Genomic DNA, 57671 nt, shown 5'->3' on the forward strand with positions numbered 1-57671 from the left:
TGCCCCTTTGGGGATCTGGCCCAGTGTCGGCCGCCGCAAGCGCCGCCTCACCTGATCCAGATGACCGCTGAGATCGCCTGGGCTCGACCGTTCGGCGCGGGCGTCGGAAGCCAACGGATAACTTACTGACGCTCGCGTCATCGAGTGATGGCGCGACTTTGCCCGCACCCGGCATCGGTGTCAAGGGCCGTCCGGCAAATACTGACGACAGCATCAGTTCATGCGGGACAGTGTGGCTACCGTGCCTCGGTGCCCCGTGGCGAGGAGCGCGAGAGCGTTCACATCGGGGATCTCGGACACCGCCCACTCGTGCGTCCCCGACGCGATCACGGTTTGCGCTCGGGGCGTGACGGGCCATGTGGCCTCGCTCCCGCCGACCGCAGGATCGATGACAGTACGCTGATCCCCATGCCCACGCAGAAAGCGCGCAACGCCGAGACGCGGCGACGGTTGCTGTCCGCAGCCCGGGAGGTGTTCGCCGAGAAGGGCTACGCTCATGCCAGCGTTGCCGATGTCGTGAAACGCGCCAGCCGCGCACACGGTTCGTTCTACCTGCATTTCACCAACAAGGAGGCGGTGCTGCAGGCGCTGCTCGAGGACGCGATGGCTCGGTTGTCGCTTGATTCCAAGGCCTTGTGGCGGTGGGACGAGTCCGAGTATGGCGTGCACAAGACCGTCCGCAGGTTCATCGAAGCGTACGGCGAAGATCGAGATCTTTGGCTGCTCCTCGATCAGCGCAGCACCCTGGAATCGACCTTCAAGAAGTTGAGCGACCAATGGTTCCACCAGCTCGCGACGGGCATCATGCACGGCATGGCTTCCGCCGGGACCCCTGCACTGATGCCGGGTCTTGATGCCGAGATTCTTGCGCAGCTCCTCGCTGGCATGCTCTCCGACAGCACCCGCGCCCTTTACCAGGAAGACCCCAGTTGGACGCCTGATGAGTTGGCGAATGAGATCTCCACGATCTGGTCGCTCACACTCGGATACGACCAGGTGTCCTCCTCGCCCGCGGACCACGCGTAGGCGCGACGCACCATCTCGCGGATGGCCGTGCCGCTGAGCGGCCTCCTCAGGGTTACCGAACCGTCCAGCCGATCTTGCGGACGTACGCCCGCCGCAGATGGTGGATGTCGTGCAGGCTCTCGGTGGGATCGGAGTCGATGCGGGCCAGTGACCACGGCGTTGACGCGCACCGCCGCGATCGACCCACTCCTCCGGTTGGGCCGCGTCGTCGCCTCCGGTGCGCCCTTCACCGCGAAGAACCCGCCGTAGCCATTGACCGCGGCTGCCGGTCTTGACGCTGATCCGGCAACCAGTAGGCCCGATCGTCAGCGTGCTCGACCATCACTGGCTGTTCTGGCACTGACTGTTCTGGTTGCCCGCGATCATCATGGCGATCGCCGCCGTCGCGGCATGCTTCGTGGTGCCGAAGTCTTGGCCAGCACGACTGGCAAGATCGGCATGGCACCTGCCGCGCTTCTGTCCTCCCGGCTCGTGCGTCTGCTGCCAGTGGCTCAGAGATGGCAGCAGGTGAGGCTGGGCGTCGGAACGAACGCTGGGCCCGTTCGGTGCTGCGGCGGCCATCGCGGCGACCTGGGTCGCTATCGAGGAGCGCTCCGAATCACCATTGATCGACATGAGGATGATGCGACTGCCGAGCCGTGTGGACCACGAACCTCGTGGCGCTGCTGGTCGGGTTCGGCATCTGCACTTCATCGGCTTCGCCCCGCAGTTCACGTAGACCCCAACATCGGCCTGATACGGATTCGGTGCGTCGATCACCGTGGCAGGCGTCATGCGAATGCCCACCAAAGCGACGATGTTTTCCGTCGGCCTGTTCTCGGGCCCGATCGTCCGGCTGATCGGCCCGAAGTCGGTGGTCGTGATCGGCAACCTGATCTCCGCGCTGGCGGTGGCGATGCTTGCCTTCGCGCACCGTCAGGTGCGGTAAGGCTGCATCGCCAACCTGATCGTGGCGGCCGTCCCGTCCGCGAGCGGACAGGGCGACGAGCCGGATGAACACCAACATTCGGTGGATCGGTGGATCGGTGGATCGATCGGATGGGCGGTCGTGGTGAGCTTCGTCACCACAGCGGTCTTCCCGAACGGTTAGCCCCATGAGCCGGGTCGCACGCACGAATGCATGGCCCTGGCCGCGGCACAGGCGATCGCCGCCGTAGTCGCTGTGCTGATCCCGGGGAGGTCCCGACCGGACATCGAGGAGCGCTTCATCGCTGAGCTTGCCAGAACGTCACCCCCTCAACATACTGACATTGATATCATTAAATGATTCAAGCCTCACTGACATAGAAGAGGACTGACGATGTCTCTGACGACACGCGAGTGGCACTTCATGCAACGACCTGTCGGGCTCCCTGCTCCCGAAACCTACAAGCTGGTCGAGCGTGACCTGCCGGCGCTGCAGCCAGGTCAGTGTCTGGTGAAAAATCTTGTCCTCTCGGTCGACCCCTACATGCGGCCGCGGATGGATGACGTGCCGTCCTACGTCCCCCCGTTCGAGCTCGGGGAGGCCCTGACCGGCGGCGCCGTCGGCGAGGTCATCGAGACGCGGAGCGATGATGTTCCTCTGGGCTCCTGGCTCGTGCATCAAGCCGGCTGGCGAGAGCATGCAGTGGTGGACGCCAAGGCGGCTCGCGTCGTCGACAAGGGTCGGTACCCGAGCTCCTACTATCTTGGCGTCCTGGGAGGGCCCGGCTTCGCAGCCTTCGTCGGACTCTTCCACGTCGCAGGCTTCCGCCCCGGGGACTCTGTCTTCGTCTCCGGCGCGGCAGGTGCCGTCGGCAGCATGGTGGGGCAGTTCGCCTCGCTGTCCGGCGCCAAGCGAGTCGTCGGGAGCGCAGGGAGCATCGAGAAGGTGAAGTACCTTGTCGACCAGTTGGGATACGACGCGGCGTTCAACTACAAGGCTGCTCCCGTGCTGAAGCAGTTGCAGAGCGCGTTTCCCGAGGGACTCGACGTCTACTTCGACAACGTGGGGTCGGATCACCTGGCCGCAGCGGTCGACGTGCTCAATGACTACGGGCGGGTGGCGGTGTGTGGAACCATCTCGACCTACAACGCGGCCGAACCTCGCGCGGTTCCCGTGGACGCCATCAAGGTCGTGGCCAAACGGCTCCGTCTGCAGGGGTTCATCGCATTCGATCATGAAGACCTTCGGAAGGATTGCGATGCTCAGGTGGGAGCATGGCTGGACAGCGGCCGACTGATGAACCCAGAGACGATCACTCATGGAATCGAGTCAGTTCCCACGGCGTTCACCGGCATGCTGACCGGTGCAAACACCGGAAAGGCGATCATCCGCTTGGCGGAGGACCAGGCCTGAATCAACAGATCCGGCCAGGCTCGACGGACGCCTCGGCAGTCGCTGACCGCCTCGCCGTACTCAGCCGCGCTCTATAGTGAACGTCACCGATGTTGCCGTCCTGGTGGCCCGACCCAGTCTTCCGGGTCCAGAACCCGTCGAGCGGCACACGAAGACGCGAGCGTGGGAGACACAACGGTGCGGCGGACCCAGAAGGAACGCAACGAGCAGACACGCCAGGCCCTTCTGGAGGCAGGAAGCTCGCTGCTTCGCGAAGTGGGTTACGCCCGTACCTCGGTCGCGCAGATCACCCAGCGAGCCAACCGTGCACACGGCACTTTCTATCTCCACTTCAAGAACAAGCGAGATCTCGTGTCTGTCCTCCTCGAGGACATGGCTGACGAAGGCAGGCAACAGGCTCGTGAGATCTGGCGCACCGCGCCCGGCGTCGAAGGGCTCTGGACGACTCTTCGGGAGTTCTTCGCCCTGATCACACCCGAGCGCAGCCTGTGGCAGTTGCTCGCAGAGGTGACAGCGCTCGAGGAGGATGCGGCGCCACTCAGGTCGAGGCTCCGACACCTCTATGTCGAGCCGATCCTCCGAGGCCTTCAAGGGAATTCCGACGCTCGCGTCTCTCGACCGGCAAACCTTGAGCTGCTCGCCGACATACTCGTGTCGGCGGGGCTGTACTTCACGCGAACCGGGACCCTTCCTGCGTCGCCTGACGTCACCGCACTGCACATGACTGTCGTCTGGCGCCACGCCATCGGACACCCGCTGACCGAGACCGAAGTGGCGCACCTGCAAGGGATGTTCGCGGCAGGCTCGGCCTTGGAGACCAACAGAACAGCCAGTAACGCCAAGCGGTCTGCGTCGTAAGTCCTTCGGAGGTTGATCATGTTGCCGGGGCGGCGGAGGATTCTTCTGGGTGATCGGCGGTATGCCGGTCGAGCCTGGCCAGGAGATCGTCCAGGTCGGAGGTGGTGAACCTCCACTGGAACGGCTGTGCCGTGGCGTTGCAGCGGTCTTCGAAGGCTCGGAGTCGGTCCGCGACCTCGTTGAGGTCGGTGAGGCCATTGGGTATCACGACCTTGCGCTGCCCAACGGAGAAGTAGATCTTCACCTGGTTCAACCAGGAGGCCTGGACCCGGTGTGGACGAGGACCGCGTTCGGGCAGGCGGCTCTCAGCCGGTCGGCGGCCTTCTTGCAGCGATGGGAAGAGCCGTTGTCCACGACCCAGAACACGCGTTTCGCGCTGGCGTAGGACTTGGGCCATGCCCTGGTCGACCGGGCCATGAACGGGGCGATACCGGTCGCCGACCAGGCCGACGCCGAGCGGACCGGCTTCACCGGCCCGCCGACCTGCCTGATCGACGGCCGCGACCCGTTCGCCAACCCGAGCTCGCCGACGGGCCTTGCCTGCCGGATGTACCACACCGCGGACGCTGGCGGGGGTGCCCGTTGAATACCGCATGGGCAAAAGGAACAAGAGGCTACGCAATGCGCAGATCGGGCCGCATAACCCGGTCAGCCGCCCGGCACCGGCCGGCCCCCTGAAGACCTGCACCGGCGGATGCGGCTGCTCCGCCCCGACCCCGGAATTCTGGCGGTGCGGCGGACACCAGTCCGACCACGGGGCGGCTCCATGTCGTGCACCCTCGGCCTGGGCTGCCCCGGGGTCGCGCTCCCGCACTGCAGATGGTGCGACTGCACCGGAGGCGAAGGGTGCCCCGCCTGCTCCAGCTTCAGTTCTTGCGTGGGCACGGGCATCGCGGTGCCTCTTCCAGGTGGTGGGGGCGATGACTCTGGACGGGTGCGGTGCGATAGCGGCGGCTCACGTGAAGACGTGGTGGTAGGGGACGTTCCACTCGTTGGGCAGCCGCGGGTAGAACGTGTTAGTGACTGTCCCGGTGAAGTCCCCGCCCAGTTGCAGGTGAGCCGCACCTCGCTGTCGGCCGTCACCGCGTGGTCCTTGAACCCGAGGATCGCGTCGGGATGAGTGATCGGCACGAACGTGATCCCGCCCCACGGAGTTACCTTGACAACCCACAGCTGGGTGTCCTCGATCGCACCGTTCTTCCCGCGCCATTTGTCACCCACCTTGTCGGGAAGGCCGACCTGGACAGTGGCGGCCGTGCTCTTGGGGGCCTCCTGGTGGACGGTGATGCGCCGACGCTGCGGCTTGGGCGTACCGTCGTCGCCGCGCCCGCCGTCGGCTTGGCCCGCAGCGGCGGGTTTGGGCGAGACCTGACCGGCGGCGCTCTCGATGACGTACAGCGGCCGCTGCCCGACGAAACCGGCCGGGGTGACGTACCAGAGGCGGCCCTGCGCGTCCTTGGCGGCCGGGTCCAGCGCGGTAGCGAGCTTGACCCCCTTGTCGTGGCTCTCCTCCTTCAGCTCGGCGGGCCGCAGATAGCCGCCGTTGAAGGCATGCACGAGCATGACCGGGCGGTTCTCGACCAGGGCCGCCACGATCGCGTTGTCGTAGTTGTTCACCGCCACCGGGCCACCGACCACCAAATTCGACATCGCCGTGCGTTCTTGGGTGTACATCACGGAAACCTCACCTGTTATCGATGTGGAGAACAACGCTTCGGGTGCTCAGTGAAGTGGTTTACCACGCGACGTAATCCGAGTGCCCAATAGTCCATGACCGAAGCGGCCTCGCAAGTGAATGCGCGATCGAATTAGTTGCACCCAAAGTGGAAACATTCGAGGCCAGTACACCAAGGTGGGACGTCAGATGATCATCGATCGGGTGATCATGGATGCAAACGTAATTGCGTCACCCGTTGGGGTTCGAGTGTCCGAAGTTTCCCTTTCGGGAGATAGGTCCCTGTTAGTTTCGCTTTCCGGAGCGTGTGCAGATCCCTGCTGCTATTTCATCGAGTGTGGTTTCGGCCGAATCAGTCGAGGACAGAAATTGCCGCCCAACGCGTACAACCTGGAACGGGCCAAGCGCCAGCCGCTGACGAAGAAGAACCTGCGGGAACTCAACATCGAGCAGACCTGGCAGTCGGTCCTGGAGCACCCCAACCTGGTCTACGTCGACGACTACGGCGGGCAGCACAAGCCCGTCGGGTTCTCCGTGAACAAGTCGAGCTTCGGCACCTTCCGCGGAACGGCGTTCCAGCGGGGGTGGCTCGCCCACATGAACCTCGGGGAACCGCTGATCGAGGAGCGGCGCAACATCACCCGGCCCCCGCCGGACACGTTCTCCTCACGCGCCTACGTCAACCGCAGCCAGTCCGCGATGACGTTCACCGACGCGGTCGACTTCTCCGTGTCGAATGGAGCCACGTGGTCACTGTCGGGGGACACCAAGCTCACCTTCGGCGGCAGCCTCAGCGCGCAGCTCCAGCTGCAGCGCAAGCTCGGTCTGAACCTGCAGACGCAGCTGGGGACGCAGCTGAAGAACGAGATGTCGAACAAGAACGCGAACACGGTGACGAACAAGAACAGCAAGGACAGCATGGGGGTGGACAACGCCAACACCGTGGACACGTCGGTGACCAACGGGGCGACGAACTCCGCGTCGGCCTCCATGGCCGGCTCGGTGGATTTCACCACCACGGGCAGCGCCTCCGGCACCGCGGCGCTCAACGCCGCGCTGGCGCTGGGCATCGCGGCCTCCGTCGGCGGTTCCCTGAACACCAGCTGGGCCTCGAAATCGCAGATCTCCGGCGCAGTCCCGCCGGGTTCGCGTGTGGAGACCATCGCCACGCAGCGCCGCGCCCGCAAGCAGTACTCCTACGAGATCCCGGTGATCTTCTCGGGGCTGCTCGCGGTGAAGTACGACGTGCCCGTGGCCGTGCTGTCTCCCCGCAACCGGACTCCTATCCCGGCCTCGATCTGCTGGTCGCCCGCGACATCGGCGACCTGGATCTGGCGGGCGGCGGGTTCCGGATGAAGGGGCTGGCCGAGGTCGTTTCCGCTCCGGAGGTCCACCACACGATGTTCGACGGCGAGAGTCTCACCGGCAGCGACCGCGCCCCGTACAAGCAGCCCTGACCGGCGGGCAGCACCGCCGTTACGACGACGAGAGGTGACAAGCATGGTGTTCGACAACATCCTCGGCTCCGCGGGCAAGGGCGCAGGGCTCTTCTCGGCGATCCCTGACCGCGACAAGGACCAGCCCGGAGCGGGTGTCGACTTCGAGGACGCGGACGACGACACGAGCACGAGCCTGTTCACGAGCGCGATTCACGGCGCTTCGAACCGGGCGAAGATCGTGCAGGAGCAGTCACCCGAAGCGCGAGCCGTCCTGGGCTTTATCGGCTCCTTCATCCAGACCACTCAGGCATCCGCCGACGCGCAGGCCGCCTACGCGCAGGATCCGGGCTCGGTCGCCACAGCGGCCGCCGCCGGCATGCAGGAGTCGAGCACGACCGTGACCGAACACGGCGACCTGCAGAAGGACGAGGACCTGGAGAAGTCGAATAGGAGCGACTTCAAGGCCCCGAAGGCCCCGGCAGCCCCCAAGGCGGAGGAACCGCCCAAGGCACCCAAGGCAACCGCCGACAAGCCATCGGACGCCCAGTAAGCGCACATGGCGAAGGGGTCAGTGTCGATCGTCGCCCCTGACTCCTTCTGTTGTGCCTCACACGGGGAGCAGCTGCCACTGCCGGTCGAGGTGGTCGAGGTGCGACCCGTACTGCTTGATCGCCGAAGGCGCGTTGGTGTCGATACTCAGAAGCAGGCCGCTGTTGCGGTTCGCGATCTTGTACACCGTGTCGGTCACCAGGCCTGCGGGGATGAGCCTCAACTGCTGGTGACCCGCTTCGCTTCCCTCGTAGGCGCGCTGAGCGACCACCGCCCCGTCCGCCGTCCCTCCTGCGACAACCTCCAGGACCTTGCCGCTACGCAGGTTCTCGATCCGGTACAGGACCTCGCCCTCGTCCTGGCCCGCGACGACCAGACGCCACTGCTGATGGGACCTGGGGGCGGCGAGGGACTGATGGATCGTCGCGCCGTCCTTCGTGGACTCCCGCGGCACTCCCACCCTCAGCCTGCTGCGCGTGTTGGCCCAGGAGACTACTGTGCCCTGAGGCTGGCAGCCCGGCCATCTTCGCCGAGGGGACCTTCCGCACCCGGTTGTTGGCGTGGTCGGCGATGCAGAGGGTGCCGAAGCAGACCACCGCGAGCCCGATGGGGTTGTTCAGCTGGGCCGACAGGGCCAGGGCTCCGTGACCGCCGGAGCCCCCTGTGCCCCTGCCGGCGACTGTGGTGATCTTCCCGTCCCCGGTGACCATGCGGACCCGGTGGTTGCGGTGGTTGCGGTGGTCGGAGACGTAGACGATGCCGGTGCTGTCCACCGCAATCCCGTAGGGGCGGTTCAGCTGAGCCGAAACGGCCGGCTCGTTCTCCCCCTTGAGCCCCGCGGCCCCGGTCCCCACAACCGTACTGATCGGCGAGGTGGAACCCTCGGCACGTGTGCTGCTCATCGTCATCCCTTCGTCGGTTCACCAACCGCTCGATACCAACGGCAACCACCCAACTCCAGCACGTCACAGCACCATGCGGATGGAAAGATCACTTACGGGTGTTCCCCTCCGCGCGGGTTGACCGCCAGTCACACCCGGGAAAGGCAGGTGGACGCGGGCGGCGGGGACCGGCAGGCGCTGGCGGTACTCGCGCAGTACCGATGGCGACAACGAAGCAGCTGCACCTGCTCACCGCCCCTGGGGTGCGGACGGAGCAGACGAGGCGGCGGCTGGCCAAGCTCCGCTCACAGGGGCTGGTCGACCGCGTCGCCCTGTCGCAGGCCGGATGCGGGTGTGGTTCGCCACCGGGTACCGGGGGGCGGATCACCTCGCAATCGTCTCGCAGCGGCCGGAGTTGCGGGACCACACGCCTCGCGGGCACGCGGCCGACCGGTTCGCCGTGCGGCCGCGGGCGGGGCACGGTTTGACAGTGACGGAGGTCGGGCTGGCGTTCAACCAGAACGCCGGCGCCACGGCGAGACCTGCCGGCCGCTCGATTACACAGGAATGGCCTCCTCGGTCAATGCGTTTCCCTCATATGCCGATTGACCGAGGCATGCCATGTCTCCGGCCCCGACATGGGAGCCCTTGTTCCGACGCGGCCGAGGATTCAAGATCCGGACCATTCGCGGACCACGAAGCCGCTCACTGCCCCTCCCGCAAGGCTCCCTGCAGGTCAGAGACCCGGCAGCGCTGTACCACCAGCAGACGAAGAACCTCCTCGTGTCGTACTCGCCGAAGAAGCTGGGCTTCTTCTAGACGCGAAGAAAGGGCGCCTGAACAGGCATTTCACCTGTCGGGCGCCCTTCCTGGCCTGCATCTGAGCCATGGGGGGGAAGCGCGGGGTAACTTCCGTTATGTCCCACTGCTATCCCACCTGATATCAGCTGTTCCGGGGCCTTCTGGCCGAGGCGCGGAACCATGCCGACAGCCTGATCGAGGAGTCGATGCGAAGGCGGGAGGGGCAGGACGGCAGGCTTTGCCGCCACAGCAGGCGTGTCATGTGCGAGGTCGGTTCACGATGACCGGCGCAGCACAATCGGCGGGGGCAGGCATACCGGCGGCACCCATGGCTGCCAGGCGGCCTTTCTCCCTGGTCTCTCGAAAGTTGGGGAGATGCGGCAGACAGCCGGGGAGTTCCTGCGGCGGTGCCGTGTTTCGGAGCCGGTGGCGGGGGGTCGTTGTGCTGGCCGTCTCGGGGCTGGCACCAACGCCGCGGTCGCGCTGTGGGAGAAGTCGTACTCCGGCTTGTCGATGCGATCTCAGACGCTTGGGAGAGCGGCGGCAAGGAGACATGGTGTGAGTTCCGGTATGCGTGGGCTGCGCGTTGAGCCAGACTTCCCACTGGTTCCCGACCATGCGGGTGACGATTCGGGCAGCTCGGCCACTTCCCCTACAAGGCACGCTCCGAGGGCTGTTCGCTTGCCTTTGCCCAGTAGCTCGGTTCAAGCATCTCGCCAGGTCATGCGGGCTGACGGATTGGGCCTTGAGGCCCGTTCCACAGAAGCCTGGCCTGGCACATCGCCCGCCGCCCCGGCGGCTTGGTCGCTCTCGCGATTCAGTACGGCCATCTGGGGACTTCCGTATCGGCCGGTTGTGCCGCGCGCAACCGGAACGGCATCCGTGACCTCCTCGATGTCGAGACGGCCCGCGCCACCATCCATACCGTCGCCGACCTGAACGCCGCAGCCGAGGACGGCCCCGGCGTCTCCGGATCCGCAGCCCACAGCCCGCAGCCCGCAGCCCGCCGGGCCATCAAAGTCGGCGCCACCGCACCCGCGCCACCCTCCAGGACGGCACCGTACGAGCCCCGCGCCCGACAAAGGCGGCCGTATCCTGCTGTTGACCAACTGTTCGTATATAAGCGTCAGTTGCTTCAAGCTGTCCCCGCCCGACCTTCCGGTCCGAGTGCTGCCGACCCAGCCGCACCCGGGCCGAAGCCACTGAGTCGCCGCTCCGGGGTCAGTTGCACCTTGTGGCAAAGCCACCACCTGCACAGGGCACAGGGAGGCGATCTCGGCCGGATCGACCACCAAGGTCGCGCGCCCCTTGACCTGGAGGGAACGGGTTTTGAAGCGCTCGTCGTAGCCGCCGGGCGGAAGGTGGTTCACGACGTGGCCGACCCGTTCGTCCGCGACCATCTCCGAGCGCCTTCGGGTCCGGGTGAAGGTGTGCGTGTAGACCCGCAGGCCGTCGGCGGCGATGTCCATCGCGGACGCGGACGGAGCTCCCTGCCCGTCCAGCACTGCCGGCGTCGCGATCTCCTCGGTACGAAGCAGATCAGTGACTGCTTCCTCGATCCGCTCCAGGCTCGGCTCGGCGCGCGACACGAGACCTCCGACAGTTGAAAAGACCTACCCGCATCTGGCTACCTGACCGGGATAGCAGGACAATGGTCCTTCTATGCAAGACACGCAAGCGCAGTCGGGTGTTGTCCATGGTCGCCGATACCGCCCCCGCCTCACCCTTCGCCGACGGCCGCGGTCGTGTCGTGCTCGACAACGAGCCGCAGGAGCGTCTCCTCGTCCCGTTTGTCGAGTGCGTCGACCATCGCGGCATGCAGCCTCCAGCGGTCACGGATGTGCTCCGAGAGGGAAACACCGGTCTGCGGCCGGACCGTCAGGGCATGCCGTTCCACCAACTCCAGGAGGGCCACATAGAGGGAACACAGAAGAGAGTTCGGAGTGATGTCGGCAACCCTGGCGTGCAGCCGCCAGTTGGCGAGGACGAAATCGTCCGCGTCCCCCGAGGCCGCAGCGGCGGCCATGCCCTCCAGGCACCCACGGAGGTCTTTGACGTCGGCCGGCGAGGCATGCCACAGCGCGTCCTGCCACAGCAGCGGCTCAAGGGCGTTGCGAATACGCAGCGCCTCCGCCACGTCTCCCTGGGCGGCGTCCAGGGCGAGAACGGAGTGGGCGAGCCGCGCCATCGGGGTCTGCTCGGCGGCGAACAGGCCGCCGCCCGGCCCACGCTGCACGGTCACCACCCCCCGGGTCTGCAGCAGGCGCAGCGTCTCGTTGAACGTCCCGACGGACACCCCGCAACGGGTCCGGAGCTCGTCCTTCGTACCCAGACGCGTGCCGGGCGTGACGCGCGCGGCCAGTTCGGCCACCGCGTCCGCCGCGACCTCGGCGCGAGACGCGCTTCCGGCCTGCCCCCATTCGGCGCGCCGCAAGGCCGGCGGGTCGACCACCCTGCCCACATCCGCATCCGCACCCGCACCCGCACCCGCACCCGCACCCGCACGCCGAGCATCTCCCTTACGCGCCGCCACAGCCACTCCACCCTTCGGCCGAATCCGGAGAATCCCGAGAATCATTATGGCGAATACAGTCCCACCTCTTGACGTCTCATGTAACCCGGATGCAGCATCACCATAATCATTATGACGAATGGAGATCTTGATGATCCCCTCCTTCGGTGAGCAGGCATTCCGCGATCTCATGGCCGGTGTCTGTGCCCCGGTCACGATCGTCACGGCCACGGCAGACGGTCTCCCTCACGGCACGACGGTCAGCGCCTTCGCTTCGCTGTCACTGCGGCCGCCCATGGTGACCGTGGCTCTCGACCGCGGGTCCAAGGTCCTGTCCCGGATCACCACGAGCGGACGCTTCGGCGTGAACATCCTCGCCTGGACCCAGGACGACCTCGCCCTGCGTTTCGCCCGCCGTGGGACCGATCGCTTCGCCGGCGTGGACTGGCACTTCGACCACGGTCTTCCCAAGCTCGGCTCGGCCCCGGGCTGGCTGGTGTGCGAGGTGACCGAAACCGTGGAGGGCGGTGACCACCTGCTGGTGCTCGGCACGGTCACGCACGTGGAGACGACGCCGGCTGCGCCCCTGGTCTACGGACACCGCACCTTCGGCACCCACTCCGCCTTGGCCGACCGCCCTCGCCGCACGATCCGTGAACACGTCGCGGCCTGCGCCCGCTGACCCGCCTCCCCCGCAGACCAGGGACCTCTGTCCCGCCGATGACAGAAAGAGCGCACACCGATGACGACTCATGAGGATTTCGTCGCCCGCGCCGCAGCCCTGCGGCCACTGCTGCGTGAACACGCGGTGTCCACGGAGACCGGCCGTCGGATACCCGACCCGGTGATCGACGCCCTTGCCGACGCCGGTCTGTTCAAGCTCGCCACTCCACGCCGGTACGGCGGTCACCAGACGTCCATGCGCACCATGCTCGACGTGTCGGCCACCCTGGCCGAGGGCGACGGCTCCACCTCCTGGGTCGTCACCCTCGTCAACGTCTGCAACTGGCTCACCAGCCTCTTCCCCTCCAAAGCCCAGGACGACGTGTTCGGCGCCAACCCGGACGCCCGGGTCACCGGGGTGCTCAGCCCGACCGCCACGGCGGCCAGGGTCGACGGCGGATGGCAGGTCTCGGGCCGCTGGTACTACAACTCGGGTTCCTCGCACTCCGACTGGGCCGTGCTCGGTGTCCCCCTCACCGACGAGTCCGGCGCCGTCGTCGACCAGGGGCTCGCGCTCGCCCCCCGCAGCGACCTCACCCTGGAGGACACCTGGTTCGTCGCGGGGATGAAGGGCACCGCGAGCAACTGTCTGGTCGCCGAGGACATCTTCGTGCCCGAGCACCGCGTCATGTCCGTGCCTGCCGCCATCGAGGGCCGGTATCCGACAGAGCACACGGACGAGGTCCTCTCCCGGTCGGCCTTCGTGCCCATCCTGGCCCTGGTCCTGGCCGGCCCTCAACTGGGCCTGGGCCGCGCGGCACTTGAGTACGTCACGGAGAAGGCCTCCCGCAAGCCGATCTCGTACACCTTCTACGAGACGCAGGCCGAGTCGGTCGCCGTGCAGCTGCAGATCGCCGAGGCGGCCCTGCGGATCGACACCGCCACGCTCCACGCGCGGCGCGCCGCCTCGGAGATCGATCAGGCTGCGCAGCAGGGCACGTACCTCGGCTTCACCCAGCGCGCCCGGGTGCGGGCGGACACCGGCTGGGCCATCCAGAACGTGCTGGAAGCGATCAACACCCTCGTCAGTGTGCACGGCGCCGGCTCCTTCGCCGACGTCAATCCCCTGCAGCGGATCTGGCGCGACGCCAACACCGCGGGCCGGCACGCGGTAGCCGCGCCGACGGTGGCGTTCGAGGTGTACGGCAAGGCTCTGCTCGGCATCGACGAGAAGATCACCCCCCTCGTGTGACCAGCCGCACGACACCCCCACCCCCTCAGAGGAGCAGCACGTGCGTACCGCCAATCTGTCCGGCCGTCTCGTCATCGTCACCGACGACGACATGGCCGTCGACGTCGCGCAGGCCAGTGACGGCCGGTTCGGTCCCGACCCGCAGGAGGTCTATGAGCGCTGGACCGCCTTCCGTACGTGGGTCGCGAGCGCCGAGCTGCCCGTGGGGCGGCCCTTCGCGGCCACGGACCTCGGCTCTCCCTCCCCCGCTCCGCGTCAGGTGCTCGCCGTAGGGCTCAACTACCGTGCGCACGCCCATGAATCCGGCTTCGCGGTCCCCGCCACCCTGCCGCCCGTGTTCACCAAGTACGTCTCCAGCATCACGGGCCCGGTCAGCGAAGTCCGGCTCCCCGAAGGGGGCCACACGGACTGGGAGGTCGAGCTCGTCGCCGTCATCGGCGAGCCGGCCCACAGGGTCGGTGAGGACGACGCCTGGTCGTACGTCGCGGGCCTCACCGTGGGCCAGGACATCTCGGAACGCGTCACCCAGATGACCGGTCCGGCACCTCAGTTCGGCCTGGGCAAGTCCTTCCCCGGATTCACCCCGATGGGGCCGTACCTGGTCACGCCGGATGCTCTGGCCGACAGCGACGACCTCGAACTGGGCTGCTCGATCAACGGCGAGGAGGTGCAGAAGGGCCGGACCAGGGACCTCATCTTCTCCGTGCCCGCTCTGGTGGCCCGGCTGTCGGCCGTCCTTCCCCTGCTGCCCGGTGACGTCATCTTCACCGGCACGCCCGCGGGTGTCGGCATGGGCCGCACTCCGCAGCGCTGGCTCACCGACGGTGACGTTCTCGTGAGCCACGTCCAGGGCATCGGCGAGCTCCGCCAGAGCTTCCGCGCCTGAGCCGGCTCACCCACGACCACGCGATTCCCGCGTTCAGGAGTTCAGGAGTTCACATGGCCCTGCACCGTCTGTCCTCGATCGTCATGGGCGTCCCCAACACCGCCCGGACCGCCGCCTATTACACCGACTTCGGGCTCACGCCCGAAAGGGACGGCTGGTTCGGAACGCGTGACGGAGGACGCCAGCTCCAGGTCGTCCACGCGCCCACGCGCCGGCTCGTCGAGATCACCGTGGGCGTCGACTCCCCCGAAGACCTCTCCGCCACCGCTGCCCGGCTGGACCGGCTGGGTGTTTCCGCCCAGCGGGAGGGCGGCACCCTCACCGCCTACGAGAAGATCACCGGCGTCCGCGCCGTTCTCACGGTGGAACCCCGCCTCACACAGCCGGTCACCCCGCCCACCCCCTACAACGGTCCCGGCCGCACCGAACGCATCGGAACCCGCGCCCCGGCCTTGCTGCGCGAGAGCCCGGTCCGGCCCCGGAAGCTGGGCCACGCGGTCCTGGGCACCACCGACTTCGAGGCCACCAGCGGCTTCTTCCGCGACGGCCTCGGGTTCAAGGTGTCCGACCTGATGGGTGACGTCGGCATCTTCCTGCGCTGCTCCACCGATCACCACAACGTCCTCGTGCTCGCCGCGCCGGTGGCGTTCCTCCACCACACCTCCTGGCAGGTCGACGACGTGGACGAGGTCGGCCGCGGTGCCGCGGCCATGCTGGAGGACCACCCCGAACGCCACGTCTGGGGTCTGGGCCGCCATCACGCCGGCTCCAACTTCTTCTGGTACCTCAAGGACCCCGCCGGCAACTTCTCCGAGTACTACTCGGACCTGGACTGCATCCTCGACGACCAGCTGTGGAAGCCGGAAATCTTCGAGGGCGTCAAGGGACTGTTCAACTGGGGGCCGCCCCCGCCCCCCTCGTTCATCAAGCCCGACGACCTGGCCGGACTGATGACCGGCTCCCACAGCACCTGACCTGCTCCCGGAGGATTTCACCTGGCGCCGGCGACAGCGCGGGCTCACGGACATCACCCCGCTACAACTCGATCCGCACCAGGTCCACCCTAGATCTGGCCGGCCGCGCGGCGACGCGAGCACAACCGGCCTGTGACACAGTCACCGTGACGGCATGCGCTCATGCCGGCGCCTGCCCCCCGGCGAGGATGTCCTCGTCAGTCCCCGACGACCGCCAGCTCGCCGCTGATGAGTTCAGCGGCACGGCGGACCGCCGCGACCACCTCGTCGAGCCGTCGGTCCGGGACCCGGTGCTCCAGTGCGGCGATGCTCAGCGCGGCCACCACGGCCCCGGACGATCCGCGTATCGGGGCGGCGATCCCGAGGATGTCGGCGTCGAGTTCGCCCCGGCTGACGGTGAACCCGTCCTGGCGGATCTGAGCGAGCCGTTCCATGAGGTCATCGACGTCCGTAATCGTGCGCGCGGTGAACCGCTGCAGTCTCTGGGCCTCCAGCAGTTCACGGCACTCCTGCTCGGGCAACCAGGCCAGCAGCACCAGGGCGGAGGCCCCGGCGTTGGCAGGGAGCACACTGCCGCGTTCGTACGAGATCCTCACCGGATGCTCCGCCTCGCATCGCTCCACGCAGATGGCGGCGCCTCCGGCACGGCGGGTCAGCAGTACCGTCTCGCCGACCTCGGTGCACAGCTCCCGCATCAGAGGCAGGGCGATCTCCGACAGCCCGTACCCCCGACGGGCCAGGCGCGCCAGTTCCAGAACACGCAGACCCAGCCGGAACCCGCCCTGGGGATCCTCTTCCAGGAACCCGCTACCGACCAGGCTCTGGAGGTAGCGGTAGGCGGTCGAACGGGCCGTTCCCAGAGCGGTCGCCACTTCCTGGCCGGAGAGGGACAGCCTGTCCTGCGAGAACAGTCCGAGGATGTCCAGCGCACGGTCCGCGGTCGAGTTGCGTTCCCGGTACTGGCCTACCGGAGCAGCCTTTTCTGACTTACGTCCTGTCATGCAGGACATCGTACGGGTACCGTGTCCGACTTTCCGCGTTCAGCCGATCCCCATGCGCGCCGCTCGACCGGAGAGATCTTCGGCCGCCTGGCGCACGCTCTCGATGTGGTGCGGCACTTCCTCTTGCGGCACCCGGTGGGAGAAGGCGGCGATACTCCCGTATCTCGGCGAGCTACTGGACCGGCTGGTACGCGGCGCCGCCGTCGCTCAGCAGCCGCTCGGCTTCCGCGTAGATCTCCTCCGGCGGGAGGGTGAAGTCGATGGTCTTGCGGAAGGGCTGCCGCACGTCCCGTTCGATGCGCAGGTAGACCTCGTTGCGGTTCCCCTCGGGGTCGAAGAAGTAGATCCCGAAGGCGTTGCCGTGCGTCACCTCCTGCTGCACCTCGACCCCTTCCTCCTCAAAGCGCCGGTGGAAGGTTCGGATGTCCTCGATCGACTCCACACGCCAGGAGATCTGGTGCTGCTGCTTGTCGCCGACGGGAGAGGTCCGTCCGGCCTGGAGCACGAACTCGTGGTGCTCCTCATCGGGCCGCGCACTGAAGAAGACGATCTGCAGACCCTCGTCCTCGTCCGTCACGCTCAGCCCCATGACGCGGTCGTAGAAGTCCCGCATCTTCGGCAGGTCGTAGACCCACAGCCCCGTGTGACCGAGTCCGGTGATGGCCATGACACCACTTCCTTCGTGTCTCGCTTTACAGGACACACGTCCTAGTTTTCGAAACTAGAGTACGATCGACCCCGGAATCAGTCAATGAAGGAAGAGGTGCACCGGACATGCGACTGGCGACTCTGCGGACGAGCGACGGAACCCGGGCCGCCCGGCGCGACGGGGACTCCTACGTCGTGCTCCCCCACGCGAACGTGGGGGAGCTGCTGAACTCGGGTGATGACTGGGCCCGGACGGGCGCCACCGCCGGAAGCGAGCGCGTCGACGCCGCCGAGGCCGTCTTCGCCCCGGTGGTGCCGCATCCGAACAAGATCATCTGTCTCGGCCTGAACTACGCCACGCACATCGAGGAGATGGGACGGGACACCCCGCGCCACCCCACGCTGTTCGCGAAGTACGACGGCTCCCTCATCGGTGCCGGTGACCAGGTCATCCTGCCCACGGTGAGCGACACCGTGGACTGGGAGGCGGAACTGGCCTTCGTCATCGGCCGGGCCGCCCGCCATGTCCCGAAGGCCGAGGCCCTCGATTCCGTGGCCGGCTACACCGTCGCCAACGACGTGACCGTACGCGAGTACCAGCGCCGCACCCGGGAGTTCCTTGCGGGCAAGACCTTCGAGGCGACGACGCCCCTGGGGCCCGAGCTGGTCACCACGGACGAGTTCGGCGGCAAGGAACCGGACCTGGGGATCCGCTGCGAGGTGGACGGCGAGGTGATGCAGGCCTCCCGCACGTCGGACCTGCTGTTCGGGATCGCCGACATCGTCGCGTACGTCAGCGACATCATCACGCTGCTGCCGGGCGACGTGATCCTGTCCGGCACGCCCGGAGGTGTCGGCGACGGGCGTGACCCCAAGGTCTACCTCCAGGAGGGCCAGATCCTGCGGACCGTCATCGAGGGCCTGGGCGAGACCCGCAACGCGTGCGTCCGCGAAACGTCAGTCTGAGGCCCGCCCCAGCGTGCGGAGCCGGCGGCGTCGATCTCCGCACGCGCATGGGACGTAGCACGAGCAGATCCCAGCCCGAGACGGCGGCGGTGTCGACGGCCACCAGCACGTCGGTGGGGGGCCAGGGCGGGCAGGGGCCGCTGTTCGTGGACGAGTTGCTGCGGGCCGCCGTGTTCGTAGCCCCGTACGGCGGCCGTCGTCGTCGTCGGTATCGAGGTCACCGGGTGTTTCTGCGCAATGCCTCGGCGACGGCGGGAATGTCGTCGGGGCCCATGACGGCAGCGATGTAACGGTCGGGCTTGACCAGGACGAACCGGTTGCGGGCACCGGCGAGAGCTTCCTCCAGGCGGCCGTCCGCGTCCGCGACAGCTCTGCGGCCTGCCGTCGCCGAGGGCAGCCGGTCGTCCAGCAGCACGTCGATGCACCGGATGTCGAGATCGCCGTCCGGCCAGTGGGTTCCGTCGAAGCGCTGCCAGGCAGTCTCCGGGACGTCGACGCCCAGCAGAGCGAAGGACCGGCCGAGAACCTGGTCGAACCACTGGGGGCGCAGGCTCGGCGGGACCAGGACCCGTGGCTGGGGAAGCTGGGTGCCCGTCAGCGCGTGGTCTCCGACCACCAGGCCGGCCTCGTGCCGCGCGTGGGGACGGAACCGCATCTCGGTGAGGTAGCGGCGCCCCGGTGGTATGCGCAGGAGAGTCCGGGTGGCGATGTCCCGCAGGAGGGCACGGCGACGGTCGGTGGTCATGACGACGTCACCGAGTCGTTGCGAGTAGCGGACCATCGCGGTGGCGTGCGGGCGCCGCTCCGCCTCGTAGGTGTCGAGCAGGCTCTGTCCGGCACGGCCGTGCCACACGTCGTCGATCTTCCACGCGACGTTCGCGGCGTCCCGGACACCGGAGTTGAGCCCCTGGCCGGCGAAGGGCGGCATCATGTGCGCGGCGTCACCGAGCAGCAGGACGTGCCCGTCGCGCCACCGGTCGGCGACGACGGCGTTGAAGGTGTACGCGGTACAGCGTTCCACCTGGTCCTCGGTCAGGGGACGGTAGGGCGCGACGAGTCTGCGCAGGGTCTCGAAGTCGGGGCTCGCTCCCTTCTCGCCCTCCCCGGGGTGCAGGAGGAACTCGTAACGGCAGCGTCCGCCGCGGCCGGGCACGATCACCGTGGGCCGGTCCGGGGTGCCGTGGTGCATGCCGTAGCGCTCGTCGTGGTGGTCGCCGGTGGTGTCGGCGACCAGCCAGACGTCCTGGTGGCTGGTGCCGGTCATGTCGATCCCACGGAGTTCTCGTACGGTGGAGCGGCCTCCGTCACATGCCAGGACCCAGCTGACCTGGAGATCTTCCGTGACGATGTCACCGGGTGACCGGATCGCGGCGGTGGCGCCGGTGCCGTCGGGATTCTCCGTCACGGTGACCAGTTCGGTGGCGAAGCGGATGTCCGCCTGGGGACGGGATTTCAACTCGTCCAGGAGAAGCTTTTCCAGTTCGGGCTGGGCGAACTGGTTCTTGAACGGGAAGCCGAGACGGTAGGGCTGTGGGCCGCGGGCGTGGAAGAGCGGCCGGCCCTTGCGGTCGTAGTAGCGGGTTCCGGTGCCCGGTACGACGACCTCCAGGACCTTGTCCGCGAGACCTGCCGTCTGCAGGGTCCGCAGGGACTCGTCGTCCAGGCTGATGGCCTTGGCCTCATCGCTGGTGGAGGCGTTGCGCTCGACGAGGACGAGTGGCACGCCGCGGGCCGCGAGGAGGTTCGCCACGGTCAGGCCGACAGGACCGCCGCCCACGACGAGTACAGGGAGCCGCTGAGCCGCGGTCACGGGTTGACCACCGCCATCCAGATCGGTTCCGTCCGGTTCCGCAGCGCGGCGACGGCCTCGTTCGCTGCGGCCAGTGGGTAGCGGTGGGTGATGAGCTCCTCCGCGTCCAGCGCACCTCGTTGCAGCAAGGTGAGAGCCTCCTGGGCGTCCGTGCGCGTGCAGGCGCGGGTGCCGACGAGGCGCCAGCAGTTGACCATGACGGCGGCCATCGGGAACAGCAGCGGGCTGCGGTTGGCGCCCATGTGCACGAGGCTCCCGCCGGTTGCCAGGGCGGCGAGCGCCTGGGGAGTGGCGGGTCCTTCCGGTACGAAGTCGAGGACCGCGTCCGCGCCTTGCGGGGCCGACGCGCGCAGGGCGCGGGTGAGGCCGCCTTCCTTCGCCCAGTTCGACGGCAGTTCCTCAAGTGCCACGACGTCGGTGTGTACGTCACCTGCGAGCGGCCGGACCGCGTCCAGCCGCTCGGCGCTGCGTCCGACGAGGATGAGACGGGAGACGCCGAAGTGCCGGGCGAGCTTGACGGTGGCGGTGCCCATGGTGCCGGTGGTGGCGGTGACCACGAGGGTGGCGCCCATCGGCAGGTCGGCGCATTTGAGGGCACGTATGGCGTTCGCGAGGTCGTGGACCTTGGCGCCGACGTCGAAGGACACGCTGTCGGGCAGGGTGTCGACGAGCCAGTGCGGTACCCGGATGTACTCGGCCAGTCCGCCGTCGTGGTAGCGGTCGTACAGCGGCATGGGGACGTCACCGAAGGCGGCGTGTCCGATCATCGCCTGTTGCGGGCACATCATGTCCCGGTCGGAGCGACAGTATCCGCAGGTACGGCAGTTGAGGTTGGGGTGCACCCGCACGCGGGTGCCGATGCCGATCCCCTCCACCTGGCCGCCCACGGCGGCGACGGTGCCGGCGGCCTCGTGCCCGAGCGTGGTGGGCAGGTGCTTGAAGGCGCCCTGGGCGAGCAGGGTCATCATCCCGGGCGCGAGGCCTGCGGAGGCCACTTTCACCAGGACGTCCTGGGGTCCCGGCTCAGGGACGGCGACCTTGTGCAGGTGCAGCGCGTCGGAGCCCTTCCGGGCGCGCGCGGCGAGCATGGCGTTGGCAGGGCGTCGTAGTAGCGGGCGGCGCCGGGGTGCAGGGGGATCGTGGTCCTGCCCATGGTGACGGGGTCGAGCGGGTAGGTGATGGGGCTGCGTTCCGGAGCCAGGTGCCGGTACTGCCCTTCGATGAGGTGCCGCGTCTCCCCCAGCACCCAGGCGATGGCATAGGCCACGTCCTCGGCCAGGTCGGCGCGGGTACACACGAGGAAGTCCGAGAAGTCGAGGGTCTTGAAGGCCGCCCGGCCGGGGAAGTACTCGTCGTCGACGACAGCCCGGCCAGCCGAAGTCGCCATGGAGGCTGTCCAGGACGTCGTCCTCGACTTCGAGGAAGGTGAATTGACGGCCGATCTCCTGCCACGCGGGCAGCATGATCGCCTCATGGACGATGGCGTTCGCCCGCCCCTCCGTCGCGTGGTCCAACGACTCGGACGGCCGCTCGTCCTCCAGCAGTTCGCCGCCCCAGCCGACTACGTCGACGCCCGCACGTGTCAGAAGCTCGTGGGCGGCCAATCCCACGTGGTTGACGCCGTCATGGACCGAGGTGGCGAGCCGCAGAGCAGGCTTGCTCCGACGCAGCTCGGCGAAGGTGGTGACGCCGAGGTCCTTGTGCACGGCCACGACCAGGCGGTCGCACTGCGGCACCACCCCGAGAGCGCGCAGGTCCGGGAAGAACTCGTCCGCGTAGACGCCGCGGCCGTCGAGCGCCGCGGCGGCGAAAGCCGTCGGTGTGGTGAGGGCGACCTGCATCTCTCCCCGGCCCACGGCCCGTACCGCGTCACTGAAGCCCCTGCTGTTCCACGTGGCGATCCGGGTGTGGGGCCCACAGCGGTCCGCCAGTTCCTGGGCGATCCATCCGCAGACCCGGTGCAGGTTCGCGGTGCCCCAGTCGCCGCGCAGATGCAGGGTGAGAGAGCGTTCGATCCTGGGCTCGACCGGTCGGCCGGTCGCAGCGTCGGAGGGACTCATGACGGCTCCAGTCCTGAAAAAGAGGACTTGTGTCCTGCTTTACGGTCAGCATAGAAGGAGAAGCGCCGCAATGCGAGAGAGCCGCATAGGTCGGTGGAGTGGAGGACCGTCGCCTCTCTCGCCGAGGCGAAGCTGGCGATCGATCGGACGGAACGAACTGTTCGCGGCCGTCGTCCTGCCGCACGGCTACAGCACCAACTTGCTCGGCCTCCTGGGCGCTGCTCCGGACCGTCCCACTCGGGCCCTCACCGCGTCCCCGCACACCCCGAGTTCGCTGCTGGCGAGTCTCTCCGAGCCCCTCGTCCACGAGACCGGCACGCGTCAAGCCCGGCTGGGCCGCGAGCACAGGACCCGCCTGGCCGACGGCGCGCCGACGGTTCCGGCGCACACAGGCGCTTCGAACCCGTCATCACCACCCGGTCAACGGCTGCGCTGTGGGACATGTTCGTGTCGGTTCCCCGTTCGCAACACCGTGCCTCGTCACACCGCGCCTCGTCCGCCGGAGCGTTGCCGCGGCGGACGACACACGACCGGTGAGGGATGTGGTGGGCTGTCAGGGCTGGACAGGCATCGACCGGCAGTTGGTGAGGATCTTGTCTCCGAGGTTCGGCAACATGATGGCGTCGTAGGTGACGTCGGCGCCCTTGTTGCACCAGTCGAAGGCCAGTTGCCGAGCCTGGGTGTGGGGAACGATGTCGTCCTGGACGCCGGTGGCCACGCGCACCGGGCCGGAGGGCTTGAGCCTGCTCTTGGTGAAGCCGTAGCCGAAGAGCGCGTCGCCGACACACATGGTCGACGCGTCCGCCAGGGCGGCCCTGCCGGTGGCGCTGATGTTCGTTTCGACGACCGCGCGCAGGTCGGGGTCGGCCTGGGCGAACCCGTTGATCGACCAGGCCAGAGCACCGGCGGGCGCACTGCCGTCGATACCCTTCATGACCGCGGTCAGATCCGCCGGGGGCGCGCCGGCGTACGTTCCGGCGAGTGGCACATCGGGAGCGCGGGAGCGTAGGAGGGCGCGCACTGATCGCCCTGTCCCATGGCGCCCGGCATCGGGCGCCCGTCCAGGCCCGGGATGCTGAGTCCGAGCGGCAGCTCTTCGGTTCGAACCAAGGCACCGTTGACGGCGGGCAGTTGGGAAGGCGGAGCGTAGAAGGCGGGGATGGTGACCCAACGGGAGACGATGGGCTCGGTCGCCGCGGTGGTGGTGAGGGTGGAACGGGAACGGGATCTCTTGCGGCTCGACCTGGGCTCCTCGTTCAGTTCACTGGTCAGATGATTGCGCCGACATCGTGGGCGGTGATGGCGTCCATCGCCCGTTCGGCGACAGCGGCGATGGTCATCGACGGGTTGCAGGCTCCTGTCGTGCCGGGGATGAGCGCGCCGTCGAGAACGTAGAGGCCGCGTTGGCCCTCGACCCGGCCTTCCAGATCGCACACCGTTCCCATCGGTGCGCCGCCCAGTGGGTGCCAGGTGGTGTTGACCAGGGCGTTCGTGTCCGTGAGGACGCCGAGGCCCTTGGATACCTCCGTGACGCGGCGCTGGATGTTCCGGTGACTGGCCGCGTCGCCGCCCGAGGGCCAGTGCAGCGATACGGAGTCGGCTGCGGCGTCGTAGCGGAACCGGCCGCGGTCTGCGCTCACCCCGAAGCCGACCAGCATGGTCGTACGGGAGTTGAGGCCCATCGGCGGTATGGAAGCCTGGATGATGGTGTTCGCGGTGGCGGGGTCGTCCCACGCCTTGCTGCCGTAGACGACCGGGCCGCCCTGCTCCGCGCCGAAGTCCTCCTGGAAGTTCGTCCAGGCGTAGATGCGATCACCGTTGGTCCCCCAGCCCTCGCCGAGACCGTCGGGGAGGTCGGGAACGGCGCCCGTGGCTCCCGCGCGGACGAGAAGCTTGCTGGTGTTGATGCTGCCGGCCGCCATGAACAGGGCCGGGGTCGACAGGATCTTGTGCTCGGCGACGCGGCCCGTGTCGTCGGTGCGGTCGACGTGCACTGTCCAACGGCCATCCGCCGCCCGCGCCACAGAGGTGACGTTGTGGTGCGTTTCGACCGTCACCTTCCCGGTCGCCTCGGCCTGGCGGATGTAGGTCGCGTCGACGGAGTGCTTGCCGCCGTTGTTGACGCCGAGCGCGCAGTCCCCGTTCGTGTAGGAGGGCTTCATCTCTCCGCGCAGCTCGGCCAGGGCGTAGTCCCAGTCGATCGGCATCGGAATCTTCTCCAGGCCGTATCCGGCCCGGCGGACCCGTTCCGCGAAGACTCTCGCCGCGTAGTAGTGGGACGAGTCGACCAGCTTGTCCGGCGCCGTCGCGACCTGGAGCATGGCCGCGACCCGCGGGTAATGGATCTCGCGCATGCGCCGGTAGTCGAGTTCCGGGGGGAGCCAGGTGTTGAAAACCGCTTCGGAGGGCTGGAGCGTCATGCCCTGGTAGACGAGCGAACCGCCACCGACTCCAGCCGCGCAGACCCCCAGGAGGTTCTGGCCGAGTATCGGTTCCAGAAGCCCTACGTACGGCGTGAAGTCGAGCGGTGTACCGATGAGTTGGGCGAGCGGCCGGACGGCCTCGGGGAGGGTGCCGTACCACAACGCCCGTTTGTCCACACCGGACGCGCGAGGGAAGGTGTCCGCGTTCGGCCCGGTCGGCCACCGCCGGCCACGTTCGAGGACAGTCACCGGCACACCGGCCTGCGCCAGTCTCAGCGCGGCCACGCCACCGCCGAAGCCCGAGCCGACGATCACGGCCCGGTGTTCCTCGCGGACCGTCTTCACCCGGGCCGGTGCGGCTGAGGCGGTGGGGGGCGCAAGGACGCTCGCGGCTGCGAGTCCCGCGGAGGCGGTGAGCAGGACGCGCCTGCTGGGAGTGGACATGAGCGGCTCCTCGGTGGGGTGGAATGCCGTTCGACAGGTGACCGTTTCGAGCCGGCCGTGCACGCCGGTCACGGGGAGACAGGGCCTGTTACCCGCCAGTCACTTACGGCAGCGTAGGTCTGCCTGTCACTGAGTGACAAGACGTCTGCGTGTGTCATTTTCAGCTGACTCGCTATGCTGCGCTGACATGAGCGGAGAGCGGGGGCGAGGGTGAGCGGAGCGCCGCCCGCGGGACGGGGATCGATAGCTGAAGCGGACGCCAGGCCGTCGCTCGCCGAGCGGCGCAAGGCGGAGCTCCGCTTCGCGATCGCCAACGAAGCTGTCCGTCTGTTCGCCTCACAGGGCGTCGCGGGTACGACGGGCGAACAGATCGCTCAGGCTGTGGGCATTTCGTCCCGAACCCTGTGGCGCCATTTCCCGACCAAGGAGAGCTGCGTACTGCCGCTGCTTTCCGCGGGGCTTGAGTTCGCCGTTGAACAGTTGCGTCACTGGCCGGCAGACACGGGCTTGCTGGACTTCGTCACGCGATCCCTGCGCGTCGGCGAACTGCCCGAGGGAGCCCCGGTCGTCCTCGACCTGATCCGCATGACCTCCACCGACCCCGCGCTGCGCGCCGTCTGGCTCCAGGCCCACGACGACGCCCTGCCCGTCCTCGGACAACTCCTCGCCCGGCGAACCGGCACCAGCGCCGACGACCTGCGGATCAAGGTGCACGCGGCGACCTTCAACGGCGCGCTGCGCGCCGCGGCGGAGGACTTCGCCCGCCGATACGCCGAAGCCCCCGAAGCATCAGGAACCGAGATCGCCACATGCCTCATCGCCGCGCTCCGCGCGGCCTCCGAGGGCCTGCCCTACTGACGCGGTTACCAGCGGGTGCGTCCATCAGATGACACACACTTGCAGCACCTACCGCCACGGTCCGCAACGCGGTGAGCAGCGGCTCGATCCAGGATCAGCGTGCCCAGCGCGGTGACTGCGACCGTCCGAGCATGCCGGACGCGTCTGGACATACGTTCAGTAGCGTGACCCAGGCACCACCGGTGCAGGGCACGGACGTTCGGTCACCTGCCGCGCTACCGTCACATGACGTGCGGCTCGTTCGGCTCGCCCTCGTCCAGTTTGAATGGCCTGCGTGGGGCAGGCGGCGGCCGCGAACCTGACGTCCCACCCCCGGTCCCTCGCCGGCCGCTCCGACAGCACGTGAGTCTCCTCGGTGTCCTCGCTCATGGCGAAGACGTCCGGCGCGGAGACCACACACAGACCGTGGGACTCACAAAGTGACGGCGCGGCCGGGGCCTTGCCGGTTCGGGCCCCGCGGTGATACCGGCCCAGCCCCATGCACCCTGTTCTGACTACGTGCACCATTTCGGACCCCGGGCCTCCCACGCCGACGTCACACGCGCTACCAAGATCCGGGCCAGGTACGGGGCAACTCAGTTCGGTTGCAGGCACTTTCGCCCTTAGAAGAAGCCCAGTTTCTTCGGCGAGTACGACGAGGATGTTCTGATCTGGGGGCCGTTGGCGTGGGTGATGACGATCTCGTGGTCGTGGGCGAGGGCGGCGATCGCGGTGGTCACCCGGTCGCTGTTCGCCTCCTGAACAGCCGCGTCGGGGGGGCTCACCTCGGTGCGGCAGGGCGTTGCTGCCGAGAGCGATGACGATGCGCATGGCTCGGTCTTCCAGGTTGGCGACGAGTACGGCCTTGATGGTGTGCAGCCGGCTCCCCGCCTGATCGAAGACGGTCGACCTCCTTACCGACCTGGCAAGGCAAGGGGCGAGCAGTCCGATCCGCCGACGACCTTGAGCGGTCAGGAGGAAGCGAGGCAGGTACCCGGAACTCGCCCCTTCACCAAGTGGGTCGTCTCACGTACTCATGGAACAACCAAGTTCCCGGCGCCGCAGCATGCCGGAAGTCCCCTGCTCGGAGCCGAGCGGCCCGGCCGATGGACCGGGTGGCCCATAGGGCACCGCCGGGCCTCGGGCACACGCTGGTCCTGACAGTTCCCACGTCCCGTCGGGAGGCACGCCATGATCACCGCCCCCACACCCAGCTTGCCGCGCGCGCTGTCTGCCGAGCACCGGCTGCGGCTCATGCGCTTCGCCCGCGAGGTCTCCTTCCCGCAAGGGACGCGCCTGTTCGAGGAGGGCAGCCGGGCCGACCGGTTCTGGATCATCCGCACGGGCACGGTCCAACTCGACATGCATGTGCCGGGCCGCCGCGCGGCCGCCATCGAGACCCTGCGGCACAACGAACTCGTCGGAGTGTCCTGGCTGTTCAGCCCGCACGCCTGGCACCTGGGCGCCGAAGCGACGACACCGGTGCGGGCGTACGAGTTCGACGCCGCGGCAGTTCGGCTGATGTGCCAGGAAGACCCGGCCATCGGCAGCACCATCGCCCGGTGGGTCGGTGACGTGCTCGCCCACCGACTCCGCTCCGCCCGGACCCGGCTGCTGGACCTGTACGCCCCGTACGGCGCCGACAGCCGGCTCTGAGCGCGCCGGGCCCAGCCGCCTCAGGCCGTGGGCGTCAGTTTCGGTGTTCCGGCTGTGCGGCGGTGTTCGGCGTTGATGCGCTGGGCTTCTTCGAGCTGGTCTTCGAGGATGATGATGCGGCAGGCGGCCTCGATGGGAGTCCCCTGGTCGACGAGTTCCCGGGCACGGGCCGCGATGCGCAGCTGGTATCGGGAGTAGCGGCGGTGTCCGCCGGCGGAGCGCAGCGGGGTGATGAGGCGGGCTTCGCCGATGGCGCGGAGGAAGCCCTGCGTGGTGCCGAGCAGTTCGGCGGCCCGGCCCATGGTGTAAGCGGGGTAGTCCTCGTCGTCGAGTCGGCCGTAGGAGTCGTCTGCTGTCATCGCACCTCTCTGTGGAACGCGTGGAGGGGCCCTGGTGCCAATGGCACCAGGGCCCCGAAGGAACTGCTACACCATCTGCCGGCCCTGGTACTGCGCCGGCCTTCTGTTTCCGCAGACCCGACCGGAATGCTGTCGGGTGTGCTGGGATCGCGGTTGCTCGACCGGAGACCACCTCACTATCGATGTCCTGCGGTACCCGGGCTCAAGACTTCCGCCCGGGCGATCCTGATGGCGCTCGGCTCCTCCGTTCTTCCCTCTGGGATCAATCACTTACCTACTGAGCGGGTACTGCGTACTGCTGATACTGCGTACTGTTGGTGATGCGTACTGCTCAGTGGCCTGCGTCAGCGCCACTCTTCGGCAGCCAGCCCCGTCGCCCGTCCTGCGTCTGCTCTGGCTTGGAACCCCACTGCCGAACCTCCCGGTGCGCGCGCCCGCAGCCGACGCCTTCACCGAGGTACTGCCACTGCGGTACTGCTCACGGCGGCCCCTGATCACTGCGGGCCACCCGGTCCGGTCGTCAGCCCCGTCGCCGTCCTGCGACAACCCTGGCTTCGGAACTCCACCACCGCACCGTCCTACACACTGCAACTACGCACTGCTGCCCGGCAGTTCGTGTCTGCCAGGCCCTGCTGTCTCTCTGGGCTACGAGAGAAACCATAACCAGGCCAACCATCGAATGTCTACTCCGGCCGACATAGATTTTCGTGCGTTCGACAGCGAGGTAATTCCCCTCGAACGGCAGCAGGGCAGGGACCCGGCTCGGTTCGAGGCGGGTGCGGTCGAGTCCTGAGTCCTGAGTCCTGATGCTGCTGCTCACCCTGCCTGTTCTGCCATACGCCCCTCTACGAGGCGTGAGGTCACGGACGTACTGAGTGTCGCGGCCCTTGTTGCGTCGCGATGGCGGCGGACCCGGCGGAGGACTTCGTCGACTCCCCAGACGATGAGCGGGAACGGTGCGACGACCGCGAGCTGAGCGGGGCTGAGGGCTGCCGTGCCGAAGATGTGCTGGAGGGGCGGCGCGTACACGACCGCCGCGGTGAAGGCCAGCTCGAAGGCGATGCCCCACAGGAGCAGGCGGTTGGTCCAGACGCCGACGGTGAACAGGGAGGCGCGGTCGGTTCGGGCGGCGAACGCGGTGCCGATCCGGCAGGCGACGATGCCGACGAAGTGAGGTCGTCGCTTCCAGATATGCCTGGTGCAGGGGGGTACCGCTCCTGTGGGATCCCCGGGGCTCCAGCCGGCGTGCCAGAGGGTGAAGAGGAAGCCGCCCATTCTCGGTGAGCGTGCCGGTCTTGTCCGTGCAGATCACGGTCGTCGATCCCAGGGTCTCGACTCCCGAGTGGCGTTTGACGACGGCTCCGCCCGCCGCGAGTTCCCGTACCCCCGCGGCAAGGGCCAGGGTGATGGTCGGCAGCAGCCCTTCGGGGACGTTGGCGACGATAAGTCCGATGGAGAAGCCGATGGCCGCGCCCCAGCCCAGCCCGGCGGCGACCCCGATGGGCAGGAAGGCCGCGCCGATCACGACAGCGACGACGGCGACGGTCCAGGTGGCCCGCCGCACCTGCTTCTCCAGGGGGCTGCGTTCCGTGTGTACGCGCTGGGACAACGCGGCGATGCGGCCCAGCTCGGTGTGCATGCCCGTCCGGGTCACGACCGCTTCTGCCTCGCCACCGCTGCAGGTGGTGCCGCTGAAGACCGGACGACGAGGATGTCGCCGGGCACGAGGTCCTTGGCCGCGATCTCGCACCGCACCTCGTCGCGCACGACCCTGGCGGTGGGCGGCAGGAACACGGCCAACGCCTCCACGGCCCGCTCGGCCTGCATCTCCTGGGCGAAGGCGAATCCGGCGTTCAGGAGGATCACGGCCACAACGGCGACCGAGAGTGCCGGTGTTCCTCCGGCCCATGCCAGGACGGCAGCGAGGGCAGGCCAGCAGGATGGCCAGGGGCTGGGTGAACTGGGAGAGCAGCTCGCCCGGCCACCGCCTGCCGCCGGATCGGGTCAGTACGTTCGGCCCGTAGACCAGTTGTCTGCGGGCCGCCTCCCGGCTGGAGAGGCCCGAGGGAGAGGTGCGCAGGTCACGGAAGAGTTCCGCGGGTGGCCGCCGCTCGTCCGCCTGCTCCGCGTTGTCGGCCTGTCCCGCGTTGTCGGGCTCGCCGGGCGGGTGGGCTTCCCGCTCATCGGTGGGTGATGACCGGGTCATGAAGGGCCCTTCGCGGAAGGAACATGCTTGAGATGGTGCGGATGCGCTTCGAAGCCGTTGCCCCTCAAGGCCAACAGGCCACAGGTGGTGGGTTGTTGTCCTCGTCCTCCCCCTCGGGCGGCCGGCTTTGCGCCGCGCGGGTCACGGTTGGGGGACGACGACGACCGGGCAGGGTGCGTGCTGCACGCAGTGCTGGCTGACCGAGCCGAGGAGGATGCCGGTGAAGGTGCCGTGGCCCCGGCTGCCCAGGACCAGAAGCTGTGCGTTGCGGCCCGCGTCCATCAGTACCTCCACGGGATGGCCCTCGGCCACGCGGACCGCCACCTCGGCCGGGTCGTCCAGCTGGTCGCGAACCGCGGTCACGGTTTCCCGCAGGGCTCGTTCGGCGGTCTTGGCGAACTCGCCCCCGTCGGGCATCGACGGGACCCAGCCATAGGTGTACCCGTACACCTGCGGGTACTGCCAGGCGGCGACCGCCTCGACGGCGCTGCCGCTCAGCCTGGCCTGCGCCAGGGCCCACCTCAGTGCTGCCTGTGAGCAGGGCGAGCCGTCGACGCCCACGACGACGGGCCCGGGCTTCTTGTCGGTGTGCTGGGTCATGGGGCGTTCTCCTGCCGGTCGGTTGCGAACAGGGCCGGCGTGCACGACGGGCAGCGCGGGCTCGCCCCCGGACTTCGATGGAGGTGCGGATGCGTACGTGCCGGCCGTCACGGAATACCGGACGGACAGCTTCACGCTACGTACCCCCGCCGGACCTGCGGCCGGCCAACCGGCATACATCCGGGGCCGCACGGCCCTGCCCGTATGGCCCACCCGCATCCAGGCCGAGTCGCACACGATTGGGGGCCGGTTGGCCTCTGCCTGCGGCGCGGGCAGCCAGCCATGCTCGGAACACGGCATGAACCGCGGAGCCCGGCCGGGCCCGCCACCGCGGGCCATTTGCTCTTTCCGGTCCACGGGCCCGGTCCCGCTTTCCGTGGTCCTTCGCACTCCGGCTGGAGCTCGAAGGACAGAGGTCTCGTGCCCTATCTGAGGAGCAGCCCGATGGAACTACTCGTTTTCCTGATCGTCGTAGCGGCCCTTTTGGTCGTCGTCACGCTCGCCATGGCCATCAAGGTCGTCAAGCAGTACGAGCAAGGGGTGCTGTTCAGGTTCGGCCGACTCGTCGGATCGCGGGAACCGGGGCTGCGGTTCATCATTCCGTTCGTCGACGTCCTGCACCGGGTCTCACTGCGGATCGTCACGATGCCCATTCAGTCGCAGGGCATCATCACGCGGGACAACGTGAGCGTCGACGTGTCGGCGGTCGCCTACTTCCGGGTGGTCGACGCGGAGAAGTCGGTCATCGCGATCGAGAACGTCAACGCGGCGATCAACCAGATCGCCCAGACCACCCTGCGCAAGGTCGTTGGCCAGCACACCCTCGACGAGACCCTCTCGGAGACCGACCGCATCAACCTGGACATCCGCGAGATCCTCGACGTCGCCACCGTCGAATGGGGTGTGGAGGTCACGCTGGTCGAGCTCAAGGACATCCAGCTGCCCGACAGCATGAAGCGTGCGATGGCCCGCCAGGCCGAGGCCGAGCGCGAGAAGCGAGCGAAGATCATTAACGCCGAGGGTGAGTCGCTGGCCGCAGCGGCTCTCGGAGACGCGTCGGACATCATGATGGACCATCCCCTGGCCCTTCAACTCCGCAACCTCCAGAGCCTGGTGGAGATCGGTGTGGACAAGAACACCACCGTCGTCTTCCCCGCCCCGCTGATGAGCACCATCGGCGAGCTCGGCTCCTTCCTCGCTCGCGAGACGGCGGCAGCAGGCTCCGCGACGCCGCCGCCGGCTGACCGCACCACGACCAGCCCGGACCCGGCACTGAACGGGGCGACCGCGGCCGTCTGATCATCCGCGTCACCGTGCCGACCACTTCCGGACGGAGCACCGTGCCCACCTCCCAAGCGCTGTCAGCCCAGTGGCGCCGCGCCGACGGCCGAGCCCTGATCACCGGGGCAGGCGCACCCTGCCACGATCCGGGGCCTCGTACGGGACCTCCCGGAAAGCCCCGGCCGACGCACCCGGGCTCCGGGACCGGCCCAGGGAGGCGGCCGTCGTGACCACACCGGGCAGGGCCCAGGCCACCGACGCGTCACCCCGCCAACACCACCACCAGGTCGGACAGTTCCTCGCCCGCCGACGCTCGGTCGTCGCCTGGTGCGACCGTCACCTGATGGCCATCCACTCGCTGTCCACCCTCAAGACGGACATCCCCGGTGTTGTGGACGCGGCCCCGGCCGAGGTGCTCACCAGCCCCGTCGCCAGGGACCGCTGCCCCGACGGCGGCTCCGGCCGCTCGCCGCAGCACCGGCTCCCCGCCGTCCCGGAGCCCGACACGAGGTTCCTGCACTGTCTGCCCGCCGTCCACGACCGCAGCACCCAACTCGGCGAGCGCCTGCACGAGCGGTACGGCCTCAGCGGCGCGGAGGTCACCGACGACGTCTTCGAGTCGCCCCGCTCGATCGTCTTCGACCAGGCCGAGAACCGGCTGCACACATCAAAGCGGTCCTCGTCGCCGCCCTCGGCGACTGAGGCGCCTGATATGCGCATCGTGGCCGCGCTCGGCGGCAACGCACTCCTGCGGCGCGGCGAGAAGCCCGACGCCGTCATCCAGATCGAGCACGTACGCGCCGCCGCCGAGGCACTCGCCCCGTTGGCCGCCGACCATGAGCTGATCGTCTGTCACGGGAACGGTCCGCAGGTCGGCATGCTCGCCCTGGAGAGCGAGAACGACCCGGCTCTGACCCGCCCCTACCCGCTGGACGCGCTCGGCGCGCAGACACAGGGGATGATCGGCTACTGGCTGGCCCAGTGCCTGCACAACGCCGGCGTGACCAAGCCGGTCCTGAGCATCGTCACCCAGACGCTGGTCGACGCGCACGACCCGGCCTTCGCCGAACCGGCGAAGTTCGTCGGCCCCGTCTACGACCACCCGCACGCACGGCGGCTGGCCGAACTGCACGGCTGGCACGTCGCCGCCGACGGCGACAACTGGCGGCGGGTCGTCCCCTCCCCCGAGCCGCAGCGGATCATCGAGCAGGACTCGATCACCCACCTGCTGGAGAACCGCGCGGTGGTGATCTGCGGGGGCGGCGGCGGAGCCCCCGTCATCGACGACGGCACCGGCCGGCTCCAGGGCGTCGAGGCCGTCGTCGACAAGGACTTCACCGCGGCCCTGCTCGCCGTCACCGTGCACGCCGACCGACTGCTCGTACTCACCGACGTACCCGCCGTCATGGCACACTTCGGCACCCCCCAGGCCGTCCCGCTGAACCGCCTCGACCTCGACGACCTGGCCCGTATGCGGTTCCCGGCCGGTTCCATGGGCCCCAAGATCGCCGCCTGCCACCGTTTCGTCGCAGCCACCGGCCGAAGAGCCGCCATCGGTTCCCTCTCCGAGGCGACGGCGGTCCTGGACGGCAGCGCCGGAACCACCATCACCGCAGGCCGCACCCACCGTACGGACACCCGGCCCGGACGCGGGCCCGGACCGGCGAGCAAGCCTGTGCCCACCAACGCGACGGGACAAGGACGCGGTTGACCCACCGGACAGCTTCCGCTCCGGCCGACGGTCACGCCATCGATTCGGTGCGCTCCTTGAGCGTGAGGAGCATCTTGCGCTCCATGACGAGGCGAACGACCACCGCGCCTCAACGCGTCCCGCGCCGCGGCCCTCGGGGTGTCAACATGCCGCGCCGGGCGCGATCCCCACCTGAGTCGGTGCGTCCACCACGTCCGAAGCCGCCTGACCAGGCCCGAAAGGGAGACCGTGCTGGCCACTTCACCAGACGCCCGAGCACGCGGAACGTACACGATTGGCGAGGCTCACGCGTATGGGGAGCCGCTATGGCGATCCGGACGCCGATTCACCTGCCGACTCCCTTACCGCTGGGCCCAAGGCAGGCACGCCTCCCTATTCTGAGTGCGAAAACTCCTCGTCACCGACGGCACCAGCTGGGTGGCCATCTCCGTACGCAGCTCCCAAAGCAGCTCATCATCGGCCTGCAGGGTCGGTGCTCACGAAGCCCGGATACCGGCGTCTCCGCAGGAACCAGTGCTCACGAACTCGCGGAACCCGTGTTCTGGAGACCGGTACGGGCACCGGCTACAACACCTGTCTTCTCGCCCAGTTGACCGGCCGCGCGGCCTGGTGCTCGACCAGCCGCGTGTCACCGCGTGGTCGGGGACCACGATCGGCAGGAACGAGTCGCATGACGGGCTCTGGCTCCGCCTGACCGGGACCGACCCGCGCGTGTGCCGGGTCAAGGCCCACGCCGATGTCCCGCCCGAGGTGTGCGATCCGGTGGCAGGGTGGTGGCGGAGTTGGACGCGATCGGTCACGGCCCGTCCGCCGGCGAGCTGAGGTCGAGCCAGTCCCGCGCGTTGGCGGCATCGCTCAATGTCGCGGGGAACAGGTTCAAGATCGCGTCGATCGCGGCCTTGTACTCGGTCGGCAACGCCACGGACGTGTCGAACAGTTGTCGCTCGCCGGCGGTCAGGCGCCCGTGCGCCGTCATCGCCGCTCCTGGCCGCACGAGTTCCGGGCGACTCAGCGCCAGGACCTGGTGCAAGGTCCGTACGTTGCCCTGTCGTTGCTTCGTTTCAGTCCAGGCCCAGTACGGCGTCGAGTCCGACCGTCACTCCGGTGAGATTGGGGACGGCGCGTAGCGCGGTGAGCACTCCGGGCATGAGGGACTCGCGTGTGACGGAGTCGTATCGCAGCCTCAGAATTTCGCCGTCGACGCCGAACAGCACCTCTTGCGACGACATGAACCCACGGACTCGGACCGAGTGTACGGAGACTCCCTCGATCCGCCCGCCCCGCACGCCATGCGGGTCGAGGTAGGTGGCATCGGGCGATGGGGCGCAACCCGCTTCGGCGCGAGCGCGACCGATCAGTTCGGCCGTGTGCAGCGCCGTTCCCGATGGCGCGTCCACCTTGCCGGGATGATGCATCTCGATGATCTCGACAGACTCGAAGAACGGGGCGGCCTTCGTGGCGAACTTGGTCATCAGCACCGCACCGACCGAGAAGTTCGGAACGACGAACACGCTGACCTCACCATGGTCGACCAGCGCGGCGCGGATCTGCTCCACAGCCCGCTCGTCGAAGCCGGATGTCCCCACCACCACATGAATGCCTTGCTTGATGCACCACTGCACTTGCTCGTGGGCAACGTCCGGTGGCGAGAACACGAGCACGACATCAGCGTTGTGGTCGACGATGTCCTGCACGTCGTCATCAACGTCGATCTCGGCAACCACGGTCAAGTCGGAGCTGGCCTCAATTGCGCGGACCGACGCCACGCCCATCCGCCCGCGGGCCCCCAACACAGCAACTCGAGTCATATGGTTAGCCTAACCTATGTTGACCGCCCGGCTCCAGTGCCCGAGTCTCACGGACGGGATCCGCGAGCGCGGTGGATCTGGATGCCAGAAGCTGCTTCAGCGGCGCAAGTGCCAGCAAGCCAAGGGGCTGAGCGGGTTGACGCGCACTGGTTGGCTGCGGATGTGCGCTCCGACTTCGCCCGGTGGTCGGCGACAGCCTCACTCGAATGAGGAGCTGCGCAAGAACCGCGACGCGAGAAGCGGGCGTTGGTGAGGTATCGCCGCCCGGTCGGTGTCGCGTCGATGCGCCGGATCGTGGCCACGGCACGCAAGGCACTCAACGACGCGATGTACGGCGAGGCGCGGTTGATCACCTTCAACCCGGCCGTCAAGCTGCCGCGCACACTCCCTCGCCCGACTCGTCGTCACATCAGTGGCAGTGGTCCAGAACACACGAACATTCAATTTAGGTAAGGCTAAGCTGCGTTGCTGCGAGCTGAGCGGCGGACCACGGACCGGCTGCGGCTCGCGCGGACAGTGCCGCCGCTCAGCCTGGCCACGGTCGATGTCGGCCGGTCGGGCTATCGGTGGCAATTCACCCGGGTTGACGAGGCAGTTTGGCTGCCGAAGGAATGTGGCTGCCGGTGGAGAGCCGAAGGAATGTGACTGTCGGTGGAGAGGTGGACATGCGCGATCCAGAGGTTGTCGTGGTGGGCGGAGGAAACGCCGGTTACTGCGCGGCTCACGCGGCGGCCGAGCGTGGGCGGCGCGTAGTTCTCCTGGAGAAGGCGCCGCGGGAACAGGCCGGCGGGAACAGCTACTACACACTGGGTTCGACCCGGATGGTGCACGACGGGCTCGGCGACCTGCTTGAGGTCCTTGAGCCTGATGAGCGTCACGCGCGTACCGAGGTCCCGCCGTATCCGGTGGCGGAGTTCCTGGCCGATCTGGAGCGGGTCACCGGAGGGCGGGGCGACAAGGAACTTGCCGAGGCTGTCGTCGAAGGCTCGCGTGACGCTGTCCGCTGGCTGCATGCATTGGGGCTGCGATTCCAGCTGATGTACGAGCGGCAGGCCCACGAACGTCCCGACGGGACCTTCGTGTTCTGGGGTGGATCGCACGTGTGCAACGTCGACGGCGGACCTGGGCTGATGTCGGCCCATGAGCGCGTCGCATCACGACTCGGAGTCGAGGTGCACTACAGCCGCCCGGTCACGGGGCTGATGACTGATGGTGGTTCGGTCGTTGGCGTTCGGATAGGAGATCAGGAGCTTCCAGCGGAGTCGGTGGTGATCGCCAGCGGCGGTTTCGAGGCGAATGCGCAATGGCGTCAGCGCTACCTGGGAGACGGCTGGCAGCACGCGAAGGTGCGTGGCACGCCGTACAACACCGGTGACCTGATCGGCGCGGCGCTGGAGATAGGTGCAGATCGTGGAGGCGACTGGTCGACGTGCCATAGCGTTCCATGGGACGCGTCATTCCCCGAGAACGAGAGCAATCGTGCCTTGACGAACCGGCTCAGCCGGTACGGCTATCCGCTCGGCATCGTTGTCAACCGCCGGGGTCAACGGTTCTTCGACGAAGGCGCGGACTTTCGCAACTATACGTACGCGAAGTACGGCAAGGTGATCCTCGAACAGCCGGGTTCGGTGGCGTTTCAGGTATTCGATGCGAAGTCCCGCCCGATGCTGGCGGCGTACGAGTACGAGATGCCCGGGATCGTTCCGGTTGTCGCCAGCAGCCTCGAAGAGCTTGCCGCGGCCATGGATGTCGATGTCGACGGATTCGTGCGGACGGTTCGGGAGTTCAACTCATCGATCGACACCAGCCGTCCGCTCGATCCGACGATCAAGGACGGCCGCAGTGCAGCGGCGGAGCCCGTCAAGAGCAATTGGGCATCGGCGGTCGAGGCGCCGCCGTACTACGCGTATCCGGTGACGTGTGGAATCAGTTTCACCTTCGGCGGCCTTCGCGGTGACGTTGACGGCCGGGTGCTCGATCGGTCGGGTGAGCCCATCCCCGGACTCTTCGCGTGCGGCGAAACGCTCGGGGGGCTCTTCAGCGCGAACTACCCGACCGGCGCCGGCCTGACCGCGGGAATGGTGATCGGGCGACGCGCCGGCTCGCTCGCCTGAGTCGCCACCCAGGGCGCGAGCACACCTGCGGTCGGAAGCCGCCGTGCGGCCGCATGCCTCGGGACGAGCGTCGGCCGCCGATCGGACCGGGGATCTCCCCAGAGGTGTGTCGCGGTGGCTTGCGCCGTACACCAACCAAAGTTAGGCTTACCTAAGTTACTGGTGCTACGGCTGGCCCTTGCTGAGGGTTGGCCGGTCATTGCACCGTTCGTTCGCGACCCGTGGCAAAAGGGGCCAAGCGCCGGATGACGATGGATGAGTTGGCCGAGGACGGTGACCGTCGTCTCGGATCGGGAGATCATGCCGGTGGTGAGGTCGACATTCTCGGTATCGGATTTGGACCGTCGAATCTGAGCCTGGCGATCGCGATCGAGGAACTCAATGATCGTCGTCGTGCGGGCCGGCCGCTGACGGCGAGGTTTGTCGATGTCCGGCGGCGGTTCGGGTGGCATGACGACATGTTGTTGCCGGGTGCGACCATGCAGATCAGTTTCCTGAAAGATCTGGTCTCGCCGCGGACCCCGACCAGTCCGTTCTCGTTTCTGAACTATCTCCACGAGCTGGGGCGGCTGTCCGACTTCATCAATCTCAAGACGTTCTTCCCGACGAGACGTGAGTTCCACGGCTACCTGAGCTGGGCCGCGAGCCGGATCGACCTTCCGGTCTCCTACGGTACGAGGGCGACCTGTATCGACTGGAGTGGCGGGAGGTTCGAGGTCACGCTTGAGTCCGTGGTCGACGGCTCCGAGGTGACGAGGGTCGCGGCACGTCACGTCGTGATCGGATCCGGTAGCCGGCCGGTGCTGCCGGAGGGGATCGTGCCGGGCGCCCGGGTGTTCCACAACCATCAGTTGCTGAAGGGGCTCGGCGAGTTGCCCTCGCGGCCGCACGGCCGTTTCCTTGTCGTAGGGTCCGGGCAAAGTGCGGCGGAGGTCGCTGCGTACCTGCACGATTCGTATCCCGATGCCGAAGTACACGCGTCCTTCCGCCGGTACGGCTATACCCCCTCCGATGACACGCCCTATGCCAACCGCATCTTCGATCCGGAGGCGGTCGACGAGTTCTACACGGCACCGCCGGAGCTCAAGCAGCAACTGCTGGACTATCACCGGCAGACCAACTACTCCGCCGTCGATGCCGACCTCATCACGGATCTCTACCGGCGTGAGTACGACGAAAGCACGCGTGGCGCGCGTCGGCTGATCGTGCACCGGGTCACCGGGATCGAGCGGCTGAGCGAGAGCTCCGACGGGGTCACAGCAACGATCCGTGACCTGGGAAACCGGGGCAGCACCACGCTTGAGGTCGACGCTGCCGTCTTCGCCACCGGGTTCCGTCCCGCGGACACCCGCAGCATGCTCGGGCCGAGCATTGACGGGTCGTCCTCGTTCGAGGGGGATCTCCCGATCGTCGAGCGTGACTACCGGCTGCGTCTGCGCAGCGTTCCCGAACGGATCTTCCTCAATGGCGGGGTCCAGCACAGTCACGGGTTGACCTCGTCCCTGCTGTCCAACGTCGCGGTCCGCGCCGCCGACATCCTGCGTGCGATCACCGGCGAGCAGCCCGATCACCCCGCCACCCGGCAACGATTGCCTGCTGCGACCCGGACCGACCCCCGATAGGAACAACGAGGAGCAGCACTCATGGCACAGAACCCGTTCGACGACGACAACGGTTCCTTCTACGCGCTGATCAACCGCGAGGAGCAACACTCGTTGTGGCCGACGTTCAAGCCGGTGCCAGCCGGTTGGAGCATCGCGTACGGCGAACCCGGCGGCAGACCGCGTCAGGAAGTACTCGACTGGATCGACGAGCACTGGACCGACATCCGCCCGAAGTCGTTGCGCGATCACATTTCCCGGTACGAGACACAGAACACTGGCAAGGCCGCCGGCACCTCCGACGCCGCTCTTGCGTAGCAAGGCGGCCCGAACATCATCGACTGATCCGCAGAACCCACCCCGCACCACTCATAGAGGAAGAGGAGCCGGACATGCTTCGCGAAGTCCTGGGCGGAAAAATCCACCGCGCCACCGTCACCCAGGCCGACTTGCACTACGTGGGTTCGCTGACGCTCGATGAAGACCTCGCGCGTGCCGCGGGCCTGACCGAAGGTGAGAAAGTTCAAGTCGTCGACATCACCAACGGGGCCCGTCTGGAGACCTACATCATCATCGGGCCCGCCGGAAGTGGCGACATCTGCATCAACGGCGCGGCGGCACATCTCATCCACCCCGGCGACCTCGTGATCATCATGTCTTTCGTGCTGGCCGAGGAGTCCGAACTGGCCGACTACCAGCCCAAGGTCGTACACGTCGACGCCACCAACCGCATCATCGCCTTGGGCAACGACCTCGCCGAGCCGGTCCCAGGGGCGGACGATCAGATTTCTTCCCGCGTGAGGTGAGCCAGGCTGATGCGTGGTCGCTTCGGCGTTGGAGCCGGTGGGACCTTCGGGCCTTCGCCACGCAAGCAGCGTCAAGCTGCCAGCGAGCAGGTCACACGCTGTCTGGGCTCGTTTCGGTCGTCGTATGCAGGCAAGGCCGTGCACCGGGTGTTCGCCTCCTCCGGCCAGGAGGTCTTCTTCGAGGGCTGCCAACCCCAACGCCCGGCTCGGTCACCACCGCACGGTGGTTCCACCCGTCCGCGGGAATCCGGGCGCCCGCTCCGGCCTTGAGGTGGAACGCCTCAGCGCCGTCGACGCGTACGTGTGCTGTGCCGGTGTGGACCCGGGTCAGCAACGGACGGCGGGGATGACCTGTCGCATCCGACCGTGCTCCCGAAGTCGGCGGCGGGCAGCCGGTGTTCATAGCTGGCTTTTAAGGTAAGGGTTACCTAATATGATCCGAGGCTTGCGTCGATGGAGCGTGGCCTCATCAGCCCGGAAGAAGATCGGAAAGGCCCGCTCTCAGCATGCCGAAGACCTCACGCCGTCTCACGGTGCACCCCCTGACCCTGCGGGAGGTCGAAGTCGTGCGGGTGGTGGACCTGACGCCGGGGATGCGACGGATCACGCTGAGCGGCGAGCAGCTCTGCGAGTTCACCTCGGCGAACGGCTTCCCGCAGCCGGCCTTCGACTCCCCCGGATTCGATGACGACATCCGTCTGGTGTTCCGTCACCCCGGCCGTGCCGAGCCGGTGCTGCCGGTGCAGCAGGAGAAGGGCGTGGACCTGCCGAGGAACCCGCGGCCCCTGTCGAAGGTCTACACGGTGCGTCGCTGGGACCCCGAGGCAGGCGAGCTGGACGTGGACTTCGTCAGGCACGGAGTCGGCGTGGGTACCACCTGGGCGTACCGCGCGCAGGTCGGTGACCGCATCCACTTCTACGGCCCGAGCGCGTCACGTGCGCTCCCGCACGACACGGACTGGCTCCTGGTCGCCGGTGACGACACTGCGATCCCCGCGATCGCCCGCCTGCTCGACGAACTCCCTGACCACGCGCGGGCACAGGTGTTCGTCGAGGTCGCCGAGGATGCTCACCGGCTGCAACTGCGGGCGCTGCCGCACGTCGAGGTGACCTGGTTGGTACGCGACGGCGCTGAGGCGGGTACGACCAGCCTCCTGCGGGACGCGGTCGGGAACACCAACTGGTGGGAGGGTCGCCCGTTCGCCTGGGTCGCCGGGGAGCACACGGCGGTACGAGATCTGCGCCGCCATCTGGTCGAAGACCGGGCAGTGCCGAAGGAGGACATCGAGTTCACCGGATACTGGCGCCGCAGTGAGGTCGTCGTCCTGGAGACCGACGAGGCGGTACCCGACCCCGAGAAGTCGATCACACCGTTCGAGAAACTCCACGAGCTGACCGAGCTGATCCGGCCGATCGCGATCCGCACCGCCGTCGAGCTGGGCGTACCCGAACTGATCTCCCGCGGCGTCACCGGTGTCGCGGACCTGGCCGCCAGGACCGAAAGCGATGAGCGAGCGCTCGGCAAGCTGCTGCGCTACCTGCACGCTGTGGGCATCGTGACCGAGACCGAACCGGGCCGCTACGGGCTGACACCGGTGGGCGAGGTTCTGACCAACGAGTTCATGGCCGACACTCTGCACCCTGCCGGCGTGGTGGGCCGGGAGATGCTCGGCGTCCATGGACTCACCGAGTCGATCCGCACCGGCCGTCCCTCCTACGCGTCTGTGACCGGGCAGACCTTCGCTGGCGTGCGAGCGGAACAGGGCTACGAGGACCGCTACCTGGAACGCCTGGCGAAGTTCCAGCCCGCGCCGGCCATGTCGATCGCCAAGTCCGAGCTGCTCGTTGGGGTCCGGCAGCTGGTGATCCACTCCGGTGGCGCGGGCGCCCAGGCCGGTGAGTTCGTCGCCGTCCACGAAGACCTGCGGGTGACGATCTGCGCGCTGCCCGCCCAGGCCGACTGGCTGCGCCGCGACCTGCCCGCCACCATCCCCGACGAGCAGCAGCGCGCGCGGGTCAGCGTGATCGAGCAATCCGTCTTCGAGCCCAGCCCGGCCTCCGACGCCGTGTTCATCAGCCGCGCCCTCAAAGCCCTGCCCGACCCGGACGCCGCCCACGCACTGCGCCGAGCAGCCGAGAGCCTCCTCCCGGGCGGCCGGGTGCTGCTGATCGAGGAGGTCTTCGACACCGGCGCCCTGGACGAGCACGACGGCGAAGCAGACCTGCTCGGCCTCACGGTGCACGGCTCCGGCCTGCGCACCGCGGCCGAACTCGACTCGGTGATCACTCGCGCCGGACTGGTCCGCACAACCACGCACAGCGTCGGGTGGGGCACCACCGTCCACGCACTCGTACCCGCCGGCACCCACTGACCTCCCGTGCCCAATGAAGAAGAGAAGGAAGACCACACCCATGACCATGACACCCCCGAGACGGCGCGGCGCGGCCCTGAGCGCCGCGATCGTGAGCATCGCGCTCGTCCTCACGGCCTGCGGCAGCTCCGACAACAGTGGCGACAACGCTGCCGGCAAGACTGACGAGACCCGCACCGTCAAGGCCGGCAACGGGGACATCAAGGTCCCCGCCGCCCCGCAGCGGGTCGTCACGATCGGCAACACGGACCTGCCGTTCATCGACATGGGTGGCAAGCCGGTGGGCGTCACCGGGGTGGCCGACTCCGAACTCAGCTTGTTGCCGCAGAAGCAGCGCGCAACGTTCGAGAAAGCCACGAACCTCGGTGAAGAGGTGGACCTCGAAAAGGTCGCCAGCCTCAAGCCGGACCTCATACTGGTCCAGATTCCCGATGCCGAGTTCAAGAAGATCGAGAAGCAACTCGGGACGATCGCCCCGACGGCCTTCTGGGGGCTCGACACCGAGTGGAAGGCTCTCGCCGAGGCGATCGCGGAGGCCGGCAACGTGCAAGACGCGCTCGGCCGGCAGAAAGCGGACTTCGAGGATCGCGTCGCCAAGATGAAGCAGACGTACTCGGACGCCATCAAGAACACCAAGTTCGTCAATCTCGACCGCTACGCGAGCTCCGATCCCGGGACGTTCGTCATCGGGGACATCGGGTGCGTCGAAATCGCCCAGGACGACATCGGCCTGAACTTCCCCAAGGCGGCCGCCGGCGCCGACCCCTTGGCCTACGCGAACTTGCCCTTCGAGCAGATCGCAAAGCTGTCCAAGTACGACGTGATCACCTACCCCGCCGACGCCAAGGGTCAGCCGACAAAGGTCTTCGCGCCGGTGGTCCAGACCAACACCTGGAAGGCGCTGCCCACCGTGAAGTCCGGTCACGCGCTCGGCGTCTTCTGCCCCGGCAACAACTCCTACGGCGCCGTTCTGCGGTACCTGGAATCGCTCGACACCGCACTGGCGACCCTCCCCGCCAAGAAGTGACGGATCTCGTGCTGCGACGACCTGTCGGTCCGGGCACCAGGACGGTGTCCGGACCGCGTCGTCGTCTGATCGGCCTGGTCGTCGCGCTCGCGGTGCTCCTGGGGTTGATGGTGGCGAGCATCATGATCGGTTCGACGGCCATCCCGCCCAGCGTGGTCTGGGATGCCCTGTTCCACCCGTCGAACGACATCGATCAGTTCGCGATCCGGGACTTCCGGCTGCCGCGCACCATCGTCGGACTGGTCGTGGGTACGGCGCTCGGGGTCTCGGGGGCCTTGATCCAGGCGCTGACCCGCAATCCGCTGGCCGATCCGGGCATCCTCGGATTGAACGCGGGTGCCTCCTTCGCGGTGACAGTCGCCGTGGGGCTGCTCGGAGTCCGCGACATCCAGGGCTACATGTGGTTCGCCTTTGCCGGAACGCTGCTCGTCACCCTCATGGTGCTCGTCCTCGGATCGACCCGACGCGGCCAATCGCCGGTGATGATGGTTCTTGCCGGGCTCTGTGTCGGCTCGGTGCTCAGTGGTGCCGGTTCGGCACTTGAGCTGACCAACCCGGACGCCTTCGACGTGATGCGGTCCTGGAACGCCGGTTCGATCGTGAGCCGCCCGCTCGACCTGCTGTGGCCGACCCTGCCGTTCTTCGCGATCGCGCTCATGTTGGTCCTCGCGGTGGCAGGCCCGCTCAACGCCATGGCCCTCGGTGACGAGTTGGCCGTCGCCCAAGGCGTCCGGCTGGTGCGCACCCGGATCCTCGCGATCATCGCGCTGACCCTGCTCACCGGCGGCGCCACCGCGATCGCCGGGCCGATCGGCTTCGTCGGACTGATGGTCCCGCACGTCGCGCGCTGGATCGTCGGCCCGGACCAGCGCTGGATCTTCGCCTACAGCGCGCTGCTGGCCCCGATCCTGCTCCTGGCCTCCGACATTCTCGGGCGGGTCGTGATGCGGCCCGGTGAGATCCCCGTGGGCATCGTCACCGCCTTCGTCGGCGCCCCCGTGCTCATCGCGCTGGTGCGGCAGAAGAAAGCGAGCGGGCTATGAGCGCGCGCAGCGGACTCGATCCGCATGCTGGTTCCTCCCGGACTGCCCGGTCACCGGGGACGCGCCGGGTGGACTTCGGGCGGCGGGTGCTGCTGCTGCGGCGCCGGAGGGTCGCGGTCCGGCTCGACTGGCGCTCGGTCATCATCTGCTCGGTCCTCGCGCTGGCGGTCGCCTGCATGGCCGTGCTCGCGCTGATGACCGGTTCGTACCAGCTCAGTCCAGGACAGGTGGTCTCCGCGCTGACCGGTGGGACAACCGGGATCGTCCACGACATCGTGGTCGAGTGGCGGCTCCCCCGCGTCCTCGCGGCGCTGGTGTTCGGCGCCGCGCTGGGGGTGAGCGGCGCGCTCTTCCAGTCGACGATGCGCAATCCGCTCGCCGACCCCTACATCATCGGTTTCTCCCAGGGCTCCTACACCGGGGCGCTGATCGTGATCCTCCTCGTCAACGGAACCTACTGGCAGTTGGCCGGCGGAGCCCTGATCGGCGGAACCGCGACGGCCGTCGCCGTGTACCTGCTCGCCTACCGGCGAGGCGTGCAGGGGTTCCGCCTGATCGTCGTGGGCATCGGCATCTCGGCGATGCTCGCCTCGCTCAACACCTGGCTGATCCTCAAAGCCGACCTGGACAAGGCGATGGCCGCCGCGACCTGGGGGGCCGGGTCGCTCAACGGCGTCTCCTCGGCCCAGGTCGTCTTCGGCGGCGCCTGCATCGCCGTACTCCTGCTGCTGGCGGCGATGGCGAGCCGGCCGATGCGGCAACTGGAGCTGGGTGACGATGTGGCCGCGGCCCAGGGAGTGCGGGTCTCGGCAACTCGTCTCGGGCTGATCGTGCTGGGGGTGGCGTTGACGGCGACGGTCACCGCCGCGTCGGGCCCGATCGCGTTCATCTCGCTGGTCGCGCCACAGATCGCACGCCGGTTGACCCGCAGCGCGGGGATCACCTTCGCTCCCGCCGCGCTGGTCGGCGCGCTGCTCTGTCTGACGGCGGACTACCTTGCCCAGCACGTCGCGCCAACCCCGTTGCCGGTCGGCATCATCACCGTCATGCTCGGCGGTGGGTACCTCGGCTGGCTGCTGATCACCGAGGCCAGGAGACACCTTTGAGCACCCACACCAGCGCCGTCGACGGTCTTGCGGCAGCGGGGGACGCACCCGCGTCCACTCCGTACCCGAGCGGCTCACGACTCCACGTGGAGTCGGCGACGATCGGCTACGACAAACGCGTCATCTCCCGAGAGCTGTCGGTGGCGATCCCCGACGAGTCGTTCACCGTGATAGTGGGTCCGAACGCGTGCGGCAAGTCCACCCTGCTACGCGGCCTGTCCCGGCTGTTGAAACCGTCGGCCGGGCAGGTCGTTCTCGACGGCGCCGACATCAACTCCTTCAAGACCAAGGAGGTGGCGCGGCGGGTCGGACTGCTGCCGCAGACCTCCATCGCCCCCGAGGGCCTCACCGTGGGCGATCTGGTGGCCAGGGGCCGGTATCCGCATCAGGGGTTCGCCCGGCAGTGGACCGAGGCCGACGAGCAGGCCGTACTGCGGGCGATGGACCAGACCGCGGTCACCGACCTGTCCGGCCGCCTGGTGGACGAGTTGTCGGGTGGTCAGCGCCAGCGGGTGTGGGTGGCCATGGCGCTCGCGCAGCACACGAGCATCATGCTGCTCGACGAGCCGACCACCTTCCTCGACATCACCCATCAGATCGAGCTGATGGAACTCTTCACCGACCTGCACCACGTCGGCCACACCCTGGTCGCCGTGCTGCACGACCTGAACCATGCCGCCCGCTATGCCACCCACCTGATCGCCATGAAGGACGGCCATGTCGTCGCCGAAGGCCCGCCGGCTGAGATCGTGACCGCCGACCTCGTGCACGAGGTCTTCGGACTCCGCTGCCTCGTCGTACCTGATCCGGTCGCCGGCACCCCGTCAGTCGTGCCCTTGGGCCGTGAACGCCCACCAGCGGCACCCACAACCAAATCGACCTGACCACGCACACCGTGCCCCGCGTTTCCCGGACAGCGCTTCGACAGTGCTGGGTTGGGCGGCACGTTGCAAGGTTAGCCTAACCTTCATTAAGGTTGCAGTGATCGTTGCCCCGGTCGGCTCGACCTGGTCTCAAGAGAAGTGGGTGTGCTTCCGTTGACGACTTTCGATCGTGTGGAGTTGACTGCGAGTCAGCGGGGCAACTGGGTGGCTCGGAGGCTGGCTCCCGAGTCCTCGGTATTTTGTGCGGGTCAGCTGATCTGGCTGAACGGCCCGGTCGATCCGGCCCTGTTCGCGTCCTCGGTCAGTGCTGTTTTCGCGGAGACCGACGCGTTGCGGGTGCGTTTCGGCGACGACGACGGTGTCCCTTTTCAATACGTCGACACCTCCACGACGCTCACGACAGAGATCGTCGACGCCGGCCATGGCGATGATCAGATCCGGGTACTGGCCCGCGGGCAACTCACCGGACCGGCGGCCACTGCCGGAGAGCCGACGACCTGCTCGACCCTTGTCCGTCGCGAGAACGGCACCTGGGCATGGATCCTGATCACCAACATCCTGCTCGTCGACGGCTACAGCATCTCTCTGTTCGTCCGCCGCGTCGCCGAGGTCTACTCCGCACACCAGGCCGGCGACCCGGTCCCGGACCGCTGGTTCGGCACCCTGAGAAACATCACAAACACCAACGGGCAGAACGATTCCAGCGCCGAAGCAGACGTCACGTACTGGAGGAGTGTCCTCGGGGTCGAGAACATCAGCCAGGTGGAGGACCTGTCGGGAGTCTTCGTATCCTCAAGTCAACCGGTTGTCGTCCCGATACCCGACGACACCTACTCGAAGGTTCAGCAGTCCGCCCGCGCCGCGCGGGTCTCCTGGACCGATTCCCTGATCGCGCTGTGGGGTGTCTACACCGCTCTGGTCGACGGTCGTGACTGCGTAGCGGTCCGGGTTCCTCTGATGCTGCGAGACGATCGCGAATCACTGAAAACACCAAGCGCGATCTCAAGGGCAATCCCGGTCGTCACCGAGATCAGCCCGTACCACACCTTTGCCGATGTCCTCGGGGCCGTCGCGGACCAGTTGAAGGCTTCCCGGCGTCACACGACTGTCGAAGATCACCAGATCGCCCGTTTGTGGCCGAATGGTCAAGCCTCATACCTCGCGCTCCCGACAGTCAACATCAGACTCTTCGAGTCAACGCCGCGCCTGGGCGACATTGCCGCGATCCCTGAAACGATCAGCACCGGTCCGGTCGGATCGCTCGACCTCGCGATCTACCGCCACCCCGACACCGGAATCCGGCTAGAGCTCTCCACCGGATCCGCCACGAGCAACCCACTCCGGCACGCCGAACAATTCAGCCGTTTCCTCAACGCCGTCCTCAACGGGTCCGCGGCCCAGACCCTGCACGAACTGAGTACCGGCTTCACACCTGATACCGACGGCCCGGATCCGTCGTGGGCGCAAGGCGAGACCCTTGATATCGCGTCGGCGACAGTGGACGCGTCGGTGACGGTGGACGCACTGGTGCGCCACCGGGTCGCGGCCGATCCGGACGCGGTCGCGGTCGTCACCGGCAACGGCACCGAACTCACCTACAGTCAGTTCGATGCACGGGTCAACGCTCTCGCCCACCTCCTGATCGACGAGGGCGTGCGGGTCGGGGACCGCGTCGCAATCGCCATGACGCGCTCAGTGGACCTGGTAATAGCCCTTACCGCAGTGATCCGCGCGGGAGCGGCCTACGTGCCGATCGACCCGGGATACCCCGCAGAGCGCATCAAACACATCCTCGGCAACGCCGCACCCGGCGTCGTGATCACCGACCAGCACACTGCCGCAACCCACAAAAACGCACTGGGCGAGCATCACGCACCACTGCTCCGCATCGATGACCGCGACATACAGCAGCACCTGGCCACCGGCCAGAAGACCGCCCCTGCTCTGACGCGGCCGCTGAACGACCTCGACGCAGCTGTCGTGCTCTTCACATCAGGAACGACAGGCAAGCCGAAAGGCGTCGCCCTCACGCACCGCGCACTCGCCAACCGCCTCGCATGGGGTCAGCAAGTACTGGACTACAGACCGGACAGTGTGGCGCTCTCGAAAAGTGGTGTCGGTTTTGTCGATGCGGTGACCGAGCTGTTCGGGCCGTTGACCGCCGGTGCCCGAATCGTGGTCGTGCCCGCAGAAACCGCGCAAGATCCAGCCGGCCTGCTCGACACAATCGCCCGACACCGCGTCACACACCTGCTGACCGTGCCCAGCCTGGCCGACGTCCTCGTCCGCCACGACGACGCACCCACAGCGCTGGCCACGATCCGGTCCTGGATCTCCTCCGGTGAAGCACTCACCCCGGGCACCGCGACCACCATGCGAACGACCGCACCACAAGCAACACTGCACAACTTCTACGGTTCAACCGAGGTTACCGGCGACGGCACAGCGGCCATCATCACCGAGAACACCCCCATCGGCGCACCGGTCGCGAACACGACAGCGCACGTTCTTGACACCTGGCTACGTCCGGTACCGGCCGGTGTCGCAGGAGAGCTCTACCTGGGCGGAGTGCAACTCGCCGACGGATACGTCACACGCCCGGGCCTGACCGCTGACCGATTCGTGGCTGACCCCTTCAGCGACAACGGCACGCGGCTGTATCGCACCGGCGATCTCGTGCGATGGAACTCCCAGGGACAGTTGCAATACCTCAGCCGCAGCGACGACCAGGTGAAAATACGCGGACACCGGATCGAACCCGGCGAAATCCGCGCCGTCCTCGAACAACACCCAGCAGTATCAGGCGCCGCCATCACCGCCCTGGACCACCCCGCCGGCGGAAAATACCTCGCCGCATACATCACCACGACCACGGACGCAGTGCCGATCGACGCACTCCGCGAGCACCTCGCACGATCGCTGCCGGACCACATGGTCCCCACCACGTTCACACGCCTGGACCAATTCCCCGTCACCGCCAACGGGAAGCTCGATCGCCACGCACTGCCGCAACCAGACCTGACCGCAAGTGCAGCCGATGGCCGGCCACCGCAAACCGCCACCGAAATCGCCCTCGCCGACATCTTCCGCGACGTACTACACCTCGCCGACGATACCGATCTCGGCGTGGACAGCGACTTCTTCCGCCTGGGCGGACACTCACTGCTCGCCACACGAGTCGTCGCACGCGCCAACGCACAACTCGGCACCGCACTGACACTCCGCGATGTCTTCGACCACCCCCGCATCAACGAACTCGCCCGAATCACCGACACCACCGCCAACACCGCCACCACCGAGACACCCAGCACACGAATCGGCGACCTACCACGCCCAACCCCACTACCAGTCTCATACGGACAACAAGCACTCTGGCTGATTGATCAGTTGGGTGGGCCGGGTGGGCGGTATGTGGTGCCGGTGGTGCTGCGTTTGGGCGGCGATCTGGATCCTGATGTTCTGATCACGGCGGTACGGGATGTGGTGTCTCGTCACGAAACGCTGCGCACGCTCTTGGTGGAGAAAGACGGCACGCTATGTCAGGTCGTCATTCCAGCGAACGAAACGGCCGACAGGCTCTCTCTGCTCGTTGAGGATGTCACGGGTCTGGATGCTGCCGACGTGGATGCGCGCGTGGGCGCGGTGGTGCAGGCCGGGTTTGATCTCGCGGTCGACATCCCGATCCGTGTCGCGCTGCTACGCGCCGGCGCTGACGACTGGGTGTTCGTTGTCGCGGTACATCACCACGCAGTGGATGAATGGTCGTTCCCGTCGCTGCTGAGTGACCTGTCGACCGCTTATCAGGCGCGGGCCGCAGGGCAGGAGCCGGGATGGACGCCGTTGCGGACCCAGTACGCGGACTACGCGATCTGGCAACGCGAGGTCCTGGGTGAGGCGTCGGATTCGCGTTCACTGCTTTCCAAGCATCTTGCCTATTGGCGTGACGTCCTCGCGGATGCGCCCGAGGAGTCCACGATCACGCGGGACCGGACCCGACCGGTGGCACCGACTCACCGCGGTGCGGATCTGCGGTTCACCATCGATCCACAGGTCGTGACCGGCCTGCGTCAGGTCGCGGATGAGCAGGGCGTGAGCATGTTCATGGCGCTCCAGTCCGCGACCGCGTTGACCGTTTCGGCGCTGGGCGCCGGTGCGGATGTGGTGATCGGTTCACCGGTCGGTGGACGCACCGAGGACGGCCTGGAAGACCTGGTCGGATACTTCGTGAACACCCTGCCGATCCGCCATCGGTTCCACGCCGGTGACTCGATCACCGACGTTCTGCAGAACACCAGACGAACGGTCCTCGGCGGGTTCGAGCACCAGGCCGCACCCTTCGAAGAAATCACCCGTGCGCTGGGCACCGAGCGATCCGTTGGCCGTAATCCCCTCTTCCAGATCATGCTCACCCACCGCGTCGCTGACAGCCGCCGCGCGCATGGCCTGCACATCGGGAATGTCACGACGACACCGAGCCCCGCGGCGGTAGGCGCGGTCAAGACCGATCTCGACCTTGACATCTTCGATTCGCTCAACGATCTGAAGGGGAAACTCTCTTACGCGACCGATCTGTTCGATGGTGCCACTGCTGAGCGGTTTGTCGCCGTCTTCAAGTCGGTGCTGGAGAAGATCGCTGCCGGTCCGGAGGCGCGCGTCGGTGACATGGACCTGTTGCCCGCACCGGAGTCGCGACAACTCGATGCGTGGTCGTGTGGTGAGACGCTCGATGTTCCCGGGGCGACTCTTGACGAGTTGGTGCGCCGGCAGGTCGCGGCGAGCCCGGACATGGTCGCGGTCATCGCTGATGACAACACTGAACTCACCTATGGCGGCCTTGATGCGCGGGTCAACGCTCTCGCCCACCTCCTCGTCGAGGAGGGCGTGCGGGTCGGGGATCGGGTCGCGGTCGCACTGCCGCGGTCGGCCGATCTGGTGGTCGCTCTGGCCGGGGTGATCCGTGCCGGGGCGGCGTATGTGCCGATCGACCCCGACTACCCCGCCGAACGCGTCAAGCACATTCTTGCGGACGCCGAACCACGTGCGGTGATCACAGACCGGCACACCGCCGGTGTTCATCGTCACGTGCTCACCGATCACCCTGTGCGCATCCTGTTCATCGACGACGAATTGGTGCGGCGACAATTCGATGCCGGCGTGATCGACCCACCGCGGGTCTCGCGTCCGCTGCTCCCGGCGGATGCCGCGTACGTGATCTTCACTTCCGGCACCACCGGACGCCCCAAAGGCGTTCAGATCACCCACCGAGCAATAGTCAACCGACTGTGGTGGATGCGTGATCTCTACCGGATCGGTGCGCCGGACCGGGTGCTGTTGAAGACCCCGTTCACGTTCGACGTGTCGGTGTGGGAGTTCTTCCTACCGCTGGTCACCGGCGCAGTGGTGATCGTGGCGCAGGAGGGCGGACACAAGGATCCGCAATACCTGCTCGAAGTGATTGATCGTCGCGCGGTGACGATCAGCCATTTTGTGCCGTCGATGCTGCAGGCCTTCCTCACCTCGAACCCGGACCGGACGTCGGTGGATTCGGTACGACAAGTGTTCTGCTCCGGCGAGGCATTGCCCGTGTCGCCCGCGGCCGGTGCCGTCGCGCTGTTCGAGAACGCGGACTTGCACAACCTCTACGGGCCGACGGAGGCGGCCGTGGATGTGACCGCTCACCCGGTGGTTCAGGCCGAGCTCGTCGATGCGGTGGGGGTACCGATCGGTGTTCCGGTGGCGAATACGACGACGCGTGTTCTTGACACGTGGTTGCGTCCCGTGCCGGTCGGTGTGGCAGGTGAGCTCTACCTGGGTGGAGTGCAACTCGCCGACGGATACGTCACACGGCCGGGCCTGACCGCTGACCGATTCGTGGCTGATCCCTTCAGTGACAACGGCGCGCGGCTGTATCGCACCGGCGATGTCGTGCGATGGAACTCCCAGGGGCAGCTGGAATACCTCGGCCGCAGCGACGATCAGGTGAAGATACGCGGCTACCGGATCGAACCCGGCGAGATCAGCGCCGTCCTCGAACAGCATCCGGGAGTGTCGGGTGCGGCGATCGCCACCTTGGATCACCCGGCCGGCGGAAAGTACCTCGCGGCATACGTGACCACGACCAGTGCCACGACGGCCGAGGACGCGGTGCTGTTCGACGCGCTGCGCGCGCATCTCGCACAGTCGCTGCCGGACTACATGGTGCCCGCGACGTTCCTGCGCCTGGACCGATTCCCGGTCACGGCGAACGGGAAACTGGATCGCCGCGCGTTGCCGCAACCGAGCCTGGCTGCCGGCACAGCCGACGGCCGGTCACCCGAAAACGACACCGAGATCGCCCTCGCCGGCATCTTCCGCGACGTACTGCACCTCGGCGACGACGTCGAACTCGGCGTGGACAACGACTTCTTCCGCCTGGGTGGCGACAGCATTTCCGCGGCACGACTGGTTGCCTGCGCTCGTGAGCACGATCTGACGTTCAAACTGTCTGAGGTGTTCGTGCGACGGACTGTCGGCGCCCTCGCCGCGCTGCTTGCGCCGTCGACGCACGGCACCATTTCGGCCGAGCCGCTTCTTGTGCCGACTTCTGCCGCACTTGAGCGCTTGCGTGAGGTGGACGCCGCGCCCGATGAGTACGTCTTCACCGAGCTCATCAACTTGCCCGCCCGGTCGACGAGCGAATCGGTCGTCTCGTCCTTCCGCTCACTCGTCGCCAACACGGACGCGCTTCGCCTGTCAGTTGACGCTACGGGCCGGCGGCTCTGGTTCACCTACCTCCTACCTCCGGAAACAGTCCAGCCCCAGACCGTGGAGCTGACCGCCGACACGAACGTCGACGTTGACGCAATCAGGTCGGCCGCCGTCGATCTCATTGACATCTCGACCGGCCGCCCGGCTGCCCTCGCATTCACGCACAACCCCGAACAGACGGTTGCGGTGCTCGCCGTTCACGCGGCAACCGTTGACCGAGCCTCGCTGCACCGTCTGGCGGAGGCACTGCGGCAGGCAGTGTCCGGCGTAGCAGAAGTGTCCCGCCCACCGGCGCTCGTCCCTGCGCTCGAAGCCGTCGAAGCAGCCGGCGACGCGGTCGCCACGGACGGCCTCGATCGTTGGAAGGGCCTTCTCGCCCGAGCCCGGACGATCGACGTACCCACCTTCGCCTCTGCCGCCGTCTCCACCTTCCGCTGGGACAGCTCCCTCACCGAAGGCGTCGTCAGCAAAGCCATCCGCAACGCGCTCCGCTCAACAGGAATCGCACCGCTGATCGGCGGCGTGGTCGACGAAGATGTCCCGCTGACTCCCGGTGACAACACGATGTCAGTCGGTCCGTTCACCGCCGCCGCCACCATCGCTCTCGACGAGGCCGAGCCGACCAGGACCGCCGAGCTGGCACTGCTGCGCTACCACAACAAGGCCGGACGCCGAGCATTGCGACGTACTCCCTCCCCCGCGGTGATCCTCACGCGGGTCTACGGGCCGGACAGCGGGTCACCGACCCCAGAGGGCACCGAGCAGTTGTATCGCGCGGTGATTCGGTATCACATCGCCCCGGACACGACAACGATCACTTTCCTCGGCTTCGCGGAAAAAGTGGTCACCGAACTCCGAGCAGCTTTGGCAGACCAACTCCGTCGGGCCGCCGGTGAACCGCAACCCTCCGGGTCGAGGTGAAGAATGTCATTAGGTTAGGCAATGCTAAGATTGGTTGTCTGACTGCTGGCACGCCACGTTTCGGTACGCCACCTGCTCGATGAGGAGTCGCCGTGCCGCGTCGTGCCCGACCCACCGTCGTACACGCCATTGTCCTGCGGGAGTTGGAGGTGGCGCGGGTTGTCGATGTCACTCCCGGAATGCGCCGTGTGACCCTGACCGGTGATCAGCTGGGATCGTTCACCGCAAGCGACGGTACGACCTTCCCCGAATTCGCCAGCGAGGGTTTCGACGACAATGTCAGGTTGATCTTCCCGTACCCCGGCGAAAGCGAGCCGGTGGTCCCGGTCTACAAGGACGGCAAGTACAGGTGGCCGGCCGACCCGCCGGCGCTGTGGCGGGTCTACACGGTACGACGTTACGACGCGCAGGCTCGCGAGCTCGACCTCGACTTCGTGAAACATGGTGTGGGCGTCGCGACGACGTGGGCGTACCGGGCGAACCCCGGCGATCGCCTCCACGTCGGGGGACCTTCGGTCTCCACCAGGCGGCCCGAAGGTTACGACTGGTACCTCGTTGTCGGCGACGACACGGCCATCCCGGCGATCGACCGGCTGCTCGGGGAACTGCCCGACGAAGCACAGGCCGAGGTCTACATCGAGGTGGCCGAGGAGTCGCACCGGATCGACTTCCCGGAACGCCCCGGTGTCGAGGTGACCTGGGTCGTGCGGAACGGACCGGCAGCGGGACCCGAGCCGTTGCTGCTGCAGGCCGTACGCGAGGCCGGCCGGCGAGAGGGCTCGATGTTCGCTTGGCTCGCCGGAGAACAGTCCGTAGTACGTGATCTGCGGCGCTATCTCATCGAGGAGCGCGGTGTCGACAAGTCCGACATCGACTTCACCGGCTACTGGCGGCGCGCAGAGGTTGTGGCGTTGGACGAGGACCCCGCCATGCCGGACCCCGAGCGCAACGACAAGGCCTTCGAGAAGTTCCACGAGATGTCCGAGTTGCTTCCGCCGTTGGCGATTCGGGCGGCCGCGAATCTCGGCATCGCCGACTGCATCAGCCGCGGAGTGCGCACCGTACCCGCGCTCGCACTGCACACCGGCGCAAACGAACGCTCCCTGGCGAAGTTCTTGCGGTACCTGCGGGCGATCGAACTCCTGGAACAAGAAGGCGATGAATACAAGCTCAGTGAGACCGGCGAGTTCCTGACCAACGAGTCCGTGCTCGATCACCTGGTTTCCGGCGGGGTCGACTTCCGCATGTCGCAGGCCTTCTACGGCCTTGAAGCGGCGGTCCGCCACGATCATCCGGTGTTGGAGTCGGTGACCGGAAAAGACTGGGACGCCCTCCGCAGCGATGCGACCTTCGAGCACAAGCGTTTGGAGAACAAGTCCCGGTTCGCGCAGGTACTCGCCGAGCCGCTCGCGAAGTCACCCGTGCTCGGGGGCGTCGGCAAGGTGGTCGTCCACGCGGCTGGTGCGGTGGTCCACGCCGACTACCTCACTGCGGGGCATCCGGAGGCGACGGTGACCATCGTGGCGCTGCCTACCGCGGCGGACTGGTTCCGCAGGGACATTCCGATCAGCATTGCGGACGCGACGCGACGCGACCGGATACGGATTGTCGAGCAGTCGGTATTCGAGAAGACCGAACCCGCGGACGCCGTACTGATCATCGACACGCTCGGGCAGTATCGTGACGCGGAGGCGAAGCTCATTCTTCAGCAGGCCGCTGCGAGCCTGAGCCCCGGTGGCCGGGTGCTGTTGGTGGAGGACACCTTCGATCTCGACGAGTTGGACGAACATGACGCGGAACTCGACATTCTGCGGTTGACGCTCCACGGGTCTGGATACCGCACCGAGGACGAACTCAAGGCGGTCATCGCCGACGCCGGATTGAAAGTGATCGCGACATCGCTCGTGGGGTGGGGTAACACGTTGCGAGTGCTGGCACCGTGACCTGAGGTTGTGGGCCCGCCCAGCAGTCCGGCCGGGCCGTCCACGACGAGCCCGGCGACCGCCCTACCGCAAGGTCATGAAGCCACTTCGTCACCAGCCTGGAGCTTCTCCACGACCTCGATCCAGTGACCCAGTCGCGAGTCCTCGGCCAGGGTGATGAAGTCGATCCGGTCCACCCCCGCGGTGCGCCACCGTTCCACCAGCTCCATGAGACGCACCGAGTCCATCCCCTGGTCGCGGAGGCTCAACTCGTAGTCGATGTCCGTGGGTTCGAGGTACAACACGTCGGCGACGTCGGCGATCAACTGCTCGGTGCTCAGGCTCATCAGGACTCCTCGTTCATTGCTTGCCCAACCTCTTTTGACAGTTCCAGCCGGCTGTGTCACACGGTGGCGATCAGCGCTTCCTCGCCGCTGTACGGTCGCAGGCCGTCGGTCCGGCCCGCGAAGTAGCGATCGGTCAGGTCGGTCGCCGAGACGTGTTCGGCATCGGCGAAACCTGCTTGTCGCGCCAGTTCGATGATCTGGCCGGGAGTGTAGAAGCCGATGAACGGCGTACCGGCCCGCCGAGCACCCTCCCTGGAGGCTCGCCGAATCTGTACGTCCTCGGGCGCGAGATCTTCGAGATGACGGAAGAACGTGAGGATCAGTGAGGAGCCGGACGGCAGACTCGCCACCTGCTTGAGGGTCGCCGTCGTGGCCTGTTCGGTCAGATACATGGTGACCCCCAGCCAGGACACCACCGCGGGACGTGAGGTATCGAATCCCGCCGCCTGCAGCCGATCCCACCAGTCGTCATTCGCTTCGAAATCGACCGGAACCAGGCGCAACCAATCCGGGATGTCATATCCGAGTTCGACCAACCGGCTCCGCTTCCATCCCTGCGTCTCCGGCTGGTCGATCTCGAAGACGGTCATGGTCGACCCCGCATCGGGATGACGCTGAGCGTAGGTGTCCAGGCCTGCGCCGAGGATCACGTACTGATCCACGCCGCGGCTCGCGGCCTGCGCCACCAGGTCCTCGGTCAACCGCGCCCGCCCGACGATCGTGGCGCGCTTTCCTCGCGAGTCGCCAGGGACCATGTCCCCGCGCTCGCGCCATCCGTCGTCGTCCTGCGCCAGCCGGGCGCCCAGGACGTCCTCAAGGACGTGCGGCGGCTCGTCCACCTGTGTGTGCAAGGCGCGCCACAATGCGGTCCGTACCGCTGTGTTGTCCGGCGTGCCGACAACATTTCCCGTCATGAGTCAGTCCTTCCCAGCTTGTTGTTCATGCTCCGTCCGGCCTCCCACGCGCTCCACAGCCCGCCGTACACGCCGCCAGCGGCGACCAACTCGTCATGTGTTCCGGTCTCGATGATCCGGCCGTGCTCCATGACGACGATCCGGTCACAGGTCGCGGCTTGGGAGAGGCGATGCGCGATCACCAACCCGGTGCGACCACGCAAAGCCGCCTCGGCGGCAAG

Annotated in this window: 45 protein-coding genes and 8 pseudogenes (1 of these 53 only partly in view); 28 read left to right on the forward strand and 25 right to left on the reverse strand. The window is 67.4% G+C overall.

Annotated features, from left to right (window positions below; genetic code table 11):
* Nucleotides 1-408: 408 nt before the first annotated feature.
* Complete coding sequence (locus tag ACH4DZ_RS23710; RefSeq protein WP_398289296.1) at nt 409-1026, forward strand: TetR/AcrR family transcriptional regulator; 618 nt, start codon at nt 409-411, stop codon at nt 1024-1026.
* A 321-nt stretch (nt 1027-1347) separates the two neighbouring features.
* Here the strand turns inward: ACH4DZ_RS23710 and ACH4DZ_RS23715 are convergent, their stop codons facing one another.
* A complete protein-coding gene (locus ACH4DZ_RS23715; RefSeq protein WP_398289297.1) occupies nt 1348-1641 on the reverse strand; it encodes a hypothetical protein in 294 nt (97 codons plus the stop codon).
* A gap of 163 nt (nt 1642-1804) precedes the next feature.
* On the opposite strand from ACH4DZ_RS23715, the gene ACH4DZ_RS23720 reads away from it, so the two are divergent.
* The 3 genes from ACH4DZ_RS23720 (at nt 1805) to ACH4DZ_RS23730 (ending at nt 4204) form a co-directional block, all read left to right on the forward strand.
* The gene (locus ACH4DZ_RS23720; protein ID WP_398289298.1) at nt 1805-1954 is read left to right on the forward strand and encodes a hypothetical protein; all 150 of its coding nucleotides are present in this window, start codon (nt 1805-1807) and stop codon (nt 1952-1954) included.
* A gap of 372 nt (nt 1955-2326) precedes the next feature.
* A complete protein-coding gene (locus tag ACH4DZ_RS23725; RefSeq protein WP_398289299.1) occupies nt 2327-3346 on the forward strand; it encodes an NADP-dependent oxidoreductase in 1020 nt (339 codons plus the stop codon).
* Nucleotides 3347-3508: 162 nt separating this feature from the next.
* Nucleotides 3509-4204, forward strand: coding sequence for a TetR/AcrR family transcriptional regulator (locus ACH4DZ_RS23730; RefSeq protein ID WP_398289300.1), 696 nt, complete (start codon nt 3509-3511; stop codon nt 4202-4204).
* Between the two features lie 16 nt (nt 4205-4220).
* Here ACH4DZ_RS23730 and ACH4DZ_RS23735 read toward each other — a convergent pair whose 3' ends face one another.
* Nucleotides 4221-4457 (reverse strand): hypothetical protein, encoded by a 237-nt coding sequence (locus ACH4DZ_RS23735; protein ID WP_398289301.1) that lies wholly within the window; start codon nt 4455-4457, stop codon nt 4221-4223.
* A gap of 135 nt (nt 4458-4592) precedes the next feature.
* Between ACH4DZ_RS23735 and ACH4DZ_RS23740 the strand changes: the two genes are divergently transcribed.
* Nucleotides 4593-4790, forward strand: coding sequence for a hypothetical protein (locus tag ACH4DZ_RS23740; RefSeq protein ID WP_398289302.1), 198 nt, complete (start codon nt 4593-4595; stop codon nt 4788-4790).
* Between the two features lie 369 nt (nt 4791-5159).
* On the opposite strand, the pseudogene ACH4DZ_RS23745 reads toward ACH4DZ_RS23740, so the two are convergent.
* A pseudogene (locus tag ACH4DZ_RS23745) lies at nt 5160-5878 on the reverse strand (hypothetical protein).
* Between the two features lie 370 nt (nt 5879-6248).
* Between ACH4DZ_RS23745 and ACH4DZ_RS23750 the strand changes: the two are divergent.
* Nucleotides 6249-7336 (forward strand): annotated as a pseudogene (locus ACH4DZ_RS23750) (hypothetical protein).
* Nucleotides 7337-7379: 43 nt separating this feature from the next.
* On the forward strand, nt 7380-7868 hold the full coding sequence (locus ACH4DZ_RS23755) for a hypothetical protein (protein WP_398289303.1): 489 nt from the start codon (nt 7380-7382) through the stop codon (nt 7866-7868).
* 57 nt (nt 7869-7925) lie between these two features.
* On the opposite strand, the pseudogene ACH4DZ_RS23760 reads toward ACH4DZ_RS23755, so the two are convergent.
* The 3 genes and pseudogenes from ACH4DZ_RS23760 to ACH4DZ_RS23770 all read right to left on the reverse strand — a co-directional run.
* A pseudogene (locus ACH4DZ_RS23760) lies at nt 7926-8733 on the reverse strand (RICIN domain-containing protein); the annotation flags it as partial.
* Between the two features lie 1520 nt (nt 8734-10253).
* Nucleotides 10254-11138, reverse strand: coding sequence for a pyridoxamine 5'-phosphate oxidase family protein (locus tag ACH4DZ_RS23765; RefSeq protein WP_398289304.1), 885 nt, complete (start codon nt 11136-11138; stop codon nt 10254-10256).
* A gap of 131 nt (nt 11139-11269) precedes the next feature.
* Complete coding sequence (locus tag ACH4DZ_RS23770) at nt 11270-12001, reverse strand: FadR/GntR family transcriptional regulator (protein WP_398289305.1); 732 nt, start codon at nt 11999-12001, stop codon at nt 11270-11272.
* A gap of 199 nt (nt 12002-12200) precedes the next feature.
* Between ACH4DZ_RS23770 and ACH4DZ_RS23775 the strand changes: the two genes are divergently transcribed.
* The 4 genes from ACH4DZ_RS23775 to ACH4DZ_RS23790 are packed head-to-tail and all read left to right on the forward strand — an operon-like array spanning nt 12201 to nt 15836.
* Nucleotides 12201-12743: a flavin reductase family protein gene (locus tag ACH4DZ_RS23775; RefSeq protein ID WP_398289306.1), complete on the forward strand. Its 543-nt coding sequence runs from the start codon at nt 12201-12203 to the stop codon at nt 12741-12743.
* A gap of 60 nt (nt 12744-12803) precedes the next feature.
* Entirely contained in the window at nt 12804-13976 is a 1173-nt protein-coding gene (locus ACH4DZ_RS23780) for an acyl-CoA dehydrogenase family protein (protein WP_398289307.1), read from the forward strand.
* Nucleotides 13977-14016: 40 nt separating this feature from the next.
* Nucleotides 14017-14862, forward strand: coding sequence for a fumarylacetoacetate hydrolase family protein (locus ACH4DZ_RS23785; protein ID WP_398289308.1), 846 nt, complete (start codon nt 14017-14019; stop codon nt 14860-14862).
* A 53-nt stretch (nt 14863-14915) separates the two neighbouring features.
* Nucleotides 14916-15836, forward strand: a complete 921-nt coding sequence (locus ACH4DZ_RS23790) for a VOC family protein (protein ID WP_398289309.1) — start codon at nt 14916-14918, stop codon at nt 15834-15836.
* A gap of 197 nt (nt 15837-16033) precedes the next feature.
* Here ACH4DZ_RS23790 and ACH4DZ_RS23795 read toward each other — a convergent pair whose 3' ends face one another.
* Together ACH4DZ_RS23795 and ACH4DZ_RS23800 are read right to left on the reverse strand one after the other, a co-directional pair.
* Nucleotides 16034-16837, reverse strand: coding sequence for an IclR family transcriptional regulator (locus ACH4DZ_RS23795; protein ID WP_398289310.1), 804 nt, complete (start codon nt 16835-16837; stop codon nt 16034-16036).
* Between the two features lie 172 nt (nt 16838-17009).
* Nucleotides 17010-17504, reverse strand: a complete 495-nt coding sequence (locus ACH4DZ_RS23800; RefSeq protein WP_398289311.1) for a VOC family protein — start codon at nt 17502-17504, stop codon at nt 17010-17012.
* Between the two features lie 107 nt (nt 17505-17611).
* On the opposite strand from ACH4DZ_RS23800, the gene ACH4DZ_RS23805 reads away from it, so the two are divergent.
* Nucleotides 17612-18451, forward strand: a complete 840-nt coding sequence (locus ACH4DZ_RS23805; protein ID WP_398289312.1) for a fumarylacetoacetate hydrolase family protein — start codon at nt 17612-17614, stop codon at nt 18449-18451.
* Between the two features lie 217 nt (nt 18452-18668).
* On the opposite strand, the gene ACH4DZ_RS23810 is transcribed toward ACH4DZ_RS23805, so the two are convergent.
* The 4 genes and pseudogenes from ACH4DZ_RS23810 to ACH4DZ_RS23825 all read right to left on the reverse strand — a co-directional run bounded on the left by ACH4DZ_RS23810 (nt 18669) and on the right by ACH4DZ_RS23825 (nt 25188).
* Nucleotides 18669-20261: a bifunctional 3-(3-hydroxy-phenyl)propionate/3-hydroxycinnamic acid hydroxylase gene (locus ACH4DZ_RS23810; protein ID WP_398289313.1), complete on the reverse strand. Its 1593-nt coding sequence runs from the start codon at nt 20259-20261 to the stop codon at nt 18669-18671.
* Nucleotides 20258-22321 (reverse strand): alcohol dehydrogenase catalytic domain-containing protein, encoded by a 2064-nt coding sequence (locus ACH4DZ_RS23815; protein ID WP_398289314.1) that lies wholly within the window; start codon nt 22319-22321, stop codon nt 20258-20260. Before ACH4DZ_RS23815 ends, ACH4DZ_RS23810 begins: the two co-directional genes overlap by 4 nt.
* A gap of 580 nt (nt 22322-22901) precedes the next feature.
* Nucleotides 22902-23503, reverse strand: a pseudogene (locus ACH4DZ_RS23820) (lipase family protein); the annotation flags it as partial.
* A gap of 86 nt (nt 23504-23589) precedes the next feature.
* Nucleotides 23590-25188: a GMC oxidoreductase gene (locus ACH4DZ_RS23825; RefSeq protein WP_398289315.1), complete on the reverse strand. Its 1599-nt coding sequence runs from the start codon at nt 25186-25188 to the stop codon at nt 23590-23592.
* 210 nt (nt 25189-25398) lie between these two features.
* On the opposite strand from ACH4DZ_RS23825, the gene ACH4DZ_RS23830 reads away from it, so the two are divergent.
* Nucleotides 25399-26046 (forward strand): TetR family transcriptional regulator, encoded by a 648-nt coding sequence (locus ACH4DZ_RS23830; protein WP_398289316.1) that lies wholly within the window; start codon nt 25399-25401, stop codon nt 26044-26046.
* Between the two features lie 156 nt (nt 26047-26202).
* On the opposite strand, the gene ACH4DZ_RS23835 is transcribed toward ACH4DZ_RS23830, so the two are convergent.
* A complete protein-coding gene (locus ACH4DZ_RS23835) occupies nt 26203-26553 on the reverse strand; it encodes a ferredoxin (protein ID WP_398289317.1) in 351 nt (116 codons plus the stop codon).
* Between the two features lie 140 nt (nt 26554-26693).
* A pseudogene (locus tag ACH4DZ_RS23840) lies at nt 26694-26856 on the reverse strand (carbamate kinase); the annotation flags it as partial.
* 360 nt (nt 26857-27216) lie between these two features.
* Here ACH4DZ_RS23840 and ACH4DZ_RS23845 point away from each other — a divergent pair.
* Complete coding sequence (locus tag ACH4DZ_RS23845) at nt 27217-27681, forward strand: Crp/Fnr family transcriptional regulator (RefSeq protein WP_398289318.1); 465 nt, start codon at nt 27217-27219, stop codon at nt 27679-27681.
* A 20-nt stretch (nt 27682-27701) separates the two neighbouring features.
* Here the strand turns inward: ACH4DZ_RS23845 and ACH4DZ_RS23850 are convergent, their stop codons facing one another.
* The 6 genes and pseudogenes from ACH4DZ_RS23850 to ACH4DZ_RS23875 form a co-directional block, all read right to left on the reverse strand.
* The gene (locus ACH4DZ_RS23850) at nt 27702-28040 is read right to left on the reverse strand and encodes a MerR family transcriptional regulator (RefSeq protein WP_398289319.1); all 339 of its coding nucleotides are present in this window, start codon (nt 28038-28040) and stop codon (nt 27702-27704) included.
* Between the two features lie 816 nt (nt 28041-28856).
* On the reverse strand, nt 28857-29315 hold the full coding sequence (locus ACH4DZ_RS23855) for a cation transporting ATPase C-terminal domain-containing protein (protein WP_398289320.1): 459 nt from the start codon (nt 29313-29315) through the stop codon (nt 28857-28859).
* Between the two features lie 154 nt (nt 29316-29469).
* Nucleotides 29470-29790, reverse strand: a pseudogene (locus tag ACH4DZ_RS23860) (cation-transporting P-type ATPase); the annotation flags it as partial.
* Nucleotides 29691-29906: a hypothetical protein gene (locus ACH4DZ_RS23865; protein ID WP_398289321.1), complete on the reverse strand. Its 216-nt coding sequence runs from the start codon at nt 29904-29906 to the stop codon at nt 29691-29693. The gene ACH4DZ_RS23865 and the pseudogene ACH4DZ_RS23860, both read right to left, overlap by 100 nt.
* Nucleotides 29907-29982: 76 nt before the next feature.
* A pseudogene (locus ACH4DZ_RS23870) lies at nt 29983-30246 on the reverse strand (cation-transporting P-type ATPase); the annotation flags it as partial.
* Nucleotides 30247-30387: 141 nt separating this feature from the next.
* Nucleotides 30388-30846, reverse strand: coding sequence for a universal stress protein (locus ACH4DZ_RS23875; protein ID WP_398289322.1), 459 nt, complete (start codon nt 30844-30846; stop codon nt 30388-30390).
* A 444-nt stretch (nt 30847-31290) separates the two neighbouring features.
* Here ACH4DZ_RS23875 and ACH4DZ_RS23880 point away from each other — a divergent pair, with 444 nt between their 5' ends.
* The 3 genes and pseudogenes from ACH4DZ_RS23880 to ACH4DZ_RS23890 all read left to right on the forward strand — a co-directional run bounded on the left by ACH4DZ_RS23880 (nt 31291) and on the right by ACH4DZ_RS23890 (nt 33838).
* Entirely contained in the window at nt 31291-32145 is an 855-nt protein-coding gene (locus ACH4DZ_RS23880) for a slipin family protein (RefSeq protein ID WP_398289323.1), read from the forward strand.
* A 463-nt stretch (nt 32146-32608) separates the two neighbouring features.
* Nucleotides 32609-32829: pseudogene (locus ACH4DZ_RS23885) on the forward strand (ornithine carbamoyltransferase subunit F); the annotation flags it as partial.
* 10 nt (nt 32830-32839) lie between these two features.
* Nucleotides 32840-33838 (forward strand): carbamate kinase, encoded by a 999-nt coding sequence (locus ACH4DZ_RS23890; RefSeq protein WP_398289324.1) that lies wholly within the window; start codon nt 32840-32842, stop codon nt 33836-33838.
* A 796-nt stretch (nt 33839-34634) separates the two neighbouring features.
* Here ACH4DZ_RS23890 and ACH4DZ_RS23895 read toward each other — a convergent pair.
* Both ACH4DZ_RS23895 and dapB read right to left on the reverse strand, forming a co-directional pair.
* Nucleotides 34635-34814, reverse strand: a complete 180-nt coding sequence (locus ACH4DZ_RS23895) for a hypothetical protein (RefSeq protein ID WP_398289325.1) — start codon at nt 34812-34814, stop codon at nt 34635-34637.
* An 85-nt stretch (nt 34815-34899) separates the two neighbouring features.
* Nucleotides 34900-35646: a 4-hydroxy-tetrahydrodipicolinate reductase gene (gene dapB / locus ACH4DZ_RS23900; protein WP_398289326.1), complete on the reverse strand. Its 747-nt coding sequence runs from the start codon at nt 35644-35646 to the stop codon at nt 34900-34902.
* A gap of 665 nt (nt 35647-36311) precedes the next feature.
* Here dapB and tcuA point away from each other — a divergent pair.
* The 11 genes from tcuA to ACH4DZ_RS23955 all read left to right on the forward strand — a co-directional run bounded on the left by tcuA (nt 36312) and on the right by ACH4DZ_RS23955 (nt 56210).
* Nucleotides 36312-37760 carry an FAD-dependent tricarballylate dehydrogenase TcuA gene (tcuA, locus tag ACH4DZ_RS23905; protein ID WP_398289327.1) on the forward strand — a complete coding sequence of 483 codons (1449 nt, stop codon included), beginning with the start codon at nt 36312-36314 and terminating at the stop codon, nt 37758-37760.
* Nucleotides 37761-38005: 245 nt separating this feature from the next.
* On the forward strand, nt 38006-39382 hold the full coding sequence (locus ACH4DZ_RS23910; RefSeq protein ID WP_398289328.1) for a lysine N(6)-hydroxylase/L-ornithine N(5)-oxygenase family protein: 1377 nt from the start codon (nt 38006-38008) through the stop codon (nt 39380-39382).
* 21 nt (nt 39383-39403) lie between these two features.
* Nucleotides 39404-39679 (forward strand): MbtH family protein, encoded by a 276-nt coding sequence (locus tag ACH4DZ_RS23915; RefSeq protein WP_398289329.1) that lies wholly within the window; start codon nt 39404-39406, stop codon nt 39677-39679.
* 74 nt (nt 39680-39753) lie between these two features.
* Nucleotides 39754-40167 carry an aspartate 1-decarboxylase gene (panD, locus tag ACH4DZ_RS23920; RefSeq protein ID WP_398289330.1) on the forward strand — a complete coding sequence of 138 codons (414 nt, stop codon included), beginning with the start codon at nt 39754-39756 and terminating at the stop codon, nt 40165-40167.
* Between the two features lie 506 nt (nt 40168-40673).
* Nucleotides 40674-42539: an SIP domain-containing protein gene (locus tag ACH4DZ_RS23925; protein ID WP_398289331.1), complete on the forward strand. Its 1866-nt coding sequence runs from the start codon at nt 40674-40676 to the stop codon at nt 42537-42539.
* 40 nt (nt 42540-42579) lie between these two features.
* A complete protein-coding gene (locus ACH4DZ_RS23930; protein WP_398289332.1) occupies nt 42580-43566 on the forward strand; it encodes an ABC transporter substrate-binding protein in 987 nt (328 codons plus the stop codon).
* A gap of 8 nt (nt 43567-43574) precedes the next feature.
* Nucleotides 43575-44609, forward strand: coding sequence for a FecCD family ABC transporter permease (locus ACH4DZ_RS23935; protein WP_398289333.1), 1035 nt, complete (start codon nt 43575-43577; stop codon nt 44607-44609).
* A complete protein-coding gene (locus tag ACH4DZ_RS23940) occupies nt 44606-45715 on the forward strand; it encodes a FecCD family ABC transporter permease (protein WP_398289334.1) in 1110 nt (369 codons plus the stop codon). The genes ACH4DZ_RS23935 and ACH4DZ_RS23940 overlap by 4 nt, the downstream gene beginning before the upstream one ends.
* Nucleotides 45712-46599, forward strand: a complete 888-nt coding sequence (locus ACH4DZ_RS23945; protein WP_398289335.1) for an ABC transporter ATP-binding protein — start codon at nt 45712-45714, stop codon at nt 46597-46599. Before ACH4DZ_RS23940 ends, ACH4DZ_RS23945 begins: the two co-directional genes overlap by 4 nt.
* A gap of 153 nt (nt 46600-46752) precedes the next feature.
* The gene (locus tag ACH4DZ_RS23950) at nt 46753-54267 is read left to right on the forward strand and encodes an amino acid adenylation domain-containing protein (RefSeq protein ID WP_398289336.1); all 7515 of its coding nucleotides are present in this window, start codon (nt 46753-46755) and stop codon (nt 54265-54267) included.
* Nucleotides 54268-54359: 92 nt separating this feature from the next.
* Nucleotides 54360-56210 (forward strand): SIP domain-containing protein, encoded by a 1851-nt coding sequence (locus ACH4DZ_RS23955; protein WP_398289337.1) that lies wholly within the window; start codon nt 54360-54362, stop codon nt 56208-56210.
* Between the two features lie 74 nt (nt 56211-56284).
* Here the strand turns inward: ACH4DZ_RS23955 and ACH4DZ_RS23960 are convergent, their stop codons facing one another.
* The 3 genes in view from ACH4DZ_RS23960 to ACH4DZ_RS23970 are tightly spaced (at most 56 nt apart) and all read right to left on the reverse strand, a layout consistent with a single transcriptional unit that may run on beyond the window.
* Nucleotides 56285-56536 carry a phosphopantetheine-binding protein gene (locus tag ACH4DZ_RS23960; RefSeq protein ID WP_398289338.1) on the reverse strand — a complete coding sequence of 84 codons (252 nt, stop codon included), beginning with the start codon at nt 56534-56536 and terminating at the stop codon, nt 56285-56287.
* A gap of 56 nt (nt 56537-56592) precedes the next feature.
* Nucleotides 56593-57450, reverse strand: a complete 858-nt coding sequence (locus ACH4DZ_RS23965; RefSeq protein WP_398289339.1) for a class I SAM-dependent methyltransferase — start codon at nt 57448-57450, stop codon at nt 56593-56595.
* Nucleotides 57447-57671, reverse strand: the final stretch of a protein-coding gene (locus tag ACH4DZ_RS23970) for an ABC transporter ATP-binding protein (RefSeq protein WP_398289340.1). It continues 1539 nt past the right edge of the window; only the last 225 of its 1764 coding nucleotides appear in the window; the start codon falls outside the window, past its right edge; it ends in the stop codon at nt 57447-57449. Before ACH4DZ_RS23970 ends, ACH4DZ_RS23965 begins: the two co-directional genes overlap by 4 nt.

It is taken from the genome of Streptomyces sp. NPDC017991 (genome assembly GCF_044328075.1).
Taxonomy (GTDB): Bacteria; Actinomycetota; Actinomycetes; order Streptomycetales; family Streptomycetaceae; genus Streptomyces.

Excerpts from the sequence above, each read along its gene's own strand:
- ACH4DZ_RS23710 (WP_398289296.1), top strand. The coding sequence starts at position 409 with ATGCCCACGCAGAAAGCGCGCAACGCCGAGACGCGGCGACGGTTGCTG.
- ACH4DZ_RS23715 (WP_398289297.1), bottom strand. The coding sequence starts at position 1,641 with ATGTCGATCAATGGTGATTCGGAGCGCTCCTCGATAGCGACCCAGGTC.
- ACH4DZ_RS23720 (WP_398289298.1), top strand. The coding sequence starts at position 1,805 with ATGCCCACCAAAGCGACGATGTTTTCCGTCGGCCTGTTCTCGGGCCCG.
- ACH4DZ_RS23725 (WP_398289299.1), top strand. The coding sequence starts at position 2,327 with ATGTCTCTGACGACACGCGAGTGGCACTTCATGCAACGACCTGTCGGG.
- ACH4DZ_RS23755 (WP_398289303.1), top strand. The coding sequence starts at position 7,380 with ATGGTGTTCGACAACATCCTCGGCTCCGCGGGCAAGGGCGCAGGGCTC.
- ACH4DZ_RS23775 (WP_398289306.1), top strand. The coding sequence starts at position 12,201 with ATGGAGATCTTGATGATCCCCTCCTTCGGTGAGCAGGCATTCCGCGAT.
- ACH4DZ_RS23780 (WP_398289307.1), top strand. The coding sequence starts at position 12,804 with ATGACGACTCATGAGGATTTCGTCGCCCGCGCCGCAGCCCTGCGGCCA.
- ACH4DZ_RS23790 (WP_398289309.1), top strand. The coding sequence starts at position 14,916 with ATGGCCCTGCACCGTCTGTCCTCGATCGTCATGGGCGTCCCCAACACC.
- ACH4DZ_RS23795 (WP_398289310.1), bottom strand. The coding sequence starts at position 16,837 with ATGACAGGACGTAAGTCAGAAAAGGCTGCTCCGGTAGGCCAGTACCGG.
- ACH4DZ_RS23800 (WP_398289311.1), bottom strand. The coding sequence starts at position 17,504 with ATGGCCATCACCGGACTCGGTCACACGGGGCTGTGGGTCTACGACCTG.
- ACH4DZ_RS23805 (WP_398289312.1), top strand. The coding sequence starts at position 17,612 with ATGCGACTGGCGACTCTGCGGACGAGCGACGGAACCCGGGCCGCCCGG.
- ACH4DZ_RS23815 (WP_398289314.1), bottom strand. The coding sequence starts at position 22,321 with ATGAGTCCCTCCGACGCTGCGACCGGCCGACCGGTCGAGCCCAGGATC.
- ACH4DZ_RS23825 (WP_398289315.1), bottom strand. The coding sequence starts at position 25,188 with ATGTCCACTCCCAGCAGGCGCGTCCTGCTCACCGCCTCCGCGGGACTC.
- ACH4DZ_RS23835 (WP_398289317.1), bottom strand. The coding sequence starts at position 26,553 with ATGGTGCACGTAGTCAGAACAGGGTGCATGGGGCTGGGCCGGTATCAC.
- ACH4DZ_RS23845 (WP_398289318.1), top strand. The coding sequence starts at position 27,217 with ATGATCACCGCCCCCACACCCAGCTTGCCGCGCGCGCTGTCTGCCGAG.
- ACH4DZ_RS23850 (WP_398289319.1), bottom strand. The coding sequence starts at position 28,040 with ATGACAGCAGACGACTCCTACGGCCGACTCGACGACGAGGACTACCCC.
- ACH4DZ_RS23855 (WP_398289320.1), bottom strand. The coding sequence starts at position 29,315 with ATGGGCGGCTTCCTCTTCACCCTCTGGCACGCCGGCTGGAGCCCCGGG.
- ACH4DZ_RS23875 (WP_398289322.1), bottom strand. The coding sequence starts at position 30,846 with ATGACCCAGCACACCGACAAGAAGCCCGGGCCCGTCGTCGTGGGCGTC.
- ACH4DZ_RS23880 (WP_398289323.1), top strand. The coding sequence starts at position 31,291 with ATGGAACTACTCGTTTTCCTGATCGTCGTAGCGGCCCTTTTGGTCGTC.
- ACH4DZ_RS23890 (WP_398289324.1), top strand. The coding sequence starts at position 32,840 with ATGCGCATCGTGGCCGCGCTCGGCGGCAACGCACTCCTGCGGCGCGGC.
- ACH4DZ_RS23895 (WP_398289325.1), bottom strand. The coding sequence starts at position 34,814 with ATGACGGCGCACGGGCGCCTGACCGCCGGCGAGCGACAACTGTTCGAC.
- dapB (WP_398289326.1), bottom strand. The coding sequence starts at position 35,646 with ATGACTCGAGTTGCTGTGTTGGGGGCCCGCGGGCGGATGGGCGTGGCG.
- tcuA (WP_398289327.1), top strand. The coding sequence starts at position 36,312 with ATGCGCGATCCAGAGGTTGTCGTGGTGGGCGGAGGAAACGCCGGTTAC.
- ACH4DZ_RS23910 (WP_398289328.1), top strand. The coding sequence starts at position 38,006 with ATGACGATGGATGAGTTGGCCGAGGACGGTGACCGTCGTCTCGGATCG.
- ACH4DZ_RS23915 (WP_398289329.1), top strand. The coding sequence starts at position 39,404 with ATGGCACAGAACCCGTTCGACGACGACAACGGTTCCTTCTACGCGCTG.
- panD (WP_398289330.1), top strand. The coding sequence starts at position 39,754 with ATGCTTCGCGAAGTCCTGGGCGGAAAAATCCACCGCGCCACCGTCACC.
- ACH4DZ_RS23925 (WP_398289331.1), top strand. The coding sequence starts at position 40,674 with ATGCCGAAGACCTCACGCCGTCTCACGGTGCACCCCCTGACCCTGCGG.
- ACH4DZ_RS23930 (WP_398289332.1), top strand. The coding sequence starts at position 42,580 with ATGACCATGACACCCCCGAGACGGCGCGGCGCGGCCCTGAGCGCCGCG.
- ACH4DZ_RS23940 (WP_398289334.1), top strand. The coding sequence starts at position 44,606 with ATGAGCGCGCGCAGCGGACTCGATCCGCATGCTGGTTCCTCCCGGACT.
- ACH4DZ_RS23960 (WP_398289338.1), bottom strand. The coding sequence starts at position 56,536 with ATGAGCCTGAGCACCGAGCAGTTGATCGCCGACGTCGCCGACGTGTTG.
- ACH4DZ_RS23965 (WP_398289339.1), bottom strand. The coding sequence starts at position 57,450 with ATGACGGGAAATGTTGTCGGCACGCCGGACAACACAGCGGTACGGACC.